38 protein-coding genes, 1 tRNA gene and 1 pseudogene (1 of these 40 running past the window's edge) are annotated in these 57,671 nt (G+C 63.1%); 22 read left to right on the top strand and 18 right to left on the bottom strand.

The genetic code is table 11. The annotated features are described in order from the left end of the window. A protein-coding gene (locus IE053_RS08490) for an N-formylglutamate amidohydrolase (protein ID WP_189574934.1) crosses the window boundary here: on the bottom strand, positions 1-504 show its 5' portion. 369 nt of this gene lie to the left of the window's left edge; only the first 504 of its 873 coding nucleotides appear in the window; the start codon lies at positions 502-504; its stop codon lies off the left edge, out of view. 189 nt (positions 505-693) lie between these two features. Between IE053_RS08490 and cpdR the strand changes: the two genes are divergently transcribed. The 4 genes from cpdR to pulA all read left to right on the top strand — a co-directional run bounded on the left by cpdR (position 694) and on the right by pulA (position 5,444). Next, positions 694-1,053 (top strand): cell cycle two-component system response regulator CpdR, encoded by a 360-nt coding sequence (gene cpdR / locus IE053_RS08485; protein ID WP_189574932.1) that lies wholly within the window; start codon positions 694-696, stop codon positions 1,051-1,053. Positions 1,054-1,139: 86 nt separating this feature from the next. Then, entirely contained in the window at positions 1,140-1,355 is a 216-nt protein-coding gene (locus IE053_RS08480; RefSeq protein WP_189574930.1) for a hypothetical protein, read from the top strand. 43 nt (positions 1,356-1,398) lie between these two features. Further along, positions 1,399-1,473: transfer RNA gene (locus IE053_RS08475), tRNA-Val, on the top strand. Between the two features lie 356 nt (positions 1,474-1,829). Next, on the top strand, positions 1,830-5,444 hold the full coding sequence (pulA, locus tag IE053_RS08470) for a pullulanase-type alpha-1,6-glucosidase (RefSeq protein ID WP_189574928.1): 3,615 nt from the start codon (positions 1,830-1,832) through the stop codon (positions 5,442-5,444). A gap of 51 nt (positions 5,445-5,495) precedes the next feature. Here pulA and IE053_RS08465 read toward each other — a convergent pair whose 3' ends face one another. Continuing rightward, positions 5,496-7,217, bottom strand: coding sequence for a solute:sodium symporter family transporter (locus tag IE053_RS08465; RefSeq protein ID WP_189574926.1), 1,722 nt, complete (start codon positions 7,215-7,217; stop codon positions 5,496-5,498). A gap of 111 nt (positions 7,218-7,328) precedes the next feature. Here IE053_RS08465 and IE053_RS08460 point away from each other — a divergent pair, with 111 nt between their 5' ends. Continuing rightward, positions 7,329-9,950: a M14 family zinc carboxypeptidase gene (locus tag IE053_RS08460; RefSeq protein WP_229786149.1), complete on the top strand. Its 2,622-nt coding sequence runs from the start codon at positions 7,329-7,331 to the stop codon at positions 9,948-9,950. Positions 9,951-10,007: 57 nt separating this feature from the next. On the opposite strand, the gene hmgA is transcribed toward IE053_RS08460, so the two are convergent. Then, positions 10,008-11,348, bottom strand: coding sequence for a homogentisate 1,2-dioxygenase (gene hmgA, locus IE053_RS08455; RefSeq protein ID WP_189574923.1), 1,341 nt, complete (start codon positions 11,346-11,348; stop codon positions 10,008-10,010). 141 nt (positions 11,349-11,489) lie between these two features. Between hmgA and IE053_RS08450 the strand changes: the two genes are divergently transcribed. Next, positions 11,490-12,257, top strand: a complete 768-nt coding sequence (locus tag IE053_RS08450) for a 3-hydroxyacyl-CoA dehydrogenase (RefSeq protein WP_189574921.1) — start codon at positions 11,490-11,492, stop codon at positions 12,255-12,257. Between the two features lie 27 nt (positions 12,258-12,284). Then, positions 12,285-12,932, top strand: coding sequence for a glutathione S-transferase family protein (locus tag IE053_RS08445; RefSeq protein WP_189574919.1), 648 nt, complete (start codon positions 12,285-12,287; stop codon positions 12,930-12,932). Here the strand turns inward: IE053_RS08445 and IE053_RS08440 are convergent. Then, positions 12,929-13,534 (bottom strand): TetR/AcrR family transcriptional regulator, encoded by a 606-nt coding sequence (locus IE053_RS08440; protein ID WP_189574917.1) that lies wholly within the window; start codon positions 13,532-13,534, stop codon positions 12,929-12,931. The genes IE053_RS08445 and IE053_RS08440 overlap by 4 nt on opposite strands. 129 nt (positions 13,535-13,663) lie before the next feature. Here IE053_RS08440 and IE053_RS08435 point away from each other — a divergent pair, with 129 nt between their 5' ends. From IE053_RS08435 to IE053_RS08425, 3 genes are read left to right on the top strand one after another with little or no spacing between them, the layout of a single operon-like run. Next, entirely contained in the window at positions 13,664-14,818 is a 1,155-nt protein-coding gene (locus IE053_RS08435; RefSeq protein WP_189574915.1) for an efflux RND transporter periplasmic adaptor subunit, read from the top strand. 9 nt (positions 14,819-14,827) lie between these two features. Then, entirely contained in the window at positions 14,828-17,941 is a 3,114-nt protein-coding gene (locus tag IE053_RS08430; protein WP_189574913.1) for an efflux RND transporter permease subunit, read from the top strand. A 25-nt stretch (positions 17,942-17,966) separates the two neighbouring features. Beyond that, positions 17,967-19,190, top strand: a complete 1,224-nt coding sequence (locus IE053_RS08425; RefSeq protein WP_229786232.1) for a TolC family outer membrane protein — start codon at positions 17,967-17,969, stop codon at positions 19,188-19,190. On the opposite strand, the gene IE053_RS08420 is transcribed toward IE053_RS08425, so the two are convergent. Further along, a complete protein-coding gene (locus IE053_RS08420; protein WP_189574909.1) occupies positions 19,187-21,070 on the bottom strand; it encodes an ABC transporter transmembrane domain-containing protein in 1,884 nt (627 codons plus the stop codon). The genes IE053_RS08425 and IE053_RS08420 overlap by 4 nt on opposite strands. Positions 21,071-21,232: 162 nt before the next feature. Beyond that, complete coding sequence (locus IE053_RS08415; protein ID WP_189574899.1) at positions 21,233-22,825, bottom strand: isocitrate lyase; 1,593 nt, start codon at positions 22,823-22,825, stop codon at positions 21,233-21,235. A 150-nt stretch (positions 22,826-22,975) separates the two neighbouring features. On the opposite strand from IE053_RS08415, the gene IE053_RS08410 reads away from it, so the two are divergent. Next, positions 22,976-24,382, top strand: coding sequence for a helix-turn-helix domain-containing protein (locus IE053_RS08410; protein WP_189574897.1), 1,407 nt, complete (start codon positions 22,976-22,978; stop codon positions 24,380-24,382). On the opposite strand, the gene IE053_RS08405 is transcribed toward IE053_RS08410, so the two are convergent. The 11 genes from IE053_RS08405 to IE053_RS08355 form a co-directional block, all read right to left on the bottom strand. After that, complete coding sequence (locus tag IE053_RS08405) at positions 24,383-25,102, bottom strand: PepSY domain-containing protein (RefSeq protein WP_189574895.1); 720 nt, start codon at positions 25,100-25,102, stop codon at positions 24,383-24,385. A gap of 12 nt (positions 25,103-25,114) precedes the next feature. Beyond that, positions 25,115-25,504 carry a copper-binding protein gene (locus tag IE053_RS08400; RefSeq protein WP_229786148.1) on the bottom strand — a complete coding sequence of 130 codons (390 nt, stop codon included), beginning with the start codon at positions 25,502-25,504 and terminating at the stop codon, positions 25,115-25,117. Beyond that, positions 25,501-28,716, bottom strand: a complete 3,216-nt coding sequence (locus tag IE053_RS08395) for an efflux RND transporter permease subunit (protein ID WP_308430433.1) — start codon at positions 28,714-28,716, stop codon at positions 25,501-25,503. Before IE053_RS08395 ends, IE053_RS08400 begins: the two co-directional genes overlap by 4 nt. A gap of 9 nt (positions 28,717-28,725) precedes the next feature. Then, positions 28,726-30,405, bottom strand: coding sequence for an efflux RND transporter periplasmic adaptor subunit (locus IE053_RS08390; RefSeq protein ID WP_189574893.1), 1,680 nt, complete (start codon positions 30,403-30,405; stop codon positions 28,726-28,728). Beyond that, positions 30,402-31,625, bottom strand: coding sequence for a TolC family protein (locus IE053_RS08385; protein ID WP_189574891.1), 1,224 nt, complete (start codon positions 31,623-31,625; stop codon positions 30,402-30,404). Before IE053_RS08385 ends, IE053_RS08390 begins: the two co-directional genes overlap by 4 nt. A 78-nt stretch (positions 31,626-31,703) precedes the next feature. After that, positions 31,704-32,096, bottom strand: a complete 393-nt coding sequence (locus IE053_RS08380) for a hypothetical protein (protein ID WP_189574889.1) — start codon at positions 32,094-32,096, stop codon at positions 31,704-31,706. Positions 32,097-32,164: 68 nt separating this feature from the next. Beyond that, positions 32,165-33,475: a xylose isomerase gene (xylA, locus tag IE053_RS08375; RefSeq protein WP_189574887.1), complete on the bottom strand. Its 1,311-nt coding sequence runs from the start codon at positions 33,473-33,475 to the stop codon at positions 32,165-32,167. Positions 33,476-33,477: 2 nt separating this feature from the next. Continuing rightward, positions 33,478-34,932, bottom strand: a complete 1,455-nt coding sequence (xylB, locus tag IE053_RS08370) for a xylulokinase (RefSeq protein WP_189574885.1) — start codon at positions 34,930-34,932, stop codon at positions 33,478-33,480. A gap of 9 nt (positions 34,933-34,941) precedes the next feature. Continuing rightward, entirely contained in the window at positions 34,942-36,060 is a 1,119-nt protein-coding gene (locus IE053_RS08365) for an endo-1,4-beta-xylanase (RefSeq protein ID WP_189574883.1), read from the bottom strand. Continuing rightward, positions 36,057-38,489: a glycoside hydrolase family 3 N-terminal domain-containing protein gene (locus tag IE053_RS08360; RefSeq protein WP_189576892.1), complete on the bottom strand. Its 2,433-nt coding sequence runs from the start codon at positions 38,487-38,489 to the stop codon at positions 36,057-36,059. Before IE053_RS08360 ends, IE053_RS08365 begins: the two co-directional genes overlap by 4 nt. Positions 38,490-38,565: 76 nt before the next feature. Continuing rightward, complete coding sequence (locus tag IE053_RS08355) at positions 38,566-41,076, bottom strand: glycoside hydrolase family 3 protein (RefSeq protein ID WP_229786146.1); 2,511 nt, start codon at positions 41,074-41,076, stop codon at positions 38,566-38,568. A 364-nt stretch (positions 41,077-41,440) separates the two neighbouring features. Between IE053_RS08355 and IE053_RS08350 the strand changes: the two genes are divergently transcribed. The 8 genes from IE053_RS08350 (at position 41,441) to IE053_RS08315 (ending at position 53,681) form a co-directional block, all read left to right on the top strand. After that, a complete protein-coding gene (locus IE053_RS08350; RefSeq protein WP_189574881.1) occupies positions 41,441-44,527 on the top strand; it encodes a TonB-dependent receptor in 3,087 nt (1,028 codons plus the stop codon). Between the two features lie 197 nt (positions 44,528-44,724). Next, complete coding sequence (locus IE053_RS08345; protein WP_229786145.1) at positions 44,725-45,804, top strand: SMP-30/gluconolactonase/LRE family protein; 1,080 nt, start codon at positions 44,725-44,727, stop codon at positions 45,802-45,804. A gap of 88 nt (positions 45,805-45,892) precedes the next feature. Continuing rightward, the gene (locus IE053_RS08340) at positions 45,893-47,293 is read left to right on the top strand and encodes an MFS transporter (protein WP_189574879.1); all 1,401 of its coding nucleotides are present in this window, start codon (positions 45,893-45,895) and stop codon (positions 47,291-47,293) included. Continuing rightward, a complete protein-coding gene (locus tag IE053_RS08335) occupies positions 47,293-48,318 on the top strand; it encodes a LacI family DNA-binding transcriptional regulator (RefSeq protein WP_189574877.1) in 1,026 nt (341 codons plus the stop codon). Before IE053_RS08340 ends, IE053_RS08335 begins: the two co-directional genes overlap by 1 nt. A gap of 80 nt (positions 48,319-48,398) precedes the next feature. Continuing rightward, positions 48,399-49,910, top strand: coding sequence for a tryptophan halogenase family protein (locus IE053_RS08330; protein ID WP_189574875.1), 1,512 nt, complete (start codon positions 48,399-48,401; stop codon positions 49,908-49,910). Then, positions 49,907-50,680, top strand: a complete 774-nt coding sequence (locus IE053_RS08325; RefSeq protein ID WP_189574873.1) for a hypothetical protein — start codon at positions 49,907-49,909, stop codon at positions 50,678-50,680. Before IE053_RS08330 ends, IE053_RS08325 begins: the two co-directional genes overlap by 4 nt. Next, positions 50,677-52,173, top strand: coding sequence for a tryptophan halogenase family protein (locus IE053_RS08320; protein ID WP_189574871.1), 1,497 nt, complete (start codon positions 50,677-50,679; stop codon positions 52,171-52,173). The genes IE053_RS08325 and IE053_RS08320 overlap by 4 nt, the downstream gene beginning before the upstream one ends. After that, complete coding sequence (locus tag IE053_RS08315; RefSeq protein WP_189574869.1) at positions 52,170-53,681, top strand: tryptophan halogenase family protein; 1,512 nt, start codon at positions 52,170-52,172, stop codon at positions 53,679-53,681. Before IE053_RS08320 ends, IE053_RS08315 begins: the two co-directional genes overlap by 4 nt. A 525-nt stretch (positions 53,682-54,206) precedes the next feature. On the opposite strand, the gene IE053_RS08310 is transcribed toward IE053_RS08315, so the two are convergent. Next, on the bottom strand, positions 54,207-54,581 hold the full coding sequence (locus IE053_RS08310) for a hypothetical protein (RefSeq protein WP_189574867.1): 375 nt from the start codon (positions 54,579-54,581) through the stop codon (positions 54,207-54,209). Positions 54,582-54,732: 151 nt separating this feature from the next. Between IE053_RS08310 and IE053_RS08305 the strand changes: the two genes are divergently transcribed. The 3 genes and pseudogenes from IE053_RS08305 to IE053_RS08295 all read left to right on the top strand — a co-directional run. Beyond that, positions 54,733-56,250: a recombinase family protein gene (locus IE053_RS08305; RefSeq protein ID WP_189576886.1), complete on the top strand. Its 1,518-nt coding sequence runs from the start codon at positions 54,733-54,735 to the stop codon at positions 56,248-56,250. Continuing rightward, entirely contained in the window at positions 56,250-57,161 is a 912-nt protein-coding gene (locus IE053_RS08300) for a plasmid partitioning protein RepB C-terminal domain-containing protein (protein ID WP_373302878.1), read from the top strand. Before IE053_RS08305 ends, IE053_RS08300 begins: the two co-directional genes overlap by 1 nt. Beyond that, positions 57,158-57,568: pseudogene (locus IE053_RS08295) on the top strand (ParB/RepB/Spo0J family partition protein); the annotation flags it as partial. The gene IE053_RS08300 and the pseudogene IE053_RS08295, both read left to right, overlap by 4 nt. Positions 57,569-57,671: the final 103 nt, after the last annotated feature.

Here is a 57,671-nt window from a genome sequence, read left to right as displayed (position 1 = left end):
CACGCTGGGAAAGCGGCGCCGAGCCTCCTCGATCAACCCTCCAAGGGCCTTGTGATACGGCCGGTAGCAGTGCTTGAGCCGGGACTTTGCCTCGCTTGAAGGAAGGCGGGAGGGGTAGATCTGGCGGCCATCGGCTGCGAGCTTCGGGATGACACCGAAGCCCGCGACGACCCGGTTGCTCCGGCTTTCCGACGCATCATCGAGCGGACCCGAGAAGAGAAGGGGGTCAAGCTCCCGCGGCGAGCGGTTCACATCGACGAAAAGGCGCGGGAAGGAAGCTCCGAGCACCGGCACGAGGTCCTGCGCCATTTGCGGGATCAGCTGGTCGACATAGGCGTCTTCGGAACGGCGGAGCGTTTCGAGGGGAAGCGGCGAGAGACCGAGCAGCTTCCTCGGATAATCGCGGCCGGAATGGGGACAGCAGAAGATGAAAGGCTGTCGCCAGTCGGCCGGGCGGCTGAGGGTATGACCCGGATAGCTGTCCTTGACGATACGAGCGACCATGCTGCCCCGCTGAGCTCTCGCTAGACGTAGCAAGGATTCCTGACGTGAGAACCCAAAAATGTGTCACTTCGATGTCGCGCCCGGAGCGGCGATCTGTGAACACTGTCGGGTGAGGAAAGGTCGTGGCTTCACGCGGGATTAAGGAGGGTCTACGTATCATGCGCGCGTAGACGAGAAGGAAGACAAACGATGGCCGCCATTCTCCTGGCCGAAGACGACGAGTCGATGCGCGCATTTCTGAAGCGCGCGCTGGAGAGAGCCGGCCATGTGGTCGTCGATGCGGGGCAGGGCGATGAAGCGCTGTCGGAACTGCAGCTTCGCGAATTCGACCTCCTGCTGACGGATATCGTCATGCCGGTGATGGACGGCATCGAGCTGGCGCGCCGCGCCGCCGACATCGATCCTGCGATGAAGATCATGTTCATCACAGGCTTCGCCGCCGTCGCGCTCAACCCGGCGAACCGTACCCCGCAGGAAGCGAAAGTGCTCTCGAAGCCCTTCCACCTGCGTGACCTCGTCGACGAGGTGGACCGCCTGATCGCTGCCTGACCTCCTGGTCACTTTTTGCGCCTGCGCGCCTTGTAGACGGCCGGAGGCGTTCTTATCGTATATCGGTAAGAGTAAGGAGGCACTCCATGATCAAATTCGCCCTGCCGCTCGCGGCGCTTTCCGCTGTCGCCTTGTCCGGCTGTGTCATCACAGACGCAGGTGACTGGGACGACGACGGCACGACGCTCTCCGAGCGTACGCGTCTCGCCATCGAAGCCTGCGGCGCGGGCAATGTGGCTGAAGTGACCTCGAAGGGGTTTACGTGCAAAACCTTCTCCGAAGGCGCCGTCAACCGCCCCTAAGCGCTTGCAGCATCGGAGCGCCGACGCTAAGGGCCGGCGCTCTGGTCGCGTAGCTCAGCGGTAGAGCACTCGCTTCACACGCGAGTGGTCACTGGTTCGATCCCAGTCGCGACCACCATTCGCAGCCGGTCCGCGTGAGTGGATCAAGACCTCCGGGCAGGTTTTGAAGGCGAAGAATGCAGCGGTAGCTGCCGACCCAGCTCTCAGCATCGACAATGGTCCGGTCGCGCCGCGGGCGCAGCCTCGAGCTCTCTGATCGAGCAGTCCTGGTGCTGAGGGATTGCTCCGTCAGCATTCACTGTACTGATTAAACCTCCTCGCAGCCGTTCATCGCTGCGCCTGATTTCCTATTGATTCAGATTGATTAGCCTATTCAGCGGCCTGCGACATCCTGTTGACAGGTTTTGCGCGCGCGTTACCGTCGGGCCATAACAACAAAAAAGCCACCAGAATAAACGCCTAGGGAAACGCCACATGATTACCTTCAAATCCGTCTGCCGCATGAGCGGCAGCGCAGCCGCGCTTATGGCCGGCCTTCTCGGCGCCGCATCGGCGCAGCAGCCGAGCAGTGTCGCGCTCGTCGGCAGCCTTCAATCCGAGCTTGGCTGCCCAGGAGACTGGCAGCCTGACTGCCCGGCCACGGAGCTTTTCTTCGACGGATCGGTCTGGATCCGGAGTTTCGACGTCCCGGCGGGGGCCTATGAATTCAAGGTCGCGCTGAACGACAGTTGGGCGGAGAATTACGGTGCAGGCGGAGCGCCGAACGGTGCGAACATCCCGATGTCGCTGGCGACCATGACCACGGTCACCTTCATCTATGACCACGCGACGACGACGATCTCCAGCGATGCGCCGATCCCCGAGCCCGCGGCGGTGACCATCGCCGGCAGCCTGCAGTCGGAGCTTGGCTGCCCCGGTGACTGGCAGGCCGATTGCGCCGCGACGCACCTGACCTTCGATCCTGACGACGGGGTCTGGCAGGAAACCTTCAGCGTCCCGGCGGGTGACTGGGAGTACAAGGCGCCGCTCAATGATTCGTGGGCTGAGAACTACGGTGCGGGAGGGGTCCGGGACGGCGCCAATATCGGCCTGAGCCTCGCCTCCGCGCAGGACGTGAAGTTCTATTTCTCCAATGCGACCAAGTGGGTGACGGATAATGTAAATTCGCGGATCGTCACCGCGGCGGGCAGCTTCCAGTCAGAACTCGGTTGCCCTGGCGAATGGCAGCCATGGTGCCTCCAGTCATGGCTGCAGGACCCCGATGGCGACGGCTTCTTTACCTTCGCGACCCGGAAAATCCCAGCAGGCAACTACGAGGTGAAGGCTGCGGTCAGCGAGGGCTGGTCCGAGAATTACGGCGCAGGTGGCGTGCCCAATGGCGCGAATATCGGCTTCTCTGTGGCCAATGATGGCGACCAGGTGGTGTTCACCTTCAACTCGGCGACCAATGAGCTGGACGTCGGCGGCGATCTTCCGAAGGGAGACCTGTCGACGGCGAGGGCCTACTGGCTGGCCGAGGACGTGATCGCCTGGGACGTTCCGCAAGAGTCGACCGTCCGTATCCATCATGCCGACCAGGGCGGCCTGACAATCACCAAGACGGGGGTGCAGGGCGGCACGGCCATCACGCTGTCGCCGGTGGGAACGGTCAGCGGTGCCGAGGCGCAGAAGTTCCGTCACCTGACAGGCTTGCCGACCTACCAGATCCCCGGTGCCGACCGCGCGATGATCGATGACATCCTGCGGGGCCAACTGGTCCTCAGCGCCACGGATACGGCGGGGGCGCCGATAGACGCCACGGCGATCCAGTTCCCGGGCGTGCTCGATGATCTTTATGCGAATGACGAGGATATGGGCGTCGTCTGGAACGGCGTGACCCCGACGATCAGGCTCTGGGCCCCGACGGCGCACAATGTGAAGCTGCATCTTTTCGACAGCTCCGACCAGAGCCAGGGCCCGAGCCAGGTGCTGCCGATGGTCCGGGACGACGCGACAGGCAACTGGTCCGTGGTCGGCGCACCCGGCTGGAACCGGAAATACTACCTCTTCGAGGTCGAAGTGTTTGTCCGCTCGACGGGGCAGGTCGAGACCAATCTGGTCACCGATCCCTATTCCTTGTCGCTGTCGATGGACAGCCTGCGCTCGCAGATCGTCAACATGGACGACGGATCGCTGAAGCCGAGGAAATGGGACAAGCTGAAGAAGCCCGCCTTCGCCGCACCGGAAGACGCGGTGGTGTACGAACTTCACGTCCGGGATTTCTCGATGAGCGACCCCGAGGTGAAGGGCGTGCGCAAGGGCACCTTCATGGCATTTGACCGTCCGGCGGGCAGGGGACTGCGCCACCTGCGCAACCTCGCGAGATCGGGCCTGACCCATGTCCACCTGCTGCCTGCCTTCGACTGCGCCACGATCCCCGAGGACAAGTCGGCATGGAAGACACCGGGCGACCTGTCGATCTATCCTCCGGACTCGGACCAGCAGCAGGCCGCGATCGCGCAGATCCGCGACGAGGACGGCTTCAATTGGTGCTATGACCCGTTCCACTACACGGTGCCCGAGGGTTCCTATTCGACCGAGCCTGACGGCCCCGCGCGGATCCGCGAGTTCCGGACCATGGTCTCGGGCCTCAACCGCCTCGGCCTGCGCACGGTGATGGACGTCGTCTACAACCACACTTCCGGAAGCGGGCAGGGCGATAAGTCCGTGCTCGACAAGGTGGTTCCGGACTACTACCACCGTCTGAATGCGGATGGTTTCATCGAGACGTCGAGCTGTTGCGCCAACACCGCGACCGAGCACGCGATGATGGAAAAGCTGATGCTCGACAGCCTCGAAGTCTGGGCACGCGACTACAAGGTCGATGGCTTCCGCTTCGATCTCATGGGTCACCACACGAAAGAGAATATCGAAAAGGCGCGTGACCGATTGCAGGCCCTGACGTTGGAAGAAGACGGCGTCGATGGTTCCTCGATCTATCTGTACGGTGAGGGCTGGAACTTTGGAGAGGTCGGAAATGATGCGCGCTTCACCCAGGCGACCCAGCGCAACATGGGTGACAATACGGGCGTTGGCAGCTTCAACGACCGCATCCGCGATGCCGTGCGGGGCGGCGGGCCATTCGACACGGGCATCGACCACGTAAGGCGGCAGGGCTTTGCCAACGGATTGTTCCTCGACCCGAATTTCGTGAATTCGGGCAGCCAGGGCGAGAAGGATGAACTCCTTGCACAGAAGGACTGGATCCGGCTGAGCCTCGCCGGTGCGCTCGAGGATTACACCTTCGAGAACCAGTTCGGCGACGTGGTGCCTGCCTCACAGATCAACTACTTCGGCAATCCGGGTGCGGGGTACACGTCCGACCCGCAGGAGGTCATCAACTACGTCGCTGCCCACGACAACGAAACGCTATACGACATCAACGCCTACAAATTGCCCCGGTCGGCGACACCTCTTGACCGGGTGCGCGCACAGGTCTTTGCCACGGCAATGGTGATGTTCGCGCAGGGCGTGCCGTTCATCCATGCCGGGCAGGAGATCTCACGCTCGAAGTCGATGGACCGGAACAGCTACAACTCCGGGGACTGGTTCAATCATCTGGGCTATGACTACACCGACAATGGCTGGGGCCGCGGGCTTCCTCCGGCCGGTGACAACCAGGCGAATTGGCCCGAGCAGGCGGCGCTGCTGGCCGATCCTTCACTGGCGCTGGACGAGGACCTCATCAAAATGAACGCGGAGATGTTCCGTGAACTCCTGAGGATCCGGAAGTCACATCCGCTATTCCGTATGCAGACGGCAGACGAAGTGAAGCAGAAGCTGCACTTCTACAACACGGGCCCGAACCAGAACCCGGCGCTCATCGTCATGGGGCTCGGCGATGATCCTGCGGCCCCCGAGGTCGTGGTGGTCTTCAACGGTGCGCCGGACGCGCAGACCTTCGCCATGGCCGGCAAATTCGAACTGCACCCGGAGCAGAAAAGTTCGATCGACCGTGTGGTCCGCCGCGCAGAGCATGACGGCCATGGCTTCGAAGTTCCCGGCCGGACGGCTGCGGTCTTCCTGGGCAATCCGTCGAACGGAAAATAAGCCGCCTACGGATTGCCAGACTTCGGCCGGGAGAGCGATCTCCCGGCTTTTTTATGCGTCGGTCGATGCTGGAGCAGCCCATTTGCGTCCGATAGCGCGCGCCCAGAAGGCTGCATTGATGCCGAGCATGGAGAGGGCTGCGGCCCAGAACGCTGATCCGAAAGGCACTTCGCTCGCAGCGCCCAAGGGAGAGAAAACGAGGTAAAGAAGCACGACTGCCGAGGCGAGGGTAAGGGAGGTCTCGCCTGCGAAGCGCCACGGGGTCATGTCGATGATTGCCTCGCGCTCGCGCTGCTTCGCGGCGGAAGGCTTCCAACGGCCGATGGCGAGCATCAGCGCGACTTCGATGGCGAAGAGAACCGCGTACTGATGGATGAAATGGATGTCGAGAATGGTGAAGGGCGCGAAGCGGAGAAGGCCATAGGCGACGAGGTGGAAGCCGATCATCACCTTTGCCGCGAGGGGCGGGACGCGCTTGGTGAAGATCCCGACAATGACAATGGCGATGATTGGGATGTTGTAGAAGCCCGTGAAGACGCGGATCACCTGCCACAGCCCGGCTTCGGCGAAGCTGAGCATGGGGGCGGCGGCGAAGGAGAAGACGGCGATCACCACGCTCGCGATCTTGGCCATGTGGATGAGATCGGCTTCGCTCGGTTCGCGTTTCCTGAGCGGCGCCAAGATGTCGAGGGTGAAGAGCGTGGCAGCGGAGTTGAGGAGCGAATTGAAGGAGCTGAAGACCGCGCCGAGCAGAACGGCGAGGAAGAAACCTGAAAACGCCTTGGGCAAAACGTCGGAGACGAGCCTCGGATAGGCTTCGTCAATGCCCCCCAGAGCCGGACCGTACAGGTGGAAGGCGATGACGCCGGGGATCATCATCATGAAGGGGACCATGACCTTGAAGAAACCTGCGAGAAGGACGCCCTTCTGGCTCTCCTTAAGTGACGCGCCGCCGAGCACGCGCTGGATGACGTATTGGTTCGTGCACCAATAGAAGAGATTGGCGAAGACCATGCCCGTGAAGATGGTGCCGAAGGGTGTGGGATCGGTCTCGCTGCCGATGGCGTTCAGCTTCTCCGGCGCGGCTTGCGTCAAGGTGCGGAGGCCAGAGACGATGTCGCCCTGGCCGAGGGCGAGGAGGCCGAGGACGGGCACGGCGACCCCGACGATGAGAAGGCCCACCCCGTTCAAGGTATCGGAAATGGCTACGGCGCGGAGGCCGCCGAAGATTGCATATATTGCCCCGATGAGGCCGATGACGATGACCGTTAGCACCAGTGCCGGAAACTTCGCGAGGCCCGTGACGGCTTCCACGTCGAAGAGCGCCATCACCGCAAGGGAGCCGGAATAGAGGACCGACGGGATCGTCACCAGGCCGTAACCGATGATGAAGAGGAGCGCGGAGAGCCTGCGCACGTCCTCGTCGAAACGGTCGCTCAGGAACTCGGGGAGGGTCGTGAACGCTCCGCGGAGGTACTTCGGGAGGAAAATGAGCGCCATGGCGATCGACGCGATGGCGGCTGTCACCTCCCACCCCATGCTCGACAGGTTCGCGCCATAGGCCGAGCCGTTCAGGCCGATCATCTGCTCTGCCGAGAGGTTTGTCAGGAGGAGAGAGCCTGCGATGAAGCCTGCCGACAAGCCGTGCCCCGCGAGGAAGTAGCCGTCCTTCGTTGCGACTTCGCCGCGGGTCTTGAGATAGCTGATCCACGCCACGAGCCCCATGAAGAAGGCGGAGGAGAGGGCGGTGAAGACGAGGTCGCCATTGTCCATGACACCCGCCTAGCGGGCTTTGGCAACTGCCGTCACCCGCTGGTGACGTTTGACCGGGTAGGTGCGGGATCCCATAAGGTCGCCATGCAAAAACACGGAGGGAACGATCCGATGCGTTATCTTCTAGCCGGCCTTTCGGCCAGCCTGATCGGTATCGCCCACGCAGCCCCGATTGAAGACATCAGGGTTCCCGGCATTGTCTATGACGCCGATGTGCAGACCCCGGACGAATATCTGGGGCACGGACTTGGCGACAAGCCGGTGCGTCATGACCAACTGGTGGGTTATCTATCCGGGCTGGCGGAAACCTCCGACCGGATCAAGGTCGAGACGATCGGCTACACCCATGAGCGGCGCCCGATCCTCTTCTTCACCGTAACCTCGCCCGAGAACCATGAGCGGCTGGACGAGATCAAGCAGCGGCACCTTGCATCGCTCGAGAGCGGCGAGGAACCGAAGGGCGACCAGCCGTCGATCATCTGGATCAATTATGGCGTCCACGGAGCGGAATCGGCAGGCATGGATGCCTCGATCCCGACGCTTTACCACTTCGCCGCGGCGCAGGGTGATGAGGTCGAGCGGCAGCTTGATGAGAGCGTCATCCTGATCGTTGCGATCCTCAACCCTGACGGCCACTCACGCCGCGCGGACCATGTGGAGACCTTTTCCAGCGTCGTGCCGGTGACGGACCCCGCCCATGCGCAGCACCAGCTCTGGGTCGAGGCGCGGACGAACCACTACTGGTTCGACCTCAACCGCCAGTGGCTGCTGCTGACCCAGCCGGAAGCGAAAGCCTGGACGACGAAATGGCAGGAATGGAAGCCGCAGGTTTCCGGTGACTTCCACGAGATGGGCTCTCAGTCCACGTTCTATTTCCACCCAGGTGAGCCAAAGCGGAAAAACCCGCTGATCCCTGATGAAGCGCGGGATCTGACGAAGAACATCGCCGACCGGCACCGGGAGTTCCTCGACAGCGAGGCACGGCTCTATTTCACCGAGCAGGGTTTCGACAATTTCTACATCGGCAAGGGCTCGACCTATCCGCAGGCCAATGGCGGGCTGGGTATCCTGTTCGAGGTCGGCGCGGCGCGCGGCGGCGCGATCGAAAGCCCGTCAGGAGAGCGTTCCTATGCGGACAATATCAGGACACACTTCCGCACGACCCTGACAACGATCCAGGGAACGCTGGACCAGCAGGAGGAGATCGCCGCCTACCAACGCAACTTCTTCCAGAGCGCGCTAAAAGAGGCCGAGGACGACCAGACCAAAGCCTATGTCTTCACGACCAATGGCGACCGGACCCGGCGGACGCGGTTCCTTGAGCTCCTGAAGAGTCACGACATCAAGGTGCACCGCCTCGCCGAGGACATCGAGATCGGCGGCAAGACCTATGCCGCTGCATTGAGCTTCGTCGTTCCGATGGACCAGATGCAGTATCGGATGGTGCGCGGTGTCTTCGACCGGGTGACCGATTTCGAGGAAAACATCTTTTATGACGTCAGCGGATGGACGCTGCCGCTCGCTTATGACGTGGACTACGCTCCGCTCAAGTCTCGCGTGGCGCGGGGGGAAGATGCTGGCCGGTTCAATCCCGACCTACTGGGCGCGGAAGTGACCGAGATCGAGAAGCCGACGGCGTCGCGGCCCTCCGAGGCGAGCTATGGTTATGTCTTCGAGTGGACGGACAGGAATGCCGCGAAGGCGCTTTATCGCCTGCTTTCGGAGGACGTGCTGGTGCGCGTGGCGCTGGAGCCGTTCGAGGTGCGGGGCGAAGAGGGCCTCATGAATTTCGAGGCCGGCGCTGTCTTCGTGCCGATGGCGCGGCAGGAGGTCAGTAAGCGAACCATCCACCGCATGATGCAGGCGATCGCGCAGGACGAGGGCGTTGAGATCCACGCCGTTACCTCCGGTGCCGGTGACGTGGCCACGGCTTCGCTCGGCGGCGGCAGCTTCCGCCCGGTGGAAGAGCCAAGCGTTCTTCTCCTGTTCGATGACGGCCTGTCGCGCTATGATGCCGGCGAGGTCTGGCACCTGCTCGATTTCGAGATGCGGATGCCTGTCACTCTTCGGCGCAAGGATCAGCTGGGCGGTCTTGACTGGTCACGTTACACGCATCTCGTCATGGTCGGCGGCGGCAATGTCGCGCTGAGCGACGCGGCGACCGAGCGCGTGAAGCAATGGGTGCGCGAAGAGGGCGGCACGGTCGTGGCGCTGCGCCAGTCGGCGCACTGGGCGCAGGACACCTTCCTCGACGCCGGAAAACGGGAGAAGCCCGCCGACGAACAGGACGCAGACCATCAGAAAAAGCTGCGCTTCAATTATGCGGAGATGGACGTTCGCGATGCGGAGCATGTCATCGGCGGCGCGATCGTTGCAACTGATCTCGACACGACGCATCCGCTGGGCTTCGGCTATGGCGACCGGATGCTTCCCGCGCTACGGAACACCACGGCTGTGCTCGACTGGCCGAAGGGCAATCCTTACGCGGTGGTTTCGGCCTATCCGAAGGAGGACGTGCTGCTTTCGGGCTATGTCTCGGAGAAGCGACGCGGCGAGCTGGCCGATACCCCTGCGGTGATTGCCCAGCCGCTCGGGCGGGGGAACATTGTGCTTATCGCGGATAACCCGGTCTTCCGGGGGACGTTCCTCGGGACGAACAAGCTGTTCCTCAACGCGATCTTCTTCGCCGACCTGATGGATGCTCCTTCCGGTGATTACGCGGTGGAGGAGTAGGCTCTGCCGCATTGGCGTTCCGGGGTCGCTCTTCAAGTGCCCCGGAATGGCAGGTTGCTACCTCAAGCCTCGGGGCAAGCCTTCCCAGCACTTGGCATAGTCCGTGTCCCGCTTGAGTTTGCTGCCGGAAAAGGCCGTCGGTTGCTGGACGAGGCGGGTTTCGAACATGAAGGCCATGGTGCCTTCGAGCTTTTGCGGGCTGAGGTCGTGGTTGGTCGCGGCCTTGTGGGCCTCGGCATCGGGACCGTGGGGGAGGCCCGCATTGTGAAGGGACATGCCGCCAGGGACGAAGCCGCCTGGCTTTGCATCGTACACGCCGTAAACGAGGCCCATGAATTCGCTCATCACATTAATGTGGTACCAAGGCGGACGGAAGGTTTCCTCCATGACGAGCCAGCGATCCGGGAAAATGACAAAGTCGCAGTTCGCGGTGCCCGGTATCTCTGACGGGCTCGTCAGCACCGTGAAGATCGACGGGTCGGGGTGATCGAAACTGATCGAGCCGATCGTGTTGAAGCGGCGCAGGTCGTATTTGTAAGGCGCAAGATTGCCGTGCCATGCGACGACATCGAGCGGCGAGTGATCGAGCTCCGTGCGGTAGATCTTGCCTGACCACTTGGCGACAAGCTCGAATGTGCGTCCGCTGTCAATGTCTTCATAGGCGGCCGCGGGGTAGAGGAAGTCACGGGGGCTGGCGAGGCTGTTCGCGCCGATCGGGCCGCGCTCTGGCAGGGTGAGGGCCTGGCCATAATTCTCAAGGATGTAGCCGCGGATTTCGCCGTCGTGCTCGACACGGAACTTGACGTTGCGCGGCACACAGATGACCTCGCCAGCCGATGCCGAGAGGACGCCAAGCTCTGTCACGACACGGATGGACCCCATTTCCGGCAGGAGCAGCATTTCGCCGTCCATGTTGACGAAGATGCGGTCCGTCATCGGCTGGTTCGCGGTGAAGACGTGGGAGGCGATGCCTGTCCCCTCAGCCGCGCTGCCGCAGGTGGTGATGGTGTGGAGGCCGTCCACGAAGTCGTGGGCTTCGGACGGCATGTCGACCGGTGACCAGCGGAGCTGGGCTGCGGGAAGGCCGCTCTCCTCGGGATTGGGGGCCGTGCGGAGTTCCTTCGCGATGCCGGGAGCGGGCTCGAGATCCTTGATGTGAAGGACTGACGGCCTGATGCGGTAGAGCCAGGAGCGCCGGTTGTGGGCCAATGGCGCGGTGAACGCGGTGCCGGAAAGCTGCTCCGCGTAGAGACCGAAAGGCGGCTTCTGGGGCGAGTTTCGGCCGATGGGCAGAGCGCCATCCACGGCTTCCGTGGCGTGGTGGCTGCCGAAACCGACGCTGTAGGAGCCTCCCGCGTCCGAAATCAGGCCGCCTTTGAGAAGGGTTTCCTCGGTCATCGCTTCGTCCTCCGCCATTAGTTTCAGATGAAACTATCTTGCTGCCCTGCCGGAGGCAAGCATCGATGGCGGCAAGTGTGGCCCCGCGCGGCGAGGCGCGCTATGGCCCCGGACAACAAATGACACCCAAGGGAGAAACTGATGGATATCAAAGGCAAGGGCGCAATCATCACCGGTGGTGCATCGGGCCTTGGCGGCGCGACGACGCGGCTTCTGGCAGAAGCAGGCGCGAAAGTCCTGATCCTCGATCGCGACGAGAAGAAGGGCAACGCGCTGGCCGAGGAACTGGGTTCCGACGTTCACTTCGCCATGGTCGATGTCACCGACGAGAAATCCGTCGAGGGCGCGGTCGAGAAGGCGATGAACGAGCTTGGCGGCGTCCATGTCGCTGCGAACTTCGCCGGCATTGCTTGGGCCCAGAAGGTCATCGGCAAGCACGGTCCCCATTCGCTCGAAGCGTTCCAGCAGGTCATCAATGTCAACCTGGTCGGCACCTTCAACGTGATCCGGTTCGCAGCGGCAGCGATGGTGAAGAACGATCCCGATGCTGATGGCCAGCGCGGCGTCATCATCAACACCGCATCCATCGCTGCCTTTGAAGGCCAGATGGGGCAGGCGGCCTATTCTGCGTCCAAGGGCGGCATTGTCGGCATGACCCTGCCAATTGCTCGCGACCTCGCCCGCGAGGGCATCCGCTGCAACACCATCGCGCCGGGTCTCATCAAGACCCCGCTGTTCGAGGGCCTGCCGGAAGAGGCCGTGGCATCGCTGAGCGAACAGCCGCTCTTCCCCAAACGTCTCGGCGACCCTGCCGAAATCGCGCACACGGCGAAGTTCATCATCGAGAACAACTATGTGAACGGCGAGACCATCCGCGTTGATGGCGGCATCCGGATGCAGCCGCGCTAAAATTCTGGCGAGGACGGGGAGACGATCATGACGCTGACATTCTATGACTGCTCGACGGCTCCCAGCCCTCGCCGGGCGAAGATCGCGCTTCTGGAGAAGGGGCTGGATTTCGATACCATCGAGATCGACCTGCGTTCGGGAGAGCAGATGGGCGAGGCTTTCCGTGCCATCAACCCTCAGTGCACGGTGCCTGCGCTGAAGCTCGACGATGGAACTGTCCTGACCGACAACCACGGCATCCTTGCCTGGCTCGAGGCTGCCCATCCGGAACCGCCGCTGCTCGGTACGACGCCGATCGAGAAGGCGGATGTGATGAGCTGGGTGACCCGGTGCGAGTTCGAAGGCCTTCTTGCCGTCGCCGAGGTGGTGCGGAACTTCGCGCCGCAGATGAAGGGCCGCGCCCTGACAGGCCCGGTGGATTTCGACCAGATTCCGGCGCTGGTCGAGCGCGGGATCAAGCGGATTGCCGCTTTCTGGGACGTGCTCGAAGAGCGTCTTGATGACAGGGAATATGTCGCGGGCGACCATTTCTCGGCCGCGGATATCACGGCGCTCGTGGCTGTCGATTTCTCGAAGGTCGCACGTCAACGTCCGGGTGAGGACAAGACCAACATCTGGCGCTGGCGGGAGGCAATGAATGCGCGGGAGAGCGTCGCAGCGACGAATTTCGCCTAGCCGGTGGTCTTTGCACCAAGCATTCTGAGGATATAGGGGATGGCCTGGTCGAGCGTTCCGCCGTCCGGTGCCTCCTCAAGCTCCGCCACGCAGAGCGGATGGAAGAACCGTAGGCCGATGATGTGCACCACCTGGGCCGCGTCGTCGATGTCCGGGATATCGAACTCTCCGCGTTCGACACCATAGGCGATGATGTCCCGAGCCGTGGCAAGCAGACCGACCCGGTAGTCGATAACCTCCTGCCATCGCTCCTCGATCGCTGCAGCAACCATGTCGTGAACCCGCGCGCGTTCCGTGAACGTCTCATAGGTCAGCCTGTTCACGGTACGGAAGAACTCTTCCAGCCTTTCAGCGGCGCTTTCCTTCTTCCACGCCTCCGTGCGGGCAGCGTGCAGCTTGCCCTGTAGCTTGCGCTCCGCGATGGCGCGGTTGATCTGGCCTTTGGTGCCAAGGACCCGATGCACATTGGCGGGACTGAAGCCGCAGGCGCGAGCAATGTCCGCAACCGTGGTCTTGTCATAGCCAATGTCCGTGAACAGCCGATCCGCGTTGTCGAGGATCAGGTTCCGGGTTTCTTCCTCCGTCAGGTTCAGTCGCGGCAATGGGGCACTCCTTACGGCGGCGGTGCTTACAGCAGATTCTGACGAATAACTAGTGACAAAAACCAATATTCGTCATATATCACTCCTCACATTTCGGTCTGGTGAGGCCGCAAGCCGAGGAAACAAGCCATGCGCAGGTCCATCAGATCGACCGGGCGAGGAGCCCTTTGGCTCGCGACTGCGGCGACGATTGGCGTGGGAGCGCTGCTGGGCGGCCGCGCTGTCGTCACCGCAAATGCTGAAGACGGGGTTGCAGCGGAGCCACTGCCCGTGGCGGTGTTCGAGGCTCGCTACCAGGACAGCTTCGAGGAGCGCCGGCTCTTCTCCGGCCGGATTGCGCCGGCGCAGGTTGCCGATGCAGGGTTCCAGCTTCCGGGCGAGGTGGCCGAGGTGCTGGTCAGAATCGGCGACCGGGTCGAGAGGGGGGCGCCGCTCGCAAAACTCGATCCCGTACGGATAGAGCTTCGTCGCAGGGAGGTGGAGGCCCAACTCTCCGAGGCGCGCGCCATCCTCGAGCGCGCGGAAGCGACCCTCGCGCGGGTGGTGACCCTCGTCGAGGAAGGCTTCGCCACAGCGCAGGAATTGGACGACGTCACAGCGGAGAGGAACAGCGCTGCGGAACGGGTGCGGCTCCGCGAACGCAGTCTTGCAAGGGCTGTCGAGGATGCGGACGACACGGTCCTCAAAGCGCCGTTCTCCGGCTTCGTGGTACGCCGTTATGTCGATGCAGGCGAAACCGTCGCAGCGGGACAGCCTGTGGTCAGGCTCAACGAAGCCGCAGCGCTGGAAGCCACGGTCGGTGTGCCGACGGAGCTTGCCGACCAGCTCGTTGTTGGTGAGCGTTATCCTCTTGTCTCTGGTGATCTTGAGGCGGAGGGCATCGTCGAGGGTATCAGCGACGATGTCGACCTGGCGACGCGCAGCCGGGCCGTGCGCCTGCGGATTACAAACGATTCCGGACTGGTGCCGGGAAATCTCATCCGGCTGGCGCTATCGTCGGAACGAAGGGGACGCGGTGCCTGGGTGCCGATAGCCGCACTGCAGGAGGGTTACCGCGGCCTCTGGTCTGTCTACGTCGTTGACAGTGACGAGACGATCCGCCGGAAGGACGTCGAGATCCTCTCCCTGAGCGATGACCGCGCCTTCGTCACGGGGACCCTTGACGATGGCGACAGGGTGGTTTCCAGCTCGACCTTCCGGTTTGTCCGCGGACAGAAAGTCCGGGTGGTGACGGTGAATGCGGGCGAAATGGCTACGTCCGCTGCTGCTTCGACGGTCAGGTAGGAAACGGGCATGAAGACGGTCCTGTTCGACTACCCGCGCGCGCTGGCCATGGTCATCCTCCTGGTCTTGGTGGGCGGTATTGCTGCATTGCTCACCATGCCGCAGCAGGAAGACCCGAAAATACGCAACCGCAGCGCGGTGATCCTGACGGCCATGCCCGGAGCCTCGGCGGAGCGGGTCGAACGTCTCGTGACCCAGCGTATCGAGGACCGGTTGCGGGAGGTCGAAGAGATCGACATCATTCGCTCGACCTCGACGACAGGTCTTTCTTCCGTGAGCGTTGTTCTTCAGGACGCGATTACCGAGACCGACCAGGCCTTCTCGAAAGTGCGTGACCGCCTTGCCGATGCATTGCCGCTGTTGCCCGCAACAGCGTCCGAGCCAAGGTTCATCGACGACCGGGGCTATGCCTTCACCCTTCTCGCGGCGCTCGTCTGGGATGCGGAGAGCACACCGAATCCGCTGATCCTCAAACGCTCGGCGGAAGAGCTGCAGTCCCGCCTGCGCAACGTGCCGGGCACGGAATTCACGAGTATTCATGGAGTCGGCGACGAAGAGATCGCGGTGACGCTGCGATCCGACCTCGCCCAGTCCCTCGGCCTCTCTGAAAGGGACATTGCCGCAGCGCTGGCGGCAGCGGATGCGAAGGTGGCGGCTGGCCAGGTCTTTGGACCGCAGAACGAGATCGCGGTCGAGGTGCGAGGCGAGCTCGATACGCTCGACCGAATTCGCGCCGTACCGATCCGTGAGGGCGCGAATGGCGCACAGGTGAGGATCGGCGACGTAGCCGAGGTCAGCAGGGGGCTGGAAGACCCTGAGGCCGAGACGGCCTTCGTCAACGGCAGGCGTGCCGTGGTTGTCGGCACAAGGATCGATGACGGCCTCCGGGTCGGGCAGTGGTCGGCGCGGGTGCGGGAGGAACTGGCTGCATTCGAGCGAGAGCTTTCGGACGGTATCGCGCTCGACATCGCGTTCGACCAGTCGGTCTACGCAGGGGAGCGGTTCGGCAACCTGCTGGTCAATCTCGGCGTGGGAATCTTGCTTGTCGTGGTGATTCTCTTCTTTACGCTGGGGGTGCGCTCCGCGCTCCTCGTGACCCTGGCGATACCCCTGACGACGCTCCTGTCACTGACGGTCATGAATGCGGTGGGCATTCCGATTCACCAGATGTCGATTACCGGCCTGATCGTGGCGCTCGGTCTTCTCGTCGATGCGGCGATCGTGATGTGCGATGCGGTGGGCCGTGCCCTGCGCAGGGGCCTGACGCCACGCGAAGCTGTTGCAGAAAGTGTAGGGCGCCTCTGGGTGCCGCTGCTCAGTTCGACGGCGACGACCGTGCTTGCGTTCCTGCCAATCACCCTGCTCACCGGGGGAGCGGGCGAGTTCGTCGGGCCGATCGCGGACAGCGTCATCATTGCACTGATCTCTTCGTTCCTGCTGGCCGTGACGGTGATCGCTGCGCTGGCGGGGATGTTCCTGAAGCCTGGCGAATCTGAGACGAAAACCTCTTCTGGCGGGACCGAGTTTCCGGCCGTAGGGGCGGCCTTCAGACGCCTTCTGGAACTGAGCCTGGCCGCGCCGAGGCTGTCGATTGCGGCAGCACTGGTCTTTCCAATGCTGGGTTTCATCGGTGTGACCACGCTCCCGAGCCAGTTCTTTCCCGCCGCGGACCGAAACCAGTTCCACGTCCAGTTGACGCTGCCGCCGCAGGCAAGCCTCGATGAAACGAAGGCCGCCGCGTCGCGTGCGGATGAATTGCTAGAGGCGCATCCCAAGATTGCTTCGGCCGAGTGGTTTGTCGGCAATTCGGTTCCGGCCTTTTACTACAACCTGATGATGAACCGTGATGGTGCGCGGAATTTCGCCGAAGCGATGGTCACGGCTGAAGAGCTCAGCGGGTTGACGGACCTCCTGAACGAGCTCCAGGCGGAGCTCTCCGATGCGCTGCCGAACGTGCAGGTGAATGTCCGCAGCCTTGTCCAGGGGCCACCGACACCTGCGCCTTTCGAGCTACGGATACAGGGCCGGGACCTCCAGACCCTCAAGGAACTGGGCGAACAGGCTCGGCTGATCCTCTCGGAGATCCCCGAAGTCACGGTCTCGACCGCATCGCTGTCGGGGGGTGAACCCAAGCTGTGGCTCGACGCGGATGAAGATGCTGCCCGGCTGGCGGGGCTGTCGCTGCGCGATGTGGCAGGCGGCCTTGCTGCGAAGCTGCAGGGCGTGCCGGGAGGCTCGGTCATCGAGGGGCAGACGGAGATACCGGTGGTCGTGCGCCTTGACGATGCTGCACGCTCGTCGATCGAGGAGGTCAGCTCGGCGACGCTTTCGGTGCGGACGGACACGGGTGTCGGCACGCCTGTGCTGAGCCTTGGTGACCTGACCCTCGAGCCGTCGCCTGCGTCGATCACCCGTTATGAAGGCCAGCGGGTCAACACGATCCTCGCCTATGTCCGTGCCGATGCGCTGCCAAGCGCTGCCGTGGATGCCTTTCAGCGGGCGATCGCTGACGGCCGGTTCGCGATGCCGCCCGGCTATTCCTTCGCGTTTGGCGGTGATGCCGAAGCGCGATCGGACGCGGTCGGAGCATTGCTGGCGTCGGTAGGCCTTATCGCGGTCGCAGCGATTGCCGTCGTTGTCCTGACCTTCGGAAGCTTCAGGCTCGGCGCCGTCGTTCTGGTCGTGGCCGGGCTGTCCATGGGGCTCGGCATGTTGAGCCTGACGATTGCCGGTTACCCGTTCGGGTTCCAGCCAATCATTGCACTGATGGGCCTGATGGGGGTCGCGATCAACGCAGCTATCATCATCCTCTCGACCCTGAAAACCAAACCGGAAGCGGTGGCCGGGGACACTCGTGCCGTGCGCGACGGGGTGCTTGAAACGGCGAGGCACATCACATCGACAACTTTGACGACCTTCGCAGGCTTCCTGCCGCTGATCCTTGCCGAAGGCGGGTTCTGGCCTCCATTCGCGACAGCGATCGCGGGCGGCGTGGTCCTGTCGACGGTGGTGAGCTTCTTCTTCGTGCCCCAGTGCTTCCTGCTTTTGACACGCCAACGGCCTGTGGCTTCCTTTGGGGAGCGGACGCCGGTCATGGAGGGTTATCGCTATGCGCCTGCCTAATATCTTGATCAGTGGCTTGATCGCAGTGTCTTCCGCGGCGGCCGAGGACAATCCGCTGCTCAAGGCCCTTGTGACTTCGAGTCCCGAAATCGCCGCTGCGGAGGCCCAGGCCGAGGCTGCGAAGGCTGAGCTTTGGGCGGCGCGCGGCGCGCGGCTGCCTCAGCTCCGGCTTGAAGGGCAGGCCGGGACGCTGGAGGAAACCTTTCGGGTCAACGGCGTGCCGGGAGAGCTGACAGCCACCCGTGATCCCGCGGCGGCGAGTGCCGTACTCGAGCAGGCTCTTTTCACGTCGGGCAGGATCGGCGGTTCGATCGGCGCAGCGAAGGCGCAGGCTTCGGAGGCGGAGAATCGCGCCGATGCGACGCGTCAGGACATCATCCTCCGGGGTGCGACGGTGATGGCCGACCTCGTGCGGGATCGTGAGATCCTCCGGGCACGAAAGGTGAATGAAGAGGTCCTTGCGGAACGACTGCGCGAGAGCCGTGCAAGGCTCGAAGCGGGCCTCGCCACGGTGACAGACCTGCGCCAGTCAGAAGCAAGGCTCTCGCTTGCCGAGGCAGAGCGCCTTGCCGCGCAGGCGGCGGTGGACCAGTCGGCAGCAGCCTTCATTCGAGTTTTCGGTGTTGCGCCGCCTGAAGACCTGCAGTTTCCGCAGGTTCCCAACGGTTTGCCCGAGACACTGGACGATGCGCTCAGCCGCGCCTTGAGCCTGAATCCCGATCTCGAAGCGGCCAAGGATGGTCAGTCTGCAGCGCGTCAGGCCATTCGAGCGGAACGGGCGCAGCTGCTGCCGCAGGTGAGCCTCAATGCGTCGGCGTCTTACCTCGAAAATCAACGCTTCGGAATCGAGCTTGGCGAGGCCGAGCAACTGGCCGTGACGGTGCAGGGGCGCTGGAACGTCTTCAGCGGCGGCTCAGGCTACGCCCGGACGCGGGCCGCGAAACGGCGGGCGAGTGCGGCGAAGAGCCTGACGCTGGCAACGGAACGGCAGATCCGAGAACAGACGGTCCGGGCCTGGAGCAACGTGGTCGCTGGACGTTCGGTCGCAGCCGCACGCTCTGCCCAGGCCGAGGCCGCGGCGACCGCGGCTGACGGCGTGGCGGCGGAGTTCAGGAACGGCCGCCGGACCCGGCTTGACGTGCTGGACGCGGACCGGGAGCGGACGGAGGCCGAGGTCGGGCTTCTGGCGGCGCGCCGGGACCTCCTGGTCGCGGAGTTCGCCCTGCTGCGGGTGACCGGCCAGCTTTAGGCCGACTCGGTTTCCGGCACGACGCTCGCGCCGAACTGAAGCTCCGCAAGCTGAGCGTAGATACCGCCCTCCTTGATGAGCTGGTCATGGGTACCGGTGGCGATGACCTTTCCCTGGTCGAGGACAATGATCTTGTTCGCGTTCATCACGGTCGAGAGGCGGTGTGCGATGACGACCGTCGTCTTGCTGGCCGTGATGCTGGCGAGGGCCGCCTTGATGGCTGCTTCGCTCTCGGAGTCGAGGGCGCTGGTGGCTTCGTCGAGAAGGAGGACCGGCGTGTCCCGCAGGATGGCCCGCGCAATGGCGATGCGCTGGCGCTGGCCACCAGAGAGGGTGCTGCCGTCCTCGCCAAGCATGGTGTCGTAACCCTGGGGCAGGGCCTCGATGAAGCTGTGGGCGTTGGCGGCTTTCGCTGCCGCGCGGACCTCGGCATCCGTTGCATCGGGACGGGCGAAGCGGATGTTCTCTGCGACGGTGCCCGAGAAAAGCGGTGCATTTTGTTGGACCACGGAAAGCTGGCTGCGCAGCGCTTTGGGGTCGAGGTCGCGCAGGTCATTCCCATCGAGGGTGACGCGCCCTGAGGCCGGGTCGTAGAACCGGAGGATGAGCTGCAGGATCGTGCTCTTGCCTGCCCCCGAGCGGCCGACGAGGGCGACGGTCTCGCCCGGTTCGACCCTGAAGGAGACGCCCGCAAGGGCCTCGATCTCCGGCCGGGTCGGGTAGGCAAAGCGGACCTCTTCGAAGCCGATGCGGCCTTCGACCGGGGTCTTCAGGGGCTGGGGCGATCTGGCGACGGGGAGCGTGTCCTTCGAGGAGAGAAGTTCCATCAGGCGCTCGGTCGCGCCGGCGGCGCGCATGATCTCGGCATAGGTTTCGGTCAAGAGGCCGACACCGCTGACGGCGATGAAAGCATACATCACGAATTGGGCCATCGAGCCGGGCGAGATCGCGCCGGACTGGACCTGCACCGCGCCGAACCAGAGGACTCCGATCAGCCCACTGAGGATCACCGAAAAGATCGTGGCCGTCATGAAGGCGCGGACGCGGATCCTTCGCAGGGCGACATTGAAGGTGGCCTCGACCGCTTCGGAGAAGCGGCGGCGCTCCTCATCCTCGCGGGTGAAGGCCTGGACGGTTTCGATGGCGCGGAGGGTCTCGCTGGCCCTTGCGGAGGCGTCGGCGAGCCTGTCCTGGCTGGAGCGCGACAGCCGCTGGACGCGGCGGCCGAAGAGCATGATCGGGCCGATGACCACCGGCGCGCCGAGGAGGACGAGAAGCGCAAGCTTCCAGCTCACAATGACCATCAGGACAAGCGCGCCGAGGGTCGTGACGAGCGTGCGGATGGCGACGGAGATCGAGGAGCCGACGACGGTCTGGATCAGCGTCGTATCGGTCGTCAGGCGGGACAGGACCTCGCCCGTCCTGACCTGGGCATAGAAGCCGGGGGAAAGGCCGAGGAGGTGGCTGTAGACCCGCGTGCGAAGATCCGCGACCACGCGCTCTCCAAGCCGGGAGATGAAGTAATAGCGCAGCGCGCTGACCACCCCGAGGGCGAAGGCAACGGCGATTCCCGCGATGAAATAGGCGGAGAGGTCGTCGCCGATCGGCAGGCTGGAGCAGGCTGGGGAGCTTTCCGCGCCGCCAAAGCCGCAGTCGACAACCAGCCTGAAGGCTGCGGGCAGCGTGAGGGTGAGGAGCGCTGCCAGCGCGAGGAAGACGATGAACGCGGCGAGAAGGCCGGGGTAGCGAAGAATGAACGGGACCAGCTTGCGCAGGGGCTTGGCGGTGCGCGCCTTCTCCCGGTGCTCACGGTCACGGGCGAGTTCTGATGCGAAGCTCGAGCCCCGGTCGATGTCTGCCTGCTGCTCTCGGTCCGCCATGCGCCCTGCCTTTCGCCGCGGCACGGTGCGCCTGCGGGGAACCGCAAATAGGGCGGAATGCAGGGCGGCGAAAGGGTCAATGCGTCCCGGCATGGCGGGACGCCAGACAAGAAAAAGGGCCCGCGGGAAAACGGGCCCTTTCCCAGAAGTGAACCGGCGCCCTTACGAGAACTGGTTCATCGTGTTGTCCTTGCCACCTGCCTTGAGGGCGGCTTCACCGGCGAAGTACTCCTTGTGGTCGTCCCCGATGTCCGAGCCGGCCATGTTCTGGTGCTTCACCGCGGCGATCTGCTGGCGGATCTCTTCGCGCTGGACGTTCTTGACGTAGCCGAGCATCGCCTCCTCGCCGAAATAACGCTTGGCGAGATTGTCCGTGGACAGAGCCGCCGTGTGATAGGTCGGCAGGGTGATGAGGTGGTGGAAGATGCCTGCGCGCTTCGAACCGTCGCGCTGGAAGGTGCGGATCTTCTCGTCGGCTTCCTTGGCGAGATCGGTTTCGTCGTACTCGACACTCATCAGCCTGTCGCGGTCATAAGCCGAGACATCCTTGCCGGCCTCTTTCCAGGCATCGAAGACCTGCTGGCGGAAATTCAGCGTCCAGTTGAAGCTCGGCGAGTTGTTGTAGACGAGCTTGGCGTTCGGGATGACCTCGCGAATCCGGTCGACCATCGAGGCGATCTGTTCGATATGCGGCTTCTCGGTTTCGATCCAGAGAAGGTCGGCGCCGTGCTGGAGCGAGGTGATGCAGTCGAGGACGCAGCGGTCCGCACCGGTACCCGGCTTGAACTGGAAGAGGTTCGAGGGCAGGCGCTTGGGACGCATCAGCTTGCCGTCACGCTTGATGACGACGTCGGACGGCTTGAGCTCGTCAGCGGTCACTTCTTCACAGTCGAGGAAGGAGTTGTACTGATCGCCGAGGTCACCTGGTTCGGACGAGTAGGCGATCTGCTTGGTCAGGCCAGCGCCGAGGCTGTCCGTACGCGTCACGATGATGCCGTCATCGACACCGAGCTCGAGGAAGGCGTAGCGGCAGGCGCGGACCTTGGCGAGGAAGTCTTCGTGCGGAACAGTGACCTTGCCGTCCTGGTGGCCGCACTGCTTTTCATCGGAGACCTGGTTCTCGATCTGGAGGGCGCAGGCGCCCGCTTCGATCATCTTCTTGGCGAGGAGATAGGTGGCTTCCGCGTTGCCGAAGCCAGCGTCGATGTCCGCAATGATCGGCACGACGTGGGTTTCGTAGTTCTCGACCTTTTCGAGAAGCTCTTTTTCCTTGGCGGTGTCACCGGCTTTCCGCGCGGCGTCGATGTCGCGGAAGATCAGGCCAAGCTCACGGGCGTCGGCCTGCTTGAGGAAGGTGTAGAGCTCTTCGATCAGGGCAGGGACGGCCGTCTTCTCGTGCATCGACTGGTCAGGCAGCGGACCGAACTCCGAACGTAGCGCGGCGACCATCCAGCCGGAAAGGTAGAGGTAGCGGCCTTTGGTCGAACCAAAATGCTTCTTGATCGAGATCATCTTCTGCTGGCCGATGAAGCCATGCCAGCAGCCCAGCGACTGGGTGTAATTGGCGGGATCGGCGTCGTAGGCCGCCATGTCCTCGCGCATGATTTTCGCGGTGTAGCGGGCGATGTCGAGGCCTGTGCGGAAGCGGTTCTGGGCGCGCATACGGGCGACGCTCTCGGCGGAGATGCCGTCCCACTTGCCGTCATAGCTTCTGATCAGCTGCGAAACATCATTGATGTCAGATTGGTAGCTCATGCTCGGTGATCCTCGCTGTGCGTGTCCGAAAGAGAAGTTGGACCCGAGCTATCCTTCTCGCGCCTGAGGCTGAACAAGCGATGAGTAACAAGGTACAACTTTACAAGCGCCAATAGTCATGTTGTAAATTTGGACAGGGAGACCTGTATCATGGCGACACGGCAGAGGCGCAGCCGCGCGACCTATATCGGCCCGAGGCTGCGACGGCTGCGGCGTGAACTCGGCATGACCCAAGTCCAGATGGCCGAGGATCTCGAGGTCTCCCCAAGCTACATCGCGCTGATGGAGCGGAACCAGCGTCCGGTGACCGCGGAGATCCTGCTCAGGCTTTCAGTGGCCTATTCCGTCGATGTCGCGGAGTTCGCAGGCGAGGATACCAACACCGTGTCGGACAGGCTCAGCGGTGTGCTGAGGGATCCGATCTTCAACGATATCGAGTTTGCGCCGAACGATGTGCAGGACATCGCCTCGGGTTATCCGGCATTGGCCGATGCGCTTCTGCGCCTCCATACGGCCTACCGCGAGAATGAAACCGCGCTCGCCGACCGTTCGCACCAGCCCCCCTCAGGCCCTGATCCCGTGGCGGAAGCGCGTCGGTTCCTCTCTGCACGGAAAAACTTCTTCCCGGTAATCGATGGGCAGGCGGAGCGTCTGGCAGCGAGTGCGAAGGCGAGCGGGACTCTTGGCGCCTATTTCGAAGAAACCCAGCAGCTGCGTATCCGGAGCCTGCCACGGGACGTGATGGCTGGGGCGGTGCGCCGGCTCGATCACCACAGGCGGGAGCTTGTTCTCGACGAGACGCTGGATGCTGCGGGCAGGACTTTCCAGATCGCGCTGCAGCTTGTCTATCTAGAGCTCGGCGGCGCGGTGGAGGCTGCGCTGGCCGAGGGAAGCTTCCAGAGCGAAAACGGCAGGCGACTCGCGAAGCGGGCGCTCGCCAACTACGCGGCCAGTGCGATCATCATGCCCTATACGGAGTTTCAGTCTGCGGCGGAGACCATGCGCTATGACCTCGAAGCGCTCTGCCGCCGTTTCGGTTCGAGCTTCGAACAGGTCGCGCACAGGCTAACGACGCTGCAGAAGCCGGGGCAGGAGGGCGTGCCGTTCTTCTTTATCCGGGTCGATCCGGCGGGGAACGTATCGAAGCGGCTCGATGGCGCGGGCTTCCCTTTTGCCCGGCATGGCGGCTCCTGTCCGCTCTGGTCCGTACACCACGCGTTCAAGACACCTCGGCGGATCATACCGGAATGGGTCGAGTTGCCGGGGGGTGACCGGTTCTTCTCGATCTCCCGCACCGTGACCGCAGGGGGAGGGGCATTCGATGCGCCGCGGGTCGAGCGGGCCATCGCGCTCGCCTGCGCCGAGGAGCACGCTTCGCGGCTGGTCTATGCGGACGATCCGGGGCTTTCGGCTTCGGCCCCTACGCCGATCGGCGTGTCGTGCAGGCTCTGTCACCGCGCGGGCTGCATCGCGCGGGCCGAGCCGCCGATCGGGCGACCCGTGGCTGATGACACTTACCGCAGGCCGGGGACGCCCTTCGCCTTCACCGACGAGTGATCAGGCCCTGCGGGCGTTGCGTTTGGCGATGATGAGCCTGCGCATACGGAGGAAAAGGAGCGTCAGGCCACTGAACGCCACGATGAGCCCTGCGCCTGCGGCAGTCACGAGCAGCGGATGGTTGAAGTCCTCGCCATCGTCATAATCCATGACATGGAGCTTCCAGAAGAAATCGAAGACCCGCCAGGTGGTCGAGCGCCGCGAGCGGACTTCTACGGTGTCGGGATCAATATAGAGGGTCGTGTTGTCCCGGTCATCAAACACGGCCCGCCAGACCGGCGGCTCGCCACCGACTTCGGTGGGCAACTCCTCGATCAGCTCGATCCTGGTCAGCGCGCCCGGTCCGGTGTAGTCGGCCTCGGCAACCATGCGGGCGAGGGTTTCGTCCGCAGGCGACAGGACCTCGCCGTCCTGCGCCCTGACGGTGGCACGATTGCCGTCGAGGTCGGTGAGGCGCCATACTGTCTCACCCTGGACAAGCCCGGTTTCGGCAGCCACGAGATCAGGCATCCCTGCGGCTTCGGCAGCCTGCTGAAGGCTCAGCATGCCCTCTGGCATGAGGACCGGTAGCTGGACCTCCGCGACGCGATGCTCACCCCTGACACGCTCGATCGGCAGGACGCTCATGACGAACCCGTCGAGGATCCAGAGCATGACCTGGACGCCGATGACGAGCGCTACCCATTTGTGGATGCGGACGGTCCATTTGAGGATTGGCATCGCTGGTTCGCCTTAGTGATCCATCATGCCGTCGAGACAGTCCGTTCCCAGATCGCCCATGTTGCAGATCGCGGTGATCCGGTAAGAGCCGTCGCGGCCTCGCCTGACCATGAAGGCCACCTCGTCGCCCGCGTCGAACTCTGAGGGATCGACAGCACCCATGACGCCGAACTCCATCGTCATCGCGCCCATGCCCACGCCCTCGATCGGGCCATGGTTGATGCCGAGACGGCCGTCGCCGACTGAAACGACGGTCCCGGTGGCATGGCCCATGTCGCCGGACATGGCCATGTCGTGACCTTTATGCGCATCGCCGGTGGCCGCGGTCTCCGTTCTTTCTCCGCAGGCGGAGAGAGTGACAAGGGACGCGGAAAGGGTTGCGGTCAGGATAACGCGGTTCATGAGATGGCTCCTTGTGAGGGTGCGGTAGCGGATTGCGGGGGCTCCGTCGATGCGGAGGTTTCGCGGGAGACCTGACGTCCGACCCAAAGCGCGTAAAGCGCCGGGAGGACGACGAGGGTGAGGAGAAGCGTCGAGGCCATGCCGCCGACCATGGGCAGGGCGATCCTGCGCATGACGTCGGCGCCGAGGCCTTCGGACAGGAAGATTGGCAGGAGGCCGGCGAAGATCGTCAGCACCGTCATGAGCTTCGGGCGCAGGCGCAGTGCGGCGCCGGCGGTGACCGCTTCGGTGAGCTCCCCGAGAGACCTCGGGCGGCGCTCGCGCACCTCGGCGTCGATATAGAGGAGCATGACGACGGCCGTCTCCACCGCGATGCCTGCGAGAGCGATGAAACCGACAGCGACGGCGACCGACAGGTTGTAGCCTGCAAGCCACACGGCCCAGAGGCCGCCGATGAGGCCGAAGGGGAGGGAAAGCATGATCATCAGCACCCGGTCGAGCCTGCCGAAATGGAGCATCAGGAGGAGGAAGATGATCGCGATGGTCCCCGGCACGGCAAGGCTGAGCCGTGCGCGGGCTTCTTCGAACTGCTCGTACTGGCCCGAGAAGGCAACGGCGTAGCCGGGAGGCAGATCGACCTCCTCGCCGATCGCCTCGCGCGCGCGGGCCACATAGCCGCCCATGTCGGTGCCTTCGAGATCGACAAAGACCCATCCCGTGAGGCGGGCATTCTCCGAACGGACCATGGGCGGGCCTTCTGCGTAGGTGATGCTGGCAAGCTCGCCGAGGGGGACATGCGCGCCTGCTGGCGTCGGGACGAGAATGCGGCCGAGGTCGTCGATGTCCTCCCTGAAGGGACGGTCATAGCGCAGAATGATGTCGTAGCGGGCGCGGCCCTCCACTGACTGGGTCATCCGCATGCCGCCGAGCGCGGTCTGCACGACGCTCTGGAACACACCCATGTCAATGCCGTGACGCGCCAGTTCCGCACGGTCAGGCCTGATGTCCAGATACTTTCCGCCGAGGACCCTGTCGGCGAAGGCTGAGCGGGTGCCCGTCAGTTCGGAGACGACCGCTTCGATGTCGCGCGTGACTTCCTCGATCGTTTCAAGGTCGTCGCCCGTTACCTTGATGCCGACCGGGGTCCTGATCCCTGTACTGACCATATCCATGCGGATCTTGATCGGATAGCCCCAGGAATTGACGAGGCCCGGAATCTGCAGGCGGCTGTCGAGTTCTGCGACGATATCATCAGCAGTGATCCCCGCTCGCCACTCGGATTTCGGCTTCAGCTCGATCCACGTCTCGATCATGGTCAGCGGCGCAGGATCGGTCGCGGTGTCCGCGCGGCCTGCCTTGCCGAAAACGCGCTCGACCTCCGGCACGGTCATCATCACGCGGTTGGTCTGGCCAAGGATCTCCCTCGCCTTGGTCGCGGAGACACTCGGCAGGGTGGTGGGCATGTAGAGGAGCTCGCCCTCGTAGAGCGCTGGCATGAACTCGCTTCCAAGGCGCGAGGCGGGAATGAGCGCGCTGATGGTGAGAAGGCCCGCGAGACCGATGGTCAGCCAGCGGAACCTGAGCGCTGCGGCAAGGACTGGTCCATAGAGCCTCGCGAAGAAGCGGGCCACCGGGTTCTCCTGCTCGGTTCTGAACCGTCCCTTGAGCAGGTGGATCATCAGGACCGGGATCAGGGTCACGGAGAGGATGGCGGCAAAAGCCATGGCGTAGGTCTTGGTGAATGCGAGCGGGCTGAAGAGGCGGTAGCTCTGGCCCGTCAGGACGAAGACCGGCAGGAAGCTGACGGTGATAATCAGCAGGGAGAAGAAGATGCCGGGGCCGACCTCCTTTGCCGAGGCGAGAATGACGGCGCGGCGCTCCTGTTCGCCAGCTTCGTCGGGAAGGGCCGCGAGCTTGCGGCCCGCATTTTCGACCAGGACGATCGCAGCATCGACCATCGCGCCGATGGCGATGGCGATGCCGCCGAGGGACATGATGTTCGCGGTGACGCCCTGCCACGACATGATGAGGAAGGCGCCGAGGACTCCGAGGGGCAGGCTCACGACCGCGACGAGCGACGAGCGGACTTGAAGGAGGAAGATGAAGATCACGAGCGCGACGGCGAGCCCTTCTTCCAAGAGCTTCTCGCGCAGGTAGCTGACGGCCCCTTCGATAAGCGGTGCGCGGTCATAGACGGTGACGATCTCGACGCCTTCGGGCAGGCCGCGCTGGAGCTCCGCCAGCCGCGCCCTGACCCGTCCGATAACGTCGAGAGCGTTCTCTCCGTCGCGCATAACGACGATGCCGGCGACGGTCTCGCCTTCGCCGTTGAGTTCGACGACGCCGCGCCGGAGGGCCGGGCCTTCGATGATGCGGGCGACGTCCCTGAGGAGGACAGGTGATCCGTCCACCGCATAGACCACGGTGTTCGCGAGGTCTTCGCGCTCATCCACATAGCCGGCGGAGCGGATCACGAATTCGGACTCGCCCTGCTCGAGGATGCGGCCGCCGACTTCGCTGGAAGCCGTCCTCATGGCCGCGGCGAGCCGGGTGATCGGGATGTCGTAGGCGCGCAGGCGGTTGGGATCGAGGAGGACCTGGTATTCCCGCTCGAAGCCGCCGACGGATGCGACCTCGGCAACCCCTTCGACGCCCGAAAGCTCCAGCTTGATGAACCAGTCCTGGATGGAGCGCAGCTCGGCAAGGTCGGTGCCACCGGTACGGTCGACAAGGGCATACTGATAAACCCAGCCGACACCCGTTGCGTCGGGACCGATTTGCGGCACGGCGGTTTCTGGCAGTTCCGGCCCGATCCGGGAAAGGGCTTCAAGAACCCGCGAGCGGGCCCAGTAAAGATCGACGCCATCTTCGAAAATCACGTAGACGAAGCTCGTGCCGAACATCGACGATCCGCGCACGTCTTTTGTTTTCGGCAGTCCGAGAAGGTTTGAGGACAGGGGATAGGTGACGAGGTCCTCGACGATCTGCGGGCTCTGGCCGGGGAAGTCCGTGCGGATGATGACCTGCGTATCGGTGAGGTCGGGTATCGCATCGAGGGGTGTCGCCCGCATGCCGAGCCAGCCGAAAAGGCCCAGCGCCGCTGCCGCGACGAGCACGATAAGCTGGTTCGCGACCGACCATTCGATCAGCCGCGCGACAGCGGAACGGGAGGGGTCATGGCCGGTCAGGTTTTCGTTTGCGGTCTCGCTCATGCCCGGCCCCTAGTGGTTCGCATGGGGATCGATGGCGCGCGGACGGTTCTCGACCACATTGGCTGATACTTCGGGCCATTCGATGATGTGGGCGATGCCGGTGCCATAGGGGTTCGAAGGCGGGCCGCCTTCCTGCAGCCAGAAGAGGTCTCCGCCGCCGTGGTAGAGGGTAAGGCCCGCCTCTTCGTAGTGGCTCGGCGCGCCTTCGGTGAGCCAAGGCCTGATGGCGAGCATCAGTTCACGGAGTGCCGCCGCGAGGGCGTCGCTGTCTTTCGCTTCCTGGGCCTTGCGCAGGGCGTCCTGTCCGGCTTTCAGGATCGGGCCGAGCCTGGTCTGGCCATAGCGGGCAAGGAGACTGTCACCGAGGTCGATAACCGGCTGGAGGAAGAGATGATCGATCGCATAGCGCTGGGTCAGTGCCTCGTGCAGATAAAGCGCCATGTCAGGGTAATGATCGATCTGGGCTAGCGTTTGCGCGTCGACAGGAATCTCTGCCAACGGGGTATCGGCGTCGGCCTTGACCGAGTCGAGACGTGCGAAGCCTTCGCGCAGGCGGACTTCGCTATCGAGGAGGAACTGGCCGCTTGCGACGATCCTGTCGCCTTCGGAGAGACCTTCCGTGATGGCGGTCATGCCGTTCGCGGTCAGGCCGGTTTGAACCTGGCGGCTGGTGAATCGGCCTTCGCCAAGCGCGAGGACAACATGGGCGCCGCGGCTGTCACGGAGGATGGCGTCCGACGGAATCGCTAGCGCTGAAACTTCCTCCGTTTCAAGACGGATATCGGCATAGGCGCCGGGGCGCAGGCGACCCGAAGGATTGGCGACCACGATCCGCAGCTTGCCGGTGCGGCTCGCAGGGTCGACGGTGGGATAGACGTAGTCGACCGTCCCCTCTGCGGGGTGGCTGGGAGCGCTGGGGAAATGAAGTGCGGCACTGATCCCCTCACGGACAAGGTGGAGGTCGCTTTCGGGGATGTCGGCGATGACCCAGACATCGGAATAGGACTGCAGCACTACCACCTGCGCACCGGGCCGGATGTAATCGCCGTTGCGGACGGAGAGCCTCGCGACGACGCCCGATGCGTCCGCGAGGACGGGGATGCGCTCGATGGCTTCGCGCGAACGCTCCACCGCCGCGATGGCCGGGGCCTGCATTCCGAGGGAGAGAAGACGCTTGCGGGTGGCCTCGATGCGGCGATCATCGCCGCTGGCAAGCGCGGTGAGGAGGTCCTGCTGCGCCGCGACCAGATCTGGGCTGAAGATGCGGTAGAGGACGTCCCCGGCCTCGACGACATCGCCTTCGGCGCTCACTGCGAGATCCTTGACCCAGCCCTCGATGCGGGAAGCGACAGCGCTTTCGAGACGCTCGCTGGCCTCGACAGTCCCAAAAGCGCGGAGTGTCTTCTGGAGGGGTATCCTGCGGACAGTTTCTGTCCGTACACCTATGGTCTGGATGATTTCAGAGGGCACGGTGATGCCGTTGCTTGACGGCGCCGGAGCACCGGATACCGGGACGAGGTCCATCCCGCAGATGGGGCAGGTGCCGTCCCGGTCTGTCGAGATATAATGGGGGTGCATGGGGCAGGTGTAGAGCGCTTCCCCGGAAGCATCCGCCTGCGGAGCATCGGCAGGAGGTGCCTCGGCACAGGCGGCGAGGAACGCGATGGCAAGGAGGCTGAGGACTCTCATGGCGACACCAGGAGGCTGTTCATGCGCGCGGCGGCTGTCGCGGCACTGGCTTTCTGACGGGCGATGCGGGCGCGCAGGGTGAGGATCGCGATCTCGCCTTCGAGCACGGGGGCATAGGTGCCGCGGCCGCTTTCGTAGAGACGGAGCTGCGAGGCGATCTCGTCCTCGATGGCGGAAACCTTCTCGGTCAGGATCGCCTGCTGCTCTATGGCGGTGCGATGCTGGGCGCTGAAGGCTGCATATTGGGCGCGAGCGGAGCGGACGGCTGCGAGGTAGTGGGATCGGGCAGCGGCTTCTTCGGCTTTTGCCGCCCGGAGCTTCGGCTTCTGGCTTTTCCCTGCCCAGAGGGGTACACTGACGGTCACCATACCCGATACCCAGTCGTCCCCTGCGAACTGGGCACCGGCAGCGCCCGAGCCTTCCTCGCGTTGCTGGTAGGTCACCTGTGCGCCCCAGTTGGGACGGAACGCCGCGCGGGCTTCGGCGACGGAGCTTTCACTGTGCGCGATGTCCGCAGCGGCGAGGGCTACGGCGTGGAAGCTCGCGGGATCATCCTGCCACGGAAAGATGGCCACGGAGGGTGCCGGGGTATCCGGCACGAATCCGAGAAGGTCGATCAGCCGGGCGTCGGCCTCGGCTTCCTGCGCCGAGAGCGCGGCGAGATTGCTCGCGACTTCGGCCTGTTCGGCGTCGATTTCGGCTAGGCGGTAGACGGAGGGCCTGCCCCCGCGGATCTCGCCATCGATGATCTCGGCGAGTTCGGCGTAGGCGGTGCGCTGCGCCTCGGCGGCTTGGCGAGCCACCTTGATGCGGGCCTTCTCGTGAAGAAGGGCAACGAGTTCGGCTTTCAGGGCATCGTAGCGGGCGGCGCGCATCGCTGCTGTCAGGCTTGCTGCTGCCTCGGCCTGGGCCCGGCGGGCCCTGCGGCCTGCAAGGTTGGGCAGTTCCTGCCTGACGCCGATGGCCTTGTTGGTCGGCAGGAAGCGGTTAAAGGCCGGATCGCTGACGGGCAGGTTGTTGACCCCGAAGCTGACCTGCGGATCGGGCAGGGCGCTCGCGGCGATGCTGCGCTCGCGGGCGGCTTCCTGTTGGTAGGCAAGGGCGGTGAGGGAGGGGTGTTCGTCAAGAAGCCGTTCAAGCTCTTCGAAGCTCTGGGCTCCAGCGGCGGAGGATATGGCGATGACGATCGATAGGAGTGTGGCGAAGAATTGAGAGCCCATGGCGGCTTCCCCGGCTGAGACGTGGACACGATGAAACCCCGGTGCAGGATGGCCTGTCCGGAGTACGGGCGTGCAGTCTCAGATGAGGAGGCGCTGTTTCAGCGTGACCGGCGTTGGCCGGAAGCTCTCGGCCTTTGGCGGTGGGCCCGTGAGGTTGCGGATCTTCGCTGCGGGGAGCGGCGGAAGTGATGTGAGCCCGTAGGCGATCGCGGAAGCCATGTTTGCCTGGGCAGATTTGGCCGATTGGAGAACCTCGTTCGTAAACGCCTGGGCCACTGTGCAGTCGGCACAGCCTGGGCAGTCATCGCCATCGGGTTGCGGTGCTGCAGGCTCCCCGTGGCAGGGTGCCTTGGCCGAGACGGCAGCCTGAACCGCCGCGTCTGCGTGACCTTCGAGGCAGCAGGCCACCGCGGGCTGTGCCGCGAAGAAGATCGCGGCGACGAGGACCAGGATGCGGGGCCAGGCGGACATACCGAACCGGCTAGCATGGCCGGGTTAAGACTTCAAATACCGCGCAGGGGTATCGGGTGAACACCCCGTCAGAACGCAGCGAGGATCATGTTCTCAAGCCGCTCCTGCTGGCCTGAGCGCGGCGTCGGATCGAGGTCGTCGGCAAGGGCGCGGCCAGCAATGTCTTCCAGCGACGCACGGGTCATGATCTCCTGGCCGAGAGGTCCGTCCCAGTCGGCGTAGCGACTGACGAGATTGTCCTGCCACGCGCCGTTCTCGATGATCTTGGCTGCCGCGAGAAGGCCTCTCGCCAGGGCGTCGAGGCCGCCGATGTGGCCATAGAAAAGGTCTTCGGGCGCGATGCTCTGTCTACGGACCTTGGAGTCGAAATTGAAACCGCCCGTGGTGAGGCCCCCATGCTTTAGGATATGGATCATCGTCCGGGTGATCTCGATGGGGTCGTTCCAGAACTGGTCCGTGTCCCATCCGTTCTGGGGGTCGCCCCGGTTGGCATCGATGGACCCGAAGATACCGAGAGCGAAGGCGGCGGCTACCTCGTGGTCCATTGTGTTGCCGGCGAGGGTCGCGTGGTTGGTCTCGATGTTCACCTTGACATCTGCGAGCAGGTCATAGCGTTCGAGAAAGCCGTACACGGTTTGTGTATCGCGGTCGTATTGGTGCTTGGTCGGCTCGTGGGGCTTCGGTTCGATGAGAAGCGGCCCTTTGAACCCGATCTTGTGCTTGTGCTCGACCGCGAGGCTCAGCATACGGCCGAGCTGGTCGAGTTCACGGCTGATATCGGTGTTGAGCAGGGTGTCGTACCCCTCGCGGCCACCCCACAGGACGTAGTTTTCGCCGTCGAGACGATGGGTCGCTTCGAGTGCCTGCCTGATCTGGAGCGCGGCGCAGGCAAAAACCTCCGGATCGGGATTGGTGGCCGCGCCAGCCATGTAGCGGGGGTGGGAGAAAAGGTTCGCAGTCCCCCAGAGGAGCTTGACGCCAGTCTCCTGCATCCGCTCCTCGATGGGGTCGAGGATGCGGGCGAAATTCTCCGCATGTTCCTTCATGGTGGATGCGGGGGCCATGACATCGACATCGTGAAAAGCAAAGAACGGGGTGCCAAGCTTTTCGAAAAAAGCGAAGGCCGCGTCGAGCCGCGCCTCTGCCATCTCCTGGCCTTCGAGCCGGTGCCAGCTTCGATCGAAGCTTCCGCCGCCAAAGACGTCGAAGCCATCCCAGCAGAAGCTGTGCCAGAAGCACACGGATGGACGCAAGTGGTCTTCCATCCGCTTGCCGAGGACCATGCGATCCGGGTCATAATACCGGAAAGCAAGATCGTTCGAGGTCTGAGGGCCTTCAAAGGCAATGGGGCCGATATCGTCAAAGTAGGATGCGCTCATCGTCAATTCTCGCTGGGCCGGAAGAGGTGTTCTGTGTTCTGGTAGAGGCTGCGATAGCGCTTGAATTTCGGCAGGAGCCTGTCCCTGAGCGCTTCGGACGGTTCGATCTGGTCGATGACAGCCGTTGGCCTGCAAACCGCCGTAGGCGAATCACCTGTGACGCCCATCCGCGCCAGGCGCGCAGCGCCAAGGGCCGGGCCGACATCGCTGTCGCGCCGGTAGACCAGGGGCTTGCCCAGCATGGCGGCAAGGATTTCGCCCCATCGCCTCGACCTGGAGCCGCCGCCGATCACGGAGATGGACGACACCTGTCGCGCGCTGTCGAGGGCGAGGAAGCCGTCCGCAACGCCGAAGGCGACGCCCTCCAGCACCGACTGCGCAATCTCTGCTGGGCCGGTGCCGTGGTCCATGCCGAAGAAGACCCCTCGGGCACAGGGGTCATTGTGCGGTGTGCGCTCCCCGCTGAGATAGGGAAGGAAGAGAGGGACGCTTTGCTCCTCTGCCTCGTCAGCCAAGGAGATCAACGTAGGGACGTCCTGCTGGTTGGTGAGTTTTGCGGCCCAGTCGAGGCAGCTTGCAGCGGAGAGCATGACCGTCATCTCATGCCAGCGGCCGGGAAGCGCGTGGCAGAATGCGTGAATACCCTTCTCGGGGTTCGGACAGAATCTGCTTCCCGCTACGAAGAGGACGCCCGAGGTGCCGAGCGACAGGAAGGCGTCGCCGTCATCGAGCACGCCGACACCGACGGCGCCTGCCGCATTGTCTCCGCCCCCGGCGACGATCGGCACCGGGTTCATTCCCCACCCTTCGGCGATGCGGGGGAGGAGCGTACCGGTCAGTTCACTGCCTTCGAAGACGTCAGGCATGTGCTCGGGGGAGAGACCGCTCGCTGCCAGCATGTCGCCCGACCATTGCCGCCTGCCCACGTCGAGCCATAGCGTGCCCGAGGCGTCGGAGGCGTCCGTGGCGAAGTCCCCGGACATCCTGAAGCGGATATAGTCCTTGGGCAGAAGAACCTTCGCTATGCGTTCAAAGGTCTCAGGCTCATGCTTGGCGACCCAGAGAGCCTTGGGCGCGGTGAAACCGGGCATGGCAAGATTGCCGGTGATCCGGCGGCTCCCAGGCTCACGGGCTTCGAGTTCTGCGCAAGCATCGGCGGACCTCCCGTCATTCCACAGGATAGCCGGGCGCAGGACCCGGTGGCTGGCGTCGAGGAAGGTCGCCCCGTGCATCTGGCCCGAGAGGCCGATTGCGCGGATTCTTGCCCTTCTGTCCGGTGAGATCCTCCGTACAGCGATCTCTGTTGCATCCCACCAGTCTTCAGGATCCTGCTCTGAGTGAAGTGGCCTTGGCCGTTGGATCGCGAGGGAAGCAAAGCCCTGGTCCACGACGTCGCCTTCGTCATTGACGGCGACTGCCTTGACGCCAGAGGTTCCTATGTCGATGCCCAGATACATGCTCTGCCCCTAAGCTGGCCGCGGCGGCGCTTGGCGCAGCGCTCTGGCGATGGCATCGCGCATCGGCTTCGGCCTGAACCGGGAGTCGTAGGGAGCCGGGCGTTTTTCGACGCCGTCCTCGCGGGGCAGGAAAGTCTGCAGCCAGCTGTCCCGGTCGGTCATGCCCCAGACGAGGAGGTCCTTGACCTCTTCATACTCGAGCATCATCCCCAGATATTCCTCCGTATAGGCTGCAATAATCCTGTCCCTCAACGCCGGGTCCGGCGGGAGGCGGGTGTCGTTGACGTCGAACTCGGTGAGGTAGATGTCAAACCCCATGCTGGTGACGTCATCGACGAAGGCTCTCCAGGCGCGTTTCTTCGCGGGGGTGAATTCGTCGGGCATGTCCTGATTGGAGTGGCTCTGGACGCCAAGGGCATCTATCGGTGTACCCCGTTTGTGCAGATCCTCGAGGAGCCGCAGGACCCCGGTGCGATGGTTCGCGCTCCCGCCCTCCCAGCTCATATAGTCGTTATAGGCAAGGGTGGCGCCGGGCGCTGCATCCCTTGCGATCCGGAAGCACGCATCGATCACTTCGGGAGCGCCGCCCATCGCGCGGGAGTATGACGTTTCGCGATACTCTCCTGTCGTTTCGTCCACCGCTTCGTTGACGACATCCCAAGAGTAGATGACGTCCTGGTTGCGCGAGGCGACCGCGGATATGTAGCGCCGGAGCTCAGCCTCGGCGGCGGAGGGCGAGGAGAATTCCGTCTCGTTGATCCAGTCCGGGAGCCAGCGCGGATGATGCCAGACAAGGGTGTGGCCGCGCATTTTCAGCCCGTTCGTGCGGGCAAAGTCTGCAAGGGCGTCGCTCGGCGCGAAGTTCATCGGCCCCGGATCGGGCTGGATCACATACATCTTGTGCTCGTTCTCCGCGACGATCGTCTCGCACTCCCGGAGAATGAGTGCCCGGTAGTTCGCATCGTCCAGCTGGCGGGCGTTCATTGCGCTTCCAACACGCAAGCCCTTGGCCCTGGCGAGCTCGGCCAGTGACGGCTTGCGACGAGTTCCGAGTACGGAGCAACCGGCGAGTGATGCCGCGCCGCCCGCAAGCGCGAGGACGCTGCGTCGTGTGAAGCAGCCGGTCATTCCGTCACCTCAAGGGTTACGGCCTGTCCGCCAACGGACGAGCCGCCCACTTCGATCCTGAAGTCTCCGGGCTCGACCCGCCTGACCATGTCGGCATCCCAGAACTGAAAATCTTCCCTGTCGAGGGTGAAGGTGACCGTGCGCGTCTCACCGGGTTCGAGGCTGATCCGCTCGAAACCGCGCAGCTCCCTCACGGGCCGCGTGACCGAGCTGACCAGGTCTCGAATGTAGAGCTGGACCACCTCGTCACCGGCCCGGTCGCCGGTATTTGTCACGTCGACGGTGACGTCTACCGATCCGTCTGGGGAGATCTCTTCGGCGGAAAGCACAGGCTCGCTGTAGGAGAACTCCGTGTAGCTGAGGCCGTGGCCGAAGGGGAACAGCGGCGCAGTCGTATCGAAAAGGTATCCGCGCAGGGCGCTGGGCTTGTGGTTGTAGACCAGCGGGAGCTGGCCGACATTCCGGGCCATGGTGACGGGCAGCCTGCCGCCGGGGTTGTAGTCCCCGAAAAGGACGTCGGCGAGGGCCGTGCCGCCTTCCTGGCCGAGATACCAGCCCTGGACCAGGGCATTGGTCCGGGCTGCCACCTGGTCGACGCCCAGGGGCTTGCCGCCGATCAGGACGGTGACGACAGGCTTGCCAAGGGCAAACATCGCATCGGCCAGTTCCTTCTGTTCACCGACGAGTTCGATATCGGTCCGGTCGCCGAGATGGTTGTCCGCCCACCCCTCCCGGCTGGTGGCTTCCGTGCCGCCAATCACGAGGATGATGGCGTCGGCACGGCGGGCGACCTTGCGCGCCTCGCGGATGCGACGGAGGTTCTCTTCGCGATGGGCAAGAACGATGTCGTCCTTCCACCAGTCACCTTCCTCGACGATCTTCACGCCTTCATGGTGGAGGACCTCGACGCTGTCGCCGACTTGTTCCTTGATGCCCGCCAGAGGGGTGATGACGCGGGTTGGGACATCGGAATACCCGCCGAGCCTGACAGCATCCGCGTTCGGCCCGATCACTGCGATGCGGTTCAGGGTGCTGGCATCAAGGGGAAGCGTCCCATCGTTTTTAAGGAGGATGATAGCCTTCCGGGCCGCTTCCTCGGCTAACCGGCGGGCTTCGTCATTGTCGGTGATCTCTTCCGCGTAATCGGCATCGGCAAAGGGGTTGTCGAAGAGACCGGATTCGAACTTGATCCGCAGCATACGCGCGACTGCGCGATCGATCTCTCCTTGGGTGACGCGCCCTTCGGCCAGAGCATCGGGAAGGAAGACGAAAGCGTCGCCGTCGGGAAGGTCGAAGTCGACACCGGACTTCAGGGCACGGACGGCAGCGTCCTGAAGGTCCGCTTCGACATGGTGAAGGGTCGTAAGGTCGCGGATACCCCAGTAGTCACTGACCACGCCGCCTTGATAGCCCCATTCGCCGCGCAAGACATCGTTGAGAAGCCAGGGATTGGCATGAGACGGCACGCCGTCGATCTCATTGTAGGAAGCCATCAGGCTGCGGATATTGGTTCGCGTGACGACCTGCTCGAAGGGCGGGAAGAACACCTCGCGGAGAAGGCGTTCGCTGAGGTTCGCCGGGCCCACATTGGTCCCGCTTTGGGGCTGGCCGTGTCCGGTCATGTGCTTGAGGGTCGCCATGACCTTGTCGTCGGCGATGGGTAGCTCCGTACCTTGGAAACCAAGAACTGCAGCAACGCCGATCTCTCCGGTCAGGTAAGGATCTTCGCCATAGGTCTCCTCGATCCGGCCCCAGCGCGGGTCTCGGGCGACATCGACGACCGGGGACAGGACCATGTGCGCGCCGCGGGCACGGATCTCCCGCGCCACGACGGAGTAGACATCCTCGATGAGCTGGGTGTCCCAGGTCGAGGCGAGGGCAATCGCCTGCGGGAACGAAGTTGCTCCGCGTGCTGCGTAGCCGTGGAGACCTTCTTCGTGGAAGAGGATCGGTATGCCGAGCCGCGTGCCGTTGACGGCGTGGCGCTGCATGGCGTTGACGAGTTCGACGGTCTCACGTTCGTCCCGGAAGGGCTGTTCGAGCGGGCTCGACGGTCCCTGAAGGTCGTTGGGTCTAGCGAAATGGCCGATGCCCGCAGGATAAAGCTCGTCCGCCTTCGCGGGATCGAAGCTCCCGTCGTTGCTGAAAAGCTCCGTCTTCCCAGTCCAGACCGTGGTGATCTGGGCGATCTTCTCGTCCAGTGTCATGCGTCCGAGAAGGTCCTCGATCCGTTCGTCCGTGGGTCGGGATGGGTCCTTGTAGGGCGGCGTCTCCTGCGCCGCGGCGGACGCCAGTAGGGCTATCGCCGGGATTAGTCCGAGGCACTTGAGCACAGCTAGTCTCCCTCCAGCACCGTCTCGCGCGGCGCTTTTCCTCTGACCTCCGGTGATCTCGAAGCCCAGGTGTTGCAGTAATGATAGCGCTAACATTTTCGCCGGCATCGTGGAATAGTGAAGGCGCTGGCTGGCTGATAAATTCGCCATCCAATCCTATGCCTTCATGGTGTCAGCTGCTGCCGCAGTCCGGCTGGCCATTGTCGTCCGCTTCGACCCGGATATTGCCAACGGCGATTTCCTGCCCCGGCTGGCCTTTAATGATCAGGGCACGGTCGAGGCGTGCCATATCCACGCCGCGTTGCGCAAAGCAGGAGAGGGCGAGACGGTGCTCCGACCATTCGCTACCGAGCGATAACGGAAGGGAGGCTTCGCAGCCATTGTCCTGGCAGCCCATGCCGACATCCGCTCTTTCACTGCCTGTCATGCTCTTTGCGCTGAACACAAGCTCCATCGCGCCATTGCTTTCACGCGAGAAGTCGACGGGGTAGGACGAGCGGATGGAGAATGTTTCCGGCTCACGAAAAGATACGGCGAGCGAATCCTCCTGGGCCGATTCATCGACGGCGCGCACCACCACCCGGTCGTCGGCATAGGGAAGATCCCCGATGAAGCCAGAACCTGTGTTTAGGCTCCAGGGCTGGCGTGCTTCACCTCGGGTGAAGAACTCGCCCTTGGCGGCCATCACTTCGTCGTCGAGACCGGACTCTTCGCTCAGCTTGGTAAACTCAGTCAGCTGCCCATAACTCAGCCCGTAACCTACCGGGAACAAAGGGCGAGAGGAGGGATCGGTGACGTTGACCTCCTCATCGGTCGCAAGGGCCGGCCACGAGAAGGAGAGGCGGCCGGTGAAGTCGTAGTTCGGATCGGTCTGGAACAGGAGGTCAGCGACGCCGCCGCCTTGGGATCCGGGAAGCCATGCAGCGACGAAGGCGTCAGAGGCGTTGATCTCTGGATTCGTCCAGAGGGGGCGACCGGAGAGGAAGACGGAGACAATCGGGGTGCCGTCCCGCCCGAGTTCGGCTAAAAGCCCGGTGTCGAACCCGTTCGGGGTGAAGTCGACGTGGGGACGGTCGCCCTGGAACTCGGCATAAGGATCTTCGCCATAAACGGCGATGACAACATCGGCATCGGCTCCGCTGGTGCCTTCAGGATCGTGGATGACCGCTCCCCCTGCCGAGGTGACGACTTCACGGATGCCGTCGAGAATTGACTGGCCACCCGGAAATTCCGAATTCGGAAAGCCGCCGCCCTGCCATGACAGGGTCCAGCCGCCGGAGGCCTTGCTGATGCTGTCAGCACCGTCCCCGACGACAAGAACGGTCAGGCCCGGATCGAGCGGCAGGACCAGGCCGTTATTCTTGAGAAGGACCAGCGACTGCCTGACCGCCTTTCGGGCAAGGGCCTTGTGTTCGGGCGATCCGAGGATGCTGGTATCACCAGCAAAGGGCCTTTCCGAAGGCTTCGGCTTCTCGAAAAGCCCCGAAGCGATCTTGACACGGAGAATGCGGCGGACTGCATCATCGAGCCGCTCCATCGGTATGGTGCTGGACTTCGCGTGGCGGAGGGTGCTTTCATAGAGGCCCCTCCAGCTATCGGGCGCCATGTACATGTCCAGTCCGGCATTCAGGGATTGCGGACAGTCCGTCGTCGAGCATCCCGGAATGAGGGCGTGACCATTCCAGTCTCCGACCACGAAACCATTGAAGCCCATCTGCCCCTTCAGGACGTCGGTAAGAAGCGCCTTCTGGCCATGCATGCGCTGGCCATTCCATGCGGAAAAGGACGCCATCACCGATTGCGCGCCAGCCTCGATCGCGGTGACATAGCCCGCGGCGTGGATGTCGCGCAGCTCCTCCTCGGTGATGAGCGCATCGCCCTGGTCGATCCCGTCATCTGTCCCGCCATCGCCGACGAAATGCTTCGCCGACGGAATGACCTTGCCCGGACCCATGAAACCTCTTTCGCCCACCGTGCCCTGAAGGCCGATGACGATCCGGCCGCCATAGGAGGCGACGATCCGCGGGTCTTCGGAGAAACCCTCATAGGTGCGGCCCCATCGGTCATTCTGCGGCACGGCAAGGGTGGGGGCGAAGGTCCAGTCGTGACCGGAGACCGTCAGCTCTTTCGCGGTCGCGGCGGCGATGGCCTCGATCAGGTCGGGGTCGTTCGCTGCGCCAAGGCCGATATTGTGCGGGAACACCGTCGCGCCCTTGAGGTTGGCGTGCCCATGGACGGCATCGATACCCCAGATGATCGGGATCGCGATCTCCACACCTTCCGGATCGATCGAAGCCTCGTAATAGGCGTCGGCCGCTTCGAGCCATGTCTGCGTATCGGCGTAGGGAAGTGGGCCGGGTGCGGAGTTTCCGCCTGAAAGGACCGAGCCCAGTCGGTATCGCTTGATGTCCTCTGGCGTGACCGAGGCTGAATCGGCCTGGATCACCTGGCCCACTTTCTGTTCGAGCGTCATCCGGGCGAGGATCTCATCGACCCTGGCCTCGATTTCCGGATCGAGGGAGGGGGGCGTGACTGCCGGCCACCGCTCCGGGTGGATTGTGGCCAAGGAGCTTTCAGCGGGTTCGTCAGCGAGAGCTGCCTTCTCGGTGCATCCCGTCGCTGCGGCATAAGCCATCAGCACTAGGATCGTCGAGCGGAGCGGGATGCGAGCGCTGTTGGTCATGTTCGTGTCCTGTATGTTTCCGCGGCCTTGCAACCGCCGCCAGCGGATAAAATCCGGGCCTTTGATGGAAGTCCGGCAACGGTCACCGTGGATGGCGGCCGGCATGTGCGCTGGGGTGAGGCCCTGCCCGAGGCCGACGAAAGACCGATCGGATGGTCCTTGAGATCGTTCATCCTGCCCTCCCCAGCCGCTTGCCATGTGGCTCTCTGGCCACTTCGTGCGAAACCGGTCATCGGTCTTGAACTTCGACGTTGACAACGATGACAACTGTTGACAACGATGACAATCACTCGATGATTACTAAAGTTGACAACGTAGTCAACAGCACAAAACAAGAGTTCGGGTGCGGTTAAAGGGAGGGACTATGAAGGGCGAGGAACGGCTGGAACGGGCCAGGAAACAAGGGCTTTTGTCCGATTTGATGCGCGGTGGCTCCATAGTCGCGCTTGCTGCCGCTGCGGTCATGACCGGCGCCCATGCGCAGGCTGATTCGGATGATGTCGATGACGAGGACGTGATCGTCGTTCGCGGGATCAAGAAGTCACTGCGGGATGCGCAGGACCTCAAAGAGGATGCCGACGTCTTCCTCGACGCAATCTCCGCTGCGGATATCAGTGCACTGCCTGACCGGTCGGTGTCCGAGGCGCTGCAGCGCGTTCCCGGGGTGTCGGTGCTTCGTTTTGCGGGTCCGAACGACCCTGACCATTTCGGTGTCGAGGGATCTGGTGTCATTGTCCGTGGCCTGCCTTTCGTACGCGCGGAGCTGAACGGCAGGGACGTCTTCAGCGCCAGCCAGGGGGGCGGCCTCAATTTCGAGGACGTCTCGCCCGAGCTTCTCGGCAGCGTGATCGTCTTCAAGAACCAGTCAGCCGACATGATCGAGGGCGGCCTGTCCGGCACCGTCGATCTCCGCACCCGTCTGCCATTCGACCAGGATGGCCGTGTGATCGCCGGATCATTCGACTACACCTATTCGGATTTCGCGGAGAAGGGGACGCCCAGCTACTCCGTCCTGCTTTCGGATCGCTGGCAGACCGACGCGGGAAGCTTCGGCCTGCTTGTGAATTTCGCGGACAACGAGCTGAAAAGCCGCGCCGACGCAACTGCGGTTGCCGGTTTCCGTCCTTACACAGATAACGGCGACGGAACCTTCACGCGCTTTGCCTTTGACCAGAACGGCTTCCCCGCCGGGACGAGTCCCGACACGACGGTTTACATCCCTGACGGCGGCGGCATCCGGACCCAGAATTTCGACCGCGGGCGGACGGCCTTTGCGGCAGCCGGACAATGGGAGAGCAATGACGAGACCCTTCTCGCCACGGCGCAGTTCCTGAAGTCGAGCTCCGATCTCACATGGGGAGAGCGTGTCCTCGAATCGACGATCGACAACGCCCCGGATGTGAGGCTCTCAGGGCCTGATTTCTCCTTTGACGAAGACGGTGTGCTGACGAACGGGACGGTGACCGAGACCGTAGGCTGGCGGGGCAATGACGGCCTGCCGCTGAATGGGGTGCAGCAGAGCGTCAACACCCGTGAGCGTGTCGAGGACGAGGAGATCCAGGATCTCAGCTTCAACCTGAAATGGACGCCCAACGACCGTTGGGCCTTCAATTTCGACGCCCAGTTCATCGAGGCGGAAACCGAGGTCTTCGATGTTTCGACGTTCTTCGCGTTCTTCGCCGATCTGACGTTCGACCTCGACGGTGACTATGCCGAGGTCAGCTACGCACCTCCTACGGGGACGCCTCCAGACTATTTTGCCGATTTCGGGAATTACTATTTCCGCGGCAAGATGGATCACTTCCAGGACAACGATGCCGAAGAACAGGCTTTCCGCGCCGATGCCGAGTATGATTTCCACGATGCAGGATGGCTGCAATCGGCACGCTTCGGTGCCCGATACGCGGACCAGGACTCAACCGTGCGCTATACCGCGTTCAACTGGGGCAATGTCTCGGAGATTTGGACGGGTACGGATGTCGGGACTGGCGAGAACATCCTGCGCATCGACGATCCGCGCCTTGATGGCCTGATCGGGTTCGAGCCTTTCTCGGGCTTCTACCGGGACGACTATGACCCGATGATCGCAGGCGTTCCGTACTGGAGCGGTCCGCTGGCGCGCGACTATGACGGCTTCGTCAATGCTATCCAGCCGATCCTCGACTCAGCCGGATCCTTCGGCAACGTGTTGCCCGCCCGGCCGGGGGTGGATGCAGATGGCTTCCTGCCGAGCGAGATCAGCGAAGTCTCGGTCGAGACCTGGGCGTTCTATGGTCGCCTCGATTTCGGCGGTGAGTTGAGCAATGGCATGACCATCGACGGCAATGTGGGCCTGCGCTATGTTTCTGACGAGATCGGCTCGAATGGCTCGTTCACGGTGCAGCCGCTCGACCAGCTCTTCGGCGGAGAAACACCTTCGCAGCTCTGCGCGCCGGGCCGGGTCTTCCCGGGCGGACCTCCGGGCATCTGTTCCCAGGATGTTGCAGCCGTGGAGGCCTTTCTCGCCAATCCGGGTACGGATGATAGTGGTTTCGAAAACGAGGTGGAGAACTGGCTGCCGAGCTTCAACCTGAAGCTCAATCTGACGCCCGAGATGCTCTTGCGCTTTGGTTACTCGCGAGCATTGACGCGCCCGAGCGACCAGCAGCTCAGGACCGACCGGAACATCTTCCTGTTCCCTGACATTCCCGGCGTTTCGGGCAACGAGTTCGGCGGCATCGGATTTTCCTCGACCACCGGCGGCAACCCGTTCCTCGATCCGGTGACTGCGGATAGTTTCGACATCTCCTACGAGTGGTATTTTGCCGACAATGGCAGCTTCTCCTTCGCGCTCTTCCACAAGAGCCTCGAGGGATACTGGGTGACATCGACCGTGGAGGAGGACTTCACGCGGAACGGCGTTACCCTGCCGGTGACCATTCAGCAGACGGTCAATTCTGAGGACGATGTCAACCTGTCAGGCTTCGAGATCGGCTACCAGCAGTTCTACGAGTTCCTGCCCGCGCCGTTTGATGGCCTGGGCACGCAGTTCAACTACACCTATATCGACGCCAACGGTGTGGCCGATATCGACAACACGGTGACGGCGACCTTCCCTAGGGACGGCGAGCTCCTCGAGCGGGTATCCGAGCACCAGTTCAACATCGCTGGCCTCTACCAGAAAGACCGCATCGAGGCGCGTCTCGCCTATAACTGGCGTGATGATTTCCTCCTGACGCGGAGGGATGTGATCTTCCCGTTCGCGTCGATCTATCAAGAGGCAACAGGGCAGCTCGATGGTTCTATCTTCTACAACGTGACGGATGACGTTCGCTTGGGTGTCCAGGCAGTGAACATTCTTGACGACATCACCGAGACAACGGCGTCGATTTCGCCGGACGGACTGCGCGGTGCGCGGAATTACTTCAGGAATGACAGGCGCGTGTCGTTCGTTCTGCGAGCCAACTTCTAGCCGTGCAGGCTCCCGCGTGGGTGTTCTCCCTAGCATCCACGCGGGCTTTTTTGTTCTTCGGAACCTGAACTGACCATGGTGACAAGGAAGCTCCGGACGAGGATGTTCCGGAGCTTCGACGCTTCGCGGCTTGTTCAGCGCTGCGGCCCGGCCGGCAAGGCGCTCTGGATGCATTGTCCTCGTCACGGTCGCGGCCTATGATCTCTTTTCGGGGCGAAGGACCGGTCGCGGGAACCGGTTCCGGCATCCATCACATTGGCCGTGGGGACGGAATGATCCTTGATCGAAGGAGTTTTCTCCTGACCACTTCAGCAGCCGCGATGGCCGGTTCTGCCCGTGCAGGGGAGGCCGTCATCGAGGTCTTCGACCGCCGGGGAGAGGGTATCGTTCCTGCGGGCGCCCGCCTTGAAGAAATTGCCCGGGGTTTCGGCTGGAGCGAAGGTCCCACCTGGGACCGGAAGCGCAGGTGTCTCTATTTCACCGACGTTCCCGGCAACAGGGCCTATCGGTGGAGGAGGGGCGAGGGCGTCTCGGTGTTCCTCGATCCTTCGGGCACGGCGTATGCGGAGGGGTTTCGGGAAGCGGGCGCAAACGGCATGTGGTACACGGATGAGGACAGGCTGCTTATCTGCAACCACGGGCTGCGCCAGATCGAGGCCCTGGATCTGGGAACGGGCGAGCGGGTGGCGTTGGCTTCGTCTTTCGAGGGAAAACGCTTCAACTCTCCGAACGATCTCGTTCCGGCGAAGGACGGTGCGATCTTCTTCACCGATCCGCCCTACGGGCTGCAGGGCGGCGACAATTCTCCGTTGAAGGAACAGCCGGTCAACGGCGTCTATGCGCTCCGCCCCGATGGCAAAGTCGAAAGGCTGCTCTCGGACATGACGCGCCCGAACGGTGTCGCTTTGTCACCTGACGGGAAAAAGCTCTACGTGACGCAGTCCGCAGGGGAGGACCCGATTCTCCGTGAGCTGACGCTAGATCGGAGCAGCAAGGTTTCAGGCGACCGGGTCATCACCGATTTCTCGAGCCTGATGAACGAGGCAAACCCCGGCCTTCCCGATGGGCTGGCCGTGGCAAGGAGCGGCGAGATCTTCGTTGGCGGGCCCGGCGGGGTCGTCGTCGTCCATTCTGACGGCACGCCTCTGGCGCGGATCAGGACAGGGAGCGCCGCCGCGAATTGCTGCTTCGGCGAGGATGGGTCGACGCTGTTCATCACGGCGCACCAGCGGGTGCTGCGCATCCCGACGACATGCCGGGGAGTGCAGTGGACCTGATCGCCGATCTGCGACCGCTGCTGGCGGCTGGTTCTATCGCCCCGCGCGGATTGGCAGCCTCTTGTGCCGCGTACGGAGCTGTCACTCCGTGAGCGAGAATCCCGCCAGCGCGGTCATGCCGGAGGCCCGAGGCGCACGCCTCAGGAGACTCGCGGCCTATGGCGTTGGCGACTATGGGCTCAACATCTACTGGAACATGCTCTCCTTGTTCCTGGTGTTCTGGTACACCACGATCGTGGGGCTCGAGCCGAGGGTCGCCGGCGCGATCTATTTCATCGGAATGGTTTGGGACGCGATCAGCGACCCGATCGTTGCCAATCTTGCAGAGCGGGTGCGCACGGAAAAGGGAACCTACCGGCCGTTCATTCTCTATGGCTCGGGCGCGCTGGGCGTTCTGTTCGTCCTGCTCTTCTGGGCGCCGCCGTTTTCCGGCGCAGCGCTTCTTGCAACCCTTGTCATCGCGGCAATCCTGTTCAGGACCGGATACACCCTGGTGGCCATTCCGTATGCAGCGCTTTCGGCGCGGTTGACGTTCGACAGCGTGGAGCGGACGGAGCTTGCCGGGGTCAGGATGTTTTTCGCCTTCGGGGGCCTGCTGACAGTTTCGCTCCTCGTTCCTCCCTTGTTGAGGGCGCTTTCGGGGGGAGCGGATTATGTCGCATCGGCCTTCATGGTGGTCGCCGGTTTCGGGGCGCTGGTGGCGACAGGGGCACTGCTCCTTTGCTACGTGCTGACCTCGGAGAAGCCTCTCCCCGAAGGGACACAGCTGTTCGTTCTCAGCTCCGCGCAGGTCAGGCGGGTGCTTCTCGGCAATTCGGCGCTGATGATCCTGTTGTCGGTCATTTTCCTCCAGTCGTCCGGAACAGCGAGCCTGATGGTGTCGCTTCTGTTCTTCCTCGAAACGCAGGAGGGACTGGCGAGCCAGGAGACGGTGCTGACCTGTTTCGCGATCGCGACCATGGCGGGCGTGCCCATATGGACGCTGGTCATCAGGCGGATTGGCAAGAAGCGGTGCTGGTTCCTGGCCTCGGGAATGATCGCTGCCGCGGGAGCGACCATGCTCGCGCTGGGGCCGCTGCCTGTCGTCGGCGTGCCGCTTCCTATTCTGGCCTATGGTCTTTGCCTCGGATCGTTCGCGGTCATGCTGTGGAGCTTCGTGCCCGATACGGTCGAATACGGGCAGGTCACGACGGGTGTCCGGGCCGAGGGTATCAGCTTCGGCGCGGTGATGGTGGCGCAGAAACTGGCGGGCGCGAGCATGGGCCTCGTCGTCGGTTTCGTGCTCAGCAAGGTTGGCTTCAACCCTGAACTCACCGAGCAAACCGCGCGGACGGGCAGGGGACTTCTTTCCTTCCTTGCCATCGCGCCCGGAGCGCTCTTTCTTCTCAGCGCTCTTGCGGTCCGTTCCCTTCCTCTCGACAGGAAGCGCCATGCCGACATGGTCTCGGCGCTTTCCGGGAACCGCAGGAGCGAGGAAAGGAGTTCGTGATGGTCCGTATGGTCGACGTGGCGAAGCAGGCCGGCGTGTCGGTCAAGACGGTCAGCCGCGTCCTGAATAACGAACCTCACGTCCAGGAAGCGATGCGCGAGAAAGTTCGCGCGGCAATGGACCAGCTCGGATATGTCCCGTCCGCATCGGCACGGAGCCTGCGCTCCCACCGCAGCTACACCATCATGCTGCTGATCCACGATATTCGCTCGCCATTCACCAATACTGTCCAGTTCGGTGCGCTGCAGGCTTGCCAGGAGCTCGGGTATCACCTGCAGCTTGCCATGGTCGGCTCGGAGACGCTGGAGGACCGCAGCAAGCTGGAGCGGTATTTCGAGAAAACCCTGAGGGCCGGCAAGCCTGATGGGCTCGTGCTCGTGCCGCCGATGGCCAACCATCCGGTGGTGGCGGACGTCATGCCCTCGCTGGGGATCGCGACCATCAGAATCGGGCCGAATGATGTTCCTGACACGGACGAGACGGCCACTGTGACGATTGACGACACCCTTGCCAGCCGGGAGATGACCAAGCACCTTCTCTCGCTCGGACACCGGAGGATTGCCTTCCTGCGCGGCAAGGAGGACCAGGATGCAACCCAGCGCCGGTTTGAGGGCTATGCGCAGGCGCTGTCAGACGCTGGTGTCGCTCGTGACCCCTCGATCATTCTTCCGGGTACGTTTAATTTCGAGTCGGGCCTTGCGTCAGGCGAGAAACTCCTCGCCATGAAGGAGCCTCCGACAGCTGTCTTTGCCGCTAATGACGACATGGCCGCAGGCGTCATCATGGCGGCCCACCGGCTGGGGGTCGATGTGCCCTCGCAGCTCTCCGTTGCAGGCTTTGACGATTCGGAGATTGCGGAGCGGACCTGGCCGACGATCACCACCATCCGGCAGCCTCTGGAAGAGATCGGCATGGCAGCGATCGAGAGCCTTGTGGCCGCTGCCGGTGGGTCGGCGCAGCCCCTGCGATCGAAGACGCTGCCCTTCGAGCTCCTGATCCGGAATTCCACCGCCCCCGTCAAATGACCCTAAGCCCACCACTCGATTGACAACGTAAGTCAAGACAGGTCTGATCCTTCAAGGGAAGGAATGTCTGCGGAGGCATCATGTCAGGGCATCCGGACAAGAAGCGCGTGTTGATCGTCGGTGGAGGAACCGCCGGCTGGATGACCGCCGCAGGGCTTGCGAGCCTGCTGGGCGATCATCTCGATATCACGCTGATCGAATCCGAAGCGATCGGCATCGTCGGCGTCGGCGAAGCAACCCTGCCGCATATCAGGCATTTCAACAGGACCATCGGCATTGACGAAATGGACCTGATGGCGGCGACCAGCGCTACGGTGAAGCTGGGCATCGAGTTTTGTGACTGGGCCAGGCTCGACGACCGCTATATCCACCCCTTCGGCGACTACGGCGTACCAAGCGACGGCACGCCCTTTCACCATTTCTGGCGGCGGGCGATCGACGATGCCGGGCCGATCGGTCACTACTCCCTGCCTGTCGTCATGTCTTACGCGGGCAAGTTTTCTCCGCCATCGGAAGATCCGCGTTCGCTCCTCTCATCCTACCGATGGGCTTACCAGTTCGACGCGACGGCCTATGCCCCGTATCTGCGGCGACTTGCCGAAGCGCGTGGCGTACGGAGGATCGAAGGCAGGATTACGGGATCCAAGAGGGACGAGAACGGCGATATTGCTTCGGTGACGCTGGAAAACGGTGAGAGCCATGCTGCCGACTTGTTCATCGACTGTTCCGGATTTCGTGGCCTTCTGATCGAGGGAGCGCTCGCTACGGGATACGAGGATTGGACCCGGTGGCTGCCTTGCGACCGAGCCGTTGCTGCACCGTGTGAGCATGCAGGTGAGCTGCTTCCGTTCACGAGAGCCACCGCGCGCGGTGCCGGGTGGCAGTGGCGTATCCCGCTCCAGCACCGAACAGGCAACGGCTATGTCTATTCCAGTGCGCACACGGACGACCAGGATGCTGAAGACCAGCTCGTTCAGTCGCTTGAAGGCAGGCCTCTCGCTGATCCGCGGGTACTGCGCTTCACAACGGGCAAGAGACGCAAGCTCTGGAACCGGAACGTCGTGGCAATCGGGCTGTCGGGAGGATTCCTCGAGCCGCTTGAAAGCACCTCGATCTATCTCATCCAACAGGGGATCACCTACCTGATCGAACTCCTCACTGCAGGGCCGGCACCTGAACCGGTGAAGGACGAATACAACCGGATGATGGACCTCGAGTTCGAACGGATCCGCGATTTCCTGATCCTCCACTACCACGCCACGGAGCGCGAGGACACGGCATTCTGGAATGACATGCGTAACCTCCGCATTCCGCACTCTCTTGAGGAGAAGATGGCGCTGTTCCGCGCGCGGGGACGGGTGCAAACCTACGATTACGGCCTGTTCCTCGAAGCGAGCTGGGTGGCTGTCTATCTGGGCCAGCGGGTTGTCCCGAGCGCTTATGATCTTCGTGCTGACGAGGTTTCCGAGGAGGAGCTTCTCGGCCGGCTATCCTCGATGAAGGCGATGATGGCGACCGCGACGAAAAGGATGCCAAGCCATGCCGACTGGATCGCCAGCAATTGCCCGGCAGGCGCAAGGAGTGCTGCGTGAGGGGCGGGATTCTTGTGAGAGGCGCGGGCTATGCCCCTTGGCTCGCAGCGTGTCTTTTTGCACGGTTTGTACCTGCTTCGCTTCCTGTCGGGGTGGAGACCGGGAAAGGCTCCGGCCGGAACGCCCTCATCCGGCCGGAAGATCGCAGGGCCCTGGCCGCGATCGGGGTCGATAGCGGCGCGCTCCTTCAGGCACAGGCCCGGAGGTTTCATTCTTGGGGTGGGCGTTTCGGCCATGCCATTCCGTTCTCGGATGGAAAGGCTGACGGGTTCGAGGTGGACGGTGAGCGTTACCGTTCGCTTCTCTCGCGGATCGCACGGCGGGCAGAGGTGCGGGAGAGGATCGAAGCTCCTTCATTGACGGTCGTCGTTTCGGATGGTGCAGATCTGCGAATTTCGGATCTGGCACTGGGCGCTGCGCGATTGCCTGCAGCGCGCAGGGAAGAGTTCGAGCATCTCTGCCTTGTGCGGGGGGTCATGGCCGTCGTTTTCGCTCTTCCAGGGGAAGATCCAACCACTGAGGAAATGGCGGAGATGACGCGGCTGTCAGCACGGCATTCGGCGGCAGTGGAGGACATGCTCGCGCTTCTCGAAGGAGGCGAGGGTAGCGAAAACCTTGCCCACCGAAAGGCCCTGTTCCGAGCTTGCGGCCGGGTCGCGCCCTTCGACGACGACCCGTTCGGGCGCAGTGAGTGGCACGTCGCGCTCCTCAAAATGTGCGGCCAGCCAGAAGACCATGCACTGATTGCCGGAAGGACCGGGCGCGGATGAACGAGCGAATTCGATCGGTTGTCATCGTCGGCGGCGGCACTGCGGGATGGATGACAGCTGCTGCGCTGGCCCGCTACCTGCCCCGTGAGACGACGTCGATCACGCTGGTGGAGTCCGAGGAGATCGGCACGGTCGGTGTCGGCGAGGCGACCATTCCGCAAATTGCGACCTTCAACAGGATGCTCGGGATCGACGAGGACGCTTTCCTCCGGGAGACCCAAGCGACGTTCAAGCTCGGCATCGAGTTCCGCGACTGGGGCCGGCTGGGCGAGCGGTATCTGCACCCCTTCGGTACTTATGGTTGGGACCTTCAGGGGACGGAGTTCCATCACTTCTGGATGCGAGCGCGTAGGACGGGGGAGAGCAATTCGCTGGATGACTACTGCCTGAACAGCGCTGCCGCATACGCCGGGAAGTTCGCGCGGCCGGACGGTAACCCGCGCTCGCCCCTGTCCCGGCTAGCCTACGCGTTCCATTTCGACGCCCTTCTCTATGCGAAGTTTCTACGGGTTTTTGCGGAGGCGAGGGGAGTGAATCGCGTCGAGGGGCGGGTCGGGAGCGTCGAACAAGAAGGCGACACAGGGTTCGTCAGGCGCCTTGGTCTCGAGGACGGACGCAGCATCGAGGGAGAGCTGTTCATCGACTGCACGGGTTTCGTTGGCCTTCTGATCGAAAAGGCGCTCGCAGCCGGTTATGACGACTGGACGGAGCTGCTGCCGATGGACCGGGCGGTTGCTATGCCCTGCGCGAGGATCGAAGAACCCAAGCCCTATACCATTGCGACGGCAAGGGGCGCTGGCTGGACGTGGCGGATACCCCTGCGACACAGGACCGGGAACGGTCATGTCTATGCGTCGCGGTACACGGACAAGGAAGCGGCGACACAAATTCTGATGGATGCTCTCGACGGCGAGCCGTTGGCAGAGCCCCGGCATCTGAGTTTCACCACCGGTATCCGGCGGAAGTTCTGGGATCGGAACGTGGTCGCCATTGGGCTTTCGGGCGGCTTTCTCGAACCCCTCGAGAGCACCAGTATCCATATGATCCAGACTGCGATTGCCAAGCTGCTCGCGCTCTTCCCCGACACGTCGTGGAGTGCGGTCGACCGCGACGAATATAACCGCCTGCTGACGACCACGTTCACCCATATCCGCGACTTCATTGTCCTGCACTACGTTGCGACGAGCCGCGATGACACGCCCTTCTGGCGTGACCGGAAAAAGGTCGAGATTCCTGAAACCCTCGCGCGCAAGATGGCCCTGATCGAAGGAGCGGGGCGGTTCTTCCGCTACGAAGACGAGCTGTTCTCGGTAACAAGCTGGCTCGCGGTCATGGGCGGGCAGGGGCGAGGCCCATCGGCCTATAACCCGATCGCGGACGGCATCTCCGACACCAACCTCAAGGCGAGCCTTGCGGACATGCGAAGCGTCATTATGCGGACGGTCAATGCCATGCCGCGGCATGAAGAATTCCTGAGCCGGGTGACCCGATGACAGGCCCCCATGATATTCGCAATATCGTCATCCTCGGCGGCGGCACCGCGGGGTGGATGGCGGCCGCTGCTTTCTCCTACCTTCTTGATACGGAAAGAACCAAGGTCACATTGGTCGAATCCGAAGCGATCGGCACTGTCGGCGTCGGTGAAGCCACAATTCCGCCGATCCTCCTGTTCAACCAGATGCTCGGGATCGATGAGAACGAATTCCTGTCCCGCACCCAGGGCACGATCAAGCTAGGGATCGAATTCCGTGACTGGCTGCGCAGGGGACATAGCTATTTCCACCCCTTCGGAGACTTCGGGACAGCGATCGAAACAGTTCCGATGCACCATTTTTGGTTACGCCAGAAAGCGATGGGTCTTCCGGTTGCTGATCTATTCGAATTCTCACTGATGGCTCGGGCGGCCCGGAAAGGCCGCTTCATGCGCCCGGTCTCGGGCGACGCTCGCTCCGTTCTCGCAGGAATCCATTACGCCTACCAGTTCGACGCAAGCCTCTACGCGGGTTTCCTGCGCGAATATGCGGAGAAGCGAGGGGTTGCGCGACTCGAAGGCAGGGTCGCTAAGGTCCATCAGGACACAGAGAGCGGGTATGTCACGTCTCTCCTTCTCGAAGATGGACGCGAGATCAGCGGTGAGCTTTTCATCGACTGCTCTGGCTTCCGGGGTGTGCTGATCGAGCAAACGCTAGAAGCGGGCTATGAGGACTGGTCATCATGGCTGCCAGCCGACCGGGCAGTTGCGGTGCCGTGTGCGAAGGTGTCAGACCCCGTTCCCTTCACCCGAGCCACGGCGCACGAGGCTGGGTGGCAATGGCGCATCCCGCTGCAACATCGCACGGGAAACGGTCACGTCTACTGCTCGGGGTTCACGGATGACCAGACAGCCCTCGACAGGCTGTTGGAAAATCTTGACGGCGAGCCGCTGGCCGATCCCCATCCTCTGCGTTTCGTCACAGGGCACAGGCGGATATTCTGGGACAGGAACGTCGTTGCACTCGGCTTGGCGCAGGGTTTTCTGGAACCTCTGGAAAGCACGTCCATCCACCTCGTCCAGCAGGGCATCGCGCGGCTGATGGCACATTTCCCTGATCGTCGTTTCAGCCCGGCGGCACGTGATGCCTATAACCGGCGGACCCTGTGGGAGTATGAGCGGATCAGGGATTTCCTTGTCCTTCACTATACGGCGACCGAGCGCGATGATAGCCCATTCTGGCGGCACTGCCAGACCATTCCGCATCCAGACGATCTGCGGCGGAAGATGGAGATGTTCGAGCAGACGGGCCGCATCCACCGCGAAGACCAGGAACTCTTCACGGAGTCGTCCTGGCTGGCCGTCATGCACGGGCAGGGGATAGAACCAAGCGGCTGGTCGCCGCTGGTGGAGCGTTTTCCCGTCGCCGACATGCAACAGCGTCTCGCGCGCATGCACAGCGTCATCGACCGGGCGTCCGATGCGATGCCGACGCATGCGGATTTCCTTAGCTCGACAAGGAATGCCTGACTGTACCAGTTCCTCGTGGAAGATCGTTTCTTGGTTTCTGCAGCCAGGAGGAGGAGCGGCATTGCCAAACCTGGTCCCGGCGGGAGCCGCAGGGATGACAGGCTGAGGCGCAGGATTGGTTGCTATCGGCATAGCAGGCTGGTTTGGGCTCATCCTGCCGGGCCTCATCGCCCGCATGGTCGCCTCGGCATCGAACCTTGGCGTACGATATCTTTGCTGGTGGATGATGCGGTGCAGGCTCAGCAAGCGCATGAACCAAGAAGGCGCCGCGTACCGAACCGTTCGCGCTCGTTGGCCTCAGCCTCCCGGCAGAGTGCGAATGCAAACTAGCCCCTGCGGCGCCGGTCGCGCTTGTCCTACAGGAATGCACCATCGAAGGCTCAGATGGCGGTGGAAACGACCCCGGCGACCAACTCTCTCCCGTGCAGGTTTCCACCGCGCGGGATCGCTTCGAAATCCTGCGCACTGTTGAGGGACAAAACTCTCGACCCCAGACGATTGGTTAAATGATCGTCCCGCCGGGCCCTATCGGTTCAGATGCCGCACGGCCTCGAGCAGTTCCTCGGCCGCCTGCTCGGCCGCCGCGAGTTTGATGGCAACCATCAGATCCTCGCGCCCCGCCATAGCCAAGAACGTGGCGAGCACCTCGTCGGAGTGGCGCGCCAGCGCGGTCAGGTGAGCACCGCTCGGACCGTAAGTACCCGAGAACCAGTTCTTCACCGTCTTCTCGTTGGCACCCGTCCAGGCTGCCACGGTCTTCACGCCCGCCCGACTATCTCCCAACGATCGTTTCAACGCCGCCGCGATTTCTTCGACGAAGCCGCCATTCGTTAGCTGCTCCGTTTTTTGATTATATCCGTTTTCCCTTGGAAAGAACTTGCCCTTTTTCGGAAACGACATTCCACCCTCCTTCGCTTTACATGGACGCGAAGAATTCAGCCGTTGATTCCGGCGGGAGCGATGGATTTGCCTGGAATAATGAGGAGATACGGATGTGAGCGGTCGTTGGGCGACCCATTCAGACACGAGCGACGCGCCGCCTGAGAAGGATGTGCCGGCCGTCGCCTATGTGCGGATGTCGACCGATCACCAGAAGTACTCCACCGAGAACCAGCTCGATGTCATTCGCAGCTATGCCGAGGCTCGTGGCCTGAACATTCTGCGCACGTTTGAGGACTCAGGCCGGTCGGGATTACGACTCGACGGCCGGGAGGCGCTCCAAAAGCTGATGGCCGAGGTCCAATCCGGCCAAGCCGACTTCAGGGCGATCCTTGTCTATGACGTCAGCCGATGGGGTCGATTTCAGGACGCCGATGAGGGCGCATACCATGAGCACGTCTGTTCCCGCGCCGGGATCAGGGTCCACTACTGCGGCGAGCAGTTCGAGAACGATGGCAGCATCGGCTCTAACCTTCTGAAGACCGTCAAGCGCGTCATGGCCGGCGAATACAGCCGTGAGCTTTCGGTGAAGGTTTTTGCGGGGCAATGCCGCCTGGTAGAGCTTGGATATCGCCAAGGCGGCGCGGCCGGATACGGGTTGCGGCGCGTGTTGATCGACGAGCACGGCAACCCGAAGGGTGAGCTGTCGCGCGGCGAGCAGAAGAGCCTGCAGACCGACCGCGTGATCCTGGTCTCCGGCCCCGAGGAGGAACAGCGGGTCGTCCAGCGCATGTACGAGATGTTCGTGAATGAGGGGCGGCCCGAGCGCGAGATCGCGGAGGTCCTGAACGCCGAAGGTCACCGCACCGATCTCGACCGACCGTGGACCCGGGCGACTGTCCATCAGGTGCTGACCAACGAAAAATACATCGGGAACGACGTCTTCAACAAGGTGTCGTTCAAGCTGAAGCAGCGCCGCGTCGTGAATCCACGGGACATGTGGATCCGGGCCGAGGGCGCCTATCCGGCCATCGTCAACAAAGCGCTGTTTTTGCGCGCGCGGGAAATCGTGGATGCCCGCAGCCGCCATTTCTCGGACGAGGAGTTGCTCGATGCCCTGCGGGCGATCCTGAAACGACAGGGCCAGCTGTCCGGGCTGATTATCGACGAGGAGAACGATCTGCCCTCGTCCAGCGCTTATCGCAGTCGCTTTGGCAGCCTGCTGCGCGCCTATCGCCTCATCGGCTATGAGCCGGAGCGGGACTACCGCTACATCGAGATCAACAAGGCGCTGCGCGCTGCCCACCCCCAGGTCGTTGAGGAGATCATCGAGGGCGTGGCCGCCCAGGGAGGTCGCGTAGTGCAGGCCCCCGACACGCAGCTGCTGCGCGTGAATGATGAATTCACAGTGTCGGTCGTTCTGGCCCGCTGCCAGGCGACGGCAACTGGATCCTTGCGCTGGCACATCCGTCTCGACACCGGCCTCGTTCCGGACATCACGATTGCTGTGCGGATGAACGAGACCAACGACGCGCCGCGCGATTTCTACCTTCTACCCGGCATCGACATGACCGACGCGCGGCTGAAGATGGCCGAGCAGAACGGCCTGTGGCTCGATGCCTATCGAACTGAAACACTTGACGATTTCTACGCCCTCGCTGGGCGGGCGAAGGTGACGGAGGTGGCATGATGGCCAAAAGCGCGGAACAAACTCACCCAACGGAAGTCACCCTGGTCCCGACCGACAGCATTCGGGTTCTCAATCCACGGGTCCGAAACCCCAGGACGTTTGCGGACATGGTGGAGAACATTGCCAAGATCGGTCTGAAACGCCCAATCACCGTGACCCGCCGCACCGACACGGATCCTCAGGAGTATGATCTTGTCTGCGGTCAAGGTCGCCTCGAAGCCTTTATCGAGCTGAAACAGAAAGCCATCCCGGCCATCGTCATCGACGCCGATGAGTCCGACTGCCTGGTAATGAGCCTCGTCGAAAATTGCGCGCGTCGCCAACATCGCCCGATCGATCTGATGCGGGAGATCGGCACGCTCCGCGAACGCGGCTACAATGATCGCCAGATCAGCGACAAGATCGGCGTTTCGCCGGACTACGTCGGGATGATCGCGGGCCTTTTGGAGCGCGGCGAGGAGCGGCTCGTCACCGCCGTCGAGACGGGTTTGCTGCCGCTCAACCTCGCCATCGACATATCGAAGACCGATGCCGAAGGCGCGCAGCGTGCGCTGATGGATGCCTACACGCAGAAGAAACTGCGCGGAAAGAAACTCGCGGCGGCCCGGCGTCTGATCGAACAGCGCGAGGCCCGTGGAAAGAAGATCCATCCCAAGCAATACGGCCGCGACGGCCGAAACCGGCGACCGCTGACGAGCGAAGCGTTGGTGCGCGCCTACCAGAAGGAAGCGGACCGCCAGAAGCTTCTGATCAAGAAAGCGGAACTGACGCAGGGGCGGCTGCTGTTCATCTGCCAGGCATTTCGGACACTACTCGAGGACGATCATTTCGTGACGCTGCTGCGCGCGGAAGGTCTGGAAACCATGCCCAGCTACCTGCAGGACACCCTCGCCGAGGGGGCAGTGCCATGACCAAGAAGGTTCAGCTCGGCTTCGAGAACGATTGCGTCACGATCCCGGTCGCGGACATCCTACCGGTCAGAGTGCTGAGCAAGTCCATCAAGTCCAGCCGGAAATACACCCAGATCACAGCGTCGATCCGCGAGATCGGGTTGGTCGAGCCGCCGGTGGTCGCGCGAAACGGGGACGCCAGCGGCAGCTGGCTGCTGCTCGACGGACATGTCCGGATCGAAGTCCTGAAGGATCTGGGTCAGGAACAGGTTGAATGCCTCGTGTCGACCGACGACGAGGCCTTCACCTACAACAAGCGCATCAGCCGTATCGCGCCCATTCAGGAGCACCGGATGATCCTGAAAGCGATCGAGCGCGGTGTCTCGGAGGAGAAGATCGCGGCTGCTCTGGACCTCAACCCGCGCAGCTGACCCGTCCCCTTTGAACGCAGCCAGTCTGAGTGAAAGAATGGCTTGTCTGCAGGAGAAGAGCGATGGGCGCGAAGCGCTACAAACCCGAGGAAATCATCTC

This window comes from Parvularcula lutaonensis, from assembly GCF_014651915.1.
Taxonomy (GTDB): Bacteria; Pseudomonadota; Alphaproteobacteria; order Caulobacterales; family Parvularculaceae; genus Parvularcula; species Parvularcula lutaonensis.
This window is presented reverse-complemented; position numbering and strand designations above follow the sequence as displayed.

Bases quoted from the DNA above. Each gene is read 5' to 3' on its own strand.
- cpdR (WP_189574932.1), top strand. From the start codon at position 694: ATGGCCGCCATTCTCCTGGCCGAAGACGACGAGTCGATGCGCGCATTT.
- IE053_RS08480 (WP_189574930.1), top strand. From the start codon at position 1,140: ATGATCAAATTCGCCCTGCCGCTCGCGGCGCTTTCCGCTGTCGCCTTG.
- pulA (WP_189574928.1), top strand. From the start codon at position 1,830: ATGATTACCTTCAAATCCGTCTGCCGCATGAGCGGCAGCGCAGCCGCG.
- IE053_RS08465 (WP_189574926.1), bottom strand. From the start codon at position 7,217: ATGGACAATGGCGACCTCGTCTTCACCGCCCTCTCCTCCGCCTTCTTC.
- IE053_RS08460 (WP_229786149.1), top strand. From the start codon at position 7,329: ATGCGTTATCTTCTAGCCGGCCTTTCGGCCAGCCTGATCGGTATCGCC.
- hmgA (WP_189574923.1), bottom strand. From the start codon at position 11,348: ATGACCGAGGAAACCCTTCTCAAAGGCGGCCTGATTTCGGACGCGGGA.
- IE053_RS08450 (WP_189574921.1), top strand. From the start codon at position 11,490: ATGGATATCAAAGGCAAGGGCGCAATCATCACCGGTGGTGCATCGGGC.
- IE053_RS08445 (WP_189574919.1), top strand. From the start codon at position 12,285: ATGACGCTGACATTCTATGACTGCTCGACGGCTCCCAGCCCTCGCCGG.
- IE053_RS08435 (WP_189574915.1), top strand. From the start codon at position 13,664: ATGCGCAGGTCCATCAGATCGACCGGGCGAGGAGCCCTTTGGCTCGCG.
- IE053_RS08430 (WP_189574913.1), top strand. From the start codon at position 14,828: ATGAAGACGGTCCTGTTCGACTACCCGCGCGCGCTGGCCATGGTCATC.
- IE053_RS08420 (WP_189574909.1), bottom strand. From the start codon at position 21,070: ATGGCGGACCGAGAGCAGCAGGCAGACATCGACCGGGGCTCGAGCTTC.
- IE053_RS08415 (WP_189574899.1), bottom strand. From the start codon at position 22,825: ATGAGCTACCAATCTGACATCAATGATGTTTCGCAGCTGATCAGAAGC.
- IE053_RS08410 (WP_189574897.1), top strand. From the start codon at position 22,976: ATGGCGACACGGCAGAGGCGCAGCCGCGCGACCTATATCGGCCCGAGG.
- IE053_RS08405 (WP_189574895.1), bottom strand. From the start codon at position 25,102: ATGCCAATCCTCAAATGGACCGTCCGCATCCACAAATGGGTAGCGCTC.
- IE053_RS08400 (WP_229786148.1), bottom strand. From the start codon at position 25,504: ATGAACCGCGTTATCCTGACCGCAACCCTTTCCGCGTCCCTTGTCACT.
- IE053_RS08395 (WP_308430433.1), bottom strand. From the start codon at position 28,716: ATGAGCGAGACCGCAAACGAAAACCTGACCGGCCATGACCCCTCCCGT.
- IE053_RS08390 (WP_189574893.1), bottom strand. From the start codon at position 30,405: ATGAGAGTCCTCAGCCTCCTTGCCATCGCGTTCCTCGCCGCCTGTGCC.
- IE053_RS08385 (WP_189574891.1), bottom strand. From the start codon at position 31,625: ATGGGCTCTCAATTCTTCGCCACACTCCTATCGATCGTCATCGCCATA.
- IE053_RS08380 (WP_189574889.1), bottom strand. From the start codon at position 32,096: ATGTCCGCCTGGCCCCGCATCCTGGTCCTCGTCGCCGCGATCTTCTTC.
- xylA (WP_189574887.1), bottom strand. From the start codon at position 33,475: ATGAGCGCATCCTACTTTGACGATATCGGCCCCATTGCCTTTGAAGGC.
- xylB (WP_189574885.1), bottom strand. From the start codon at position 34,932: ATGTATCTGGGCATCGACATAGGAACCTCTGGCGTCAAGGCAGTCGCC.
- IE053_RS08365 (WP_189574883.1), bottom strand. From the start codon at position 36,060: ATGACCGGCTGCTTCACACGACGCAGCGTCCTCGCGCTTGCGGGCGGC.
- IE053_RS08360 (WP_189576892.1), bottom strand. From the start codon at position 38,489: ATGTTAGCGCTATCATTACTGCAACACCTGGGCTTCGAGATCACCGGA.
- IE053_RS08355 (WP_229786146.1), bottom strand. From the start codon at position 41,076: ATGACCAACAGCGCTCGCATCCCGCTCCGCTCGACGATCCTAGTGCTG.
- IE053_RS08350 (WP_189574881.1), top strand. From the start codon at position 41,441: ATGAAGGGCGAGGAACGGCTGGAACGGGCCAGGAAACAAGGGCTTTTG.
- IE053_RS08345 (WP_229786145.1), top strand. From the start codon at position 44,725: ATGATCTCTTTTCGGGGCGAAGGACCGGTCGCGGGAACCGGTTCCGGC.
- IE053_RS08335 (WP_189574877.1), top strand. From the start codon at position 47,293: ATGGTCCGTATGGTCGACGTGGCGAAGCAGGCCGGCGTGTCGGTCAAG.
- IE053_RS08330 (WP_189574875.1), top strand. From the start codon at position 48,399: ATGTCAGGGCATCCGGACAAGAAGCGCGTGTTGATCGTCGGTGGAGGA.
- IE053_RS08320 (WP_189574871.1), top strand. From the start codon at position 50,677: ATGAACGAGCGAATTCGATCGGTTGTCATCGTCGGCGGCGGCACTGCG.
- IE053_RS08315 (WP_189574869.1), top strand. From the start codon at position 52,170: ATGACAGGCCCCCATGATATTCGCAATATCGTCATCCTCGGCGGCGGC.
- IE053_RS08310 (WP_189574867.1), bottom strand. From the start codon at position 54,581: ATGTCGTTTCCGAAAAAGGGCAAGTTCTTTCCAAGGGAAAACGGATAT.
- IE053_RS08300 (WP_373302878.1), top strand. From the start codon at position 56,250: ATGGCCAAAAGCGCGGAACAAACTCACCCAACGGAAGTCACCCTGGTC.